This is a genomic window from Microbacterium daqui (assembly GCF_050408675.1).
Lineage (GTDB): Bacteria > Actinomycetota > Actinomycetes > Actinomycetales > Microbacteriaceae > Microbacterium.
The window spans coordinates 1-55,925 of sequence record NZ_JBNTKF010000015.1 but is presented as its reverse complement, the minus strand read 5'-3'; the positions used below and the strand labels follow the sequence as shown (position 1 = coordinate 55,925).

The 55,925-nt window shown below is 64.0% G+C and carries 57 protein-coding genes (1 of these 57 running past the window's edge); 38 read left to right on the top strand and 19 right to left on the bottom strand.

Translation table 11 applies throughout. The annotated features are described in order from the left end of the window. The 4 genes from ACQUSY_RS09900 to ACQUSY_RS09885 all read left to right on the top strand — a co-directional run. Window positions 1-759, top strand: partial view of an alpha-ketoacid dehydrogenase subunit beta gene (locus ACQUSY_RS09900; RefSeq protein WP_428904317.1) — the 3' portion only. The gene continues 222 nt to the left of window position 1, outside the view; only the last 759 of its 981 coding nucleotides appear in the window; the start codon falls outside the window, past its left edge; its stop codon occupies window positions 757-759. Window positions 760-770: 11 nt separating this feature from the next. Continuing rightward, entirely contained in the window at window positions 771-2,096 is a 1,326-nt protein-coding gene (locus ACQUSY_RS09895) for a dihydrolipoamide acetyltransferase family protein (protein WP_428904316.1), read from the top strand. A gap of 237 nt (window positions 2,097-2,333) precedes the next feature. Then, window positions 2,334-4,706, top strand: coding sequence for an alpha/beta hydrolase-fold protein (locus ACQUSY_RS09890; RefSeq protein WP_428904315.1), 2,373 nt, complete (start codon window positions 2,334-2,336; stop codon window positions 4,704-4,706). 174 nt (window positions 4,707-4,880) lie between these two features. After that, window positions 4,881-5,747 carry a carbohydrate kinase family protein gene (locus tag ACQUSY_RS09885; RefSeq protein WP_428904314.1) on the top strand — a complete coding sequence of 289 codons (867 nt, stop codon included), beginning with the start codon at window positions 4,881-4,883 and terminating at the stop codon, window positions 5,745-5,747. On the opposite strand, the gene ACQUSY_RS09880 is transcribed toward ACQUSY_RS09885, so the two are convergent. Then, window positions 5,744-6,514 (bottom strand): hypothetical protein, encoded by a 771-nt coding sequence (locus tag ACQUSY_RS09880; RefSeq protein WP_428904313.1) that lies wholly within the window; start codon window positions 6,512-6,514, stop codon window positions 5,744-5,746. The two genes, ACQUSY_RS09885 and ACQUSY_RS09880, sit on opposite strands and share 4 nt — an antisense overlap. Window positions 6,515-6,626: 112 nt before the next feature. Here ACQUSY_RS09880 and ACQUSY_RS09875 point away from each other — a divergent pair, with 112 nt between their 5' ends. From ACQUSY_RS09875 to rpsN, 11 genes are all read left to right on the top strand, one after another. After that, window positions 6,627-7,679 (top strand): metal ABC transporter solute-binding protein, Zn/Mn family, encoded by a 1,053-nt coding sequence (locus tag ACQUSY_RS09875; RefSeq protein ID WP_428904312.1) that lies wholly within the window; start codon window positions 6,627-6,629, stop codon window positions 7,677-7,679. Further along, window positions 7,676-8,494, top strand: coding sequence for a metal ABC transporter ATP-binding protein (locus ACQUSY_RS09870; protein ID WP_428904311.1), 819 nt, complete (start codon window positions 7,676-7,678; stop codon window positions 8,492-8,494). The genes ACQUSY_RS09875 and ACQUSY_RS09870 overlap by 4 nt, the downstream gene beginning before the upstream one ends. Next, a complete protein-coding gene (locus ACQUSY_RS09865) occupies window positions 8,491-9,351 on the top strand; it encodes a metal ABC transporter permease (protein WP_428904310.1) in 861 nt (286 codons plus the stop codon). The genes ACQUSY_RS09870 and ACQUSY_RS09865 overlap by 4 nt, the downstream gene beginning before the upstream one ends. Window positions 9,352-9,383: 32 nt before the next feature. Further along, entirely contained in the window at window positions 9,384-9,785 is a 402-nt protein-coding gene (locus ACQUSY_RS09860; protein WP_428904309.1) for a Fur family transcriptional regulator, read from the top strand. Window positions 9,786-9,832: 47 nt separating this feature from the next. Further along, window positions 9,833-10,804 (top strand): permease, encoded by a 972-nt coding sequence (locus ACQUSY_RS09855; protein WP_428904308.1) that lies wholly within the window; start codon window positions 9,833-9,835, stop codon window positions 10,802-10,804. Continuing rightward, window positions 10,797-11,567: a TIGR03943 family putative permease subunit gene (locus ACQUSY_RS09850; RefSeq protein ID WP_428904307.1), complete on the top strand. Its 771-nt coding sequence runs from the start codon at window positions 10,797-10,799 to the stop codon at window positions 11,565-11,567. The genes ACQUSY_RS09855 and ACQUSY_RS09850 overlap by 8 nt, the downstream gene beginning before the upstream one ends. After that, window positions 11,557-12,948, top strand: coding sequence for a hypothetical protein (locus ACQUSY_RS09845; protein WP_428904306.1), 1,392 nt, complete (start codon window positions 11,557-11,559; stop codon window positions 12,946-12,948). Before ACQUSY_RS09850 ends, ACQUSY_RS09845 begins: the two co-directional genes overlap by 11 nt. After that, window positions 12,924-13,646, top strand: a complete 723-nt coding sequence (locus ACQUSY_RS09840; protein ID WP_428904305.1) for a DNA-3-methyladenine glycosylase — start codon at window positions 12,924-12,926, stop codon at window positions 13,644-13,646. Before ACQUSY_RS09845 ends, ACQUSY_RS09840 begins: the two co-directional genes overlap by 25 nt. 187 nt (window positions 13,647-13,833) lie before the next feature. Beyond that, entirely contained in the window at window positions 13,834-14,070 is a 237-nt protein-coding gene (gene rpmB / locus ACQUSY_RS09835) for a 50S ribosomal protein L28 (protein ID WP_147825421.1), read from the top strand. Continuing rightward, the gene (gene rpmG / locus ACQUSY_RS09830; RefSeq protein ID WP_217336553.1) at window positions 14,070-14,240 is read left to right on the top strand and encodes a 50S ribosomal protein L33; all 171 of its coding nucleotides are present in this window, start codon (window positions 14,070-14,072) and stop codon (window positions 14,238-14,240) included. The genes rpmB and rpmG overlap by 1 nt, the downstream gene beginning before the upstream one ends. 2 nt (window positions 14,241-14,242) lie before the next feature. Further along, complete coding sequence (gene rpsN, locus ACQUSY_RS09825) at window positions 14,243-14,548, top strand: 30S ribosomal protein S14 (protein WP_428904304.1); 306 nt, start codon at window positions 14,243-14,245, stop codon at window positions 14,546-14,548. Between the two features lie 139 nt (window positions 14,549-14,687). Here rpsN and ACQUSY_RS09820 read toward each other — a convergent pair whose 3' ends face one another. Next, complete coding sequence (locus tag ACQUSY_RS09820; protein WP_428904303.1) at window positions 14,688-15,572, bottom strand: hypothetical protein; 885 nt, start codon at window positions 15,570-15,572, stop codon at window positions 14,688-14,690. A gap of 310 nt (window positions 15,573-15,882) precedes the next feature. Between ACQUSY_RS09820 and ACQUSY_RS09815 the strand changes: the two genes are divergently transcribed. Then, complete coding sequence (locus tag ACQUSY_RS09815; RefSeq protein ID WP_217336556.1) at window positions 15,883-16,170, top strand: HU family DNA-binding protein; 288 nt, start codon at window positions 15,883-15,885, stop codon at window positions 16,168-16,170. 119 nt (window positions 16,171-16,289) lie between these two features. Beyond that, entirely contained in the window at window positions 16,290-18,263 is a 1,974-nt protein-coding gene (locus ACQUSY_RS09810) for a bifunctional copper resistance protein CopD/cytochrome c oxidase assembly protein (RefSeq protein WP_428904302.1), read from the top strand. A 45-nt stretch (window positions 18,264-18,308) separates the two neighbouring features. On the opposite strand, the gene ACQUSY_RS09805 is transcribed toward ACQUSY_RS09810, so the two are convergent. Beyond that, window positions 18,309-19,367 carry a hypothetical protein gene (locus ACQUSY_RS09805; RefSeq protein WP_428904301.1) on the bottom strand — a complete coding sequence of 353 codons (1,059 nt, stop codon included), beginning with the start codon at window positions 19,365-19,367 and terminating at the stop codon, window positions 18,309-18,311. A 131-nt stretch (window positions 19,368-19,498) separates the two neighbouring features. On the opposite strand from ACQUSY_RS09805, the gene ACQUSY_RS09800 reads away from it, so the two are divergent. Next, window positions 19,499-20,875 (top strand): ATP-dependent DNA helicase, encoded by a 1,377-nt coding sequence (locus ACQUSY_RS09800; protein WP_428904300.1) that lies wholly within the window; start codon window positions 19,499-19,501, stop codon window positions 20,873-20,875. An 18-nt stretch (window positions 20,876-20,893) separates the two neighbouring features. Here ACQUSY_RS09800 and ACQUSY_RS09795 read toward each other — a convergent pair whose 3' ends face one another. Both ACQUSY_RS09795 and ACQUSY_RS09790 read right to left on the bottom strand, forming a co-directional pair. Continuing rightward, window positions 20,894-21,547 (bottom strand): biliverdin-producing heme oxygenase, encoded by a 654-nt coding sequence (locus ACQUSY_RS09795; protein WP_428904299.1) that lies wholly within the window; start codon window positions 21,545-21,547, stop codon window positions 20,894-20,896. A gap of 57 nt (window positions 21,548-21,604) precedes the next feature. Further along, on the bottom strand, window positions 21,605-21,910 hold the full coding sequence (locus ACQUSY_RS09790; protein ID WP_428904298.1) for a DUF2470 domain-containing protein: 306 nt from the start codon (window positions 21,908-21,910) through the stop codon (window positions 21,605-21,607). A gap of 52 nt (window positions 21,911-21,962) precedes the next feature. Between ACQUSY_RS09790 and ACQUSY_RS09785 the strand changes: the two genes are divergently transcribed. Together ACQUSY_RS09785 and ACQUSY_RS09780 are read left to right on the top strand one after the other, a co-directional pair. Continuing rightward, the gene (locus ACQUSY_RS09785; protein WP_428904297.1) at window positions 21,963-23,255 is read left to right on the top strand and encodes a serine hydrolase domain-containing protein; all 1,293 of its coding nucleotides are present in this window, start codon (window positions 21,963-21,965) and stop codon (window positions 23,253-23,255) included. Window positions 23,256-23,263: 8 nt separating this feature from the next. Beyond that, window positions 23,264-24,133: an EamA family transporter gene (locus ACQUSY_RS09780; RefSeq protein WP_428904296.1), complete on the top strand. Its 870-nt coding sequence runs from the start codon at window positions 23,264-23,266 to the stop codon at window positions 24,131-24,133. Between the two features lie 51 nt (window positions 24,134-24,184). Here ACQUSY_RS09780 and pdxY read toward each other — a convergent pair whose 3' ends face one another. After that, the gene (gene pdxY, locus ACQUSY_RS09775; protein ID WP_428904295.1) at window positions 24,185-25,036 is read right to left on the bottom strand and encodes a pyridoxal kinase PdxY; all 852 of its coding nucleotides are present in this window, start codon (window positions 25,034-25,036) and stop codon (window positions 24,185-24,187) included. A gap of 93 nt (window positions 25,037-25,129) precedes the next feature. Further along, on the bottom strand, window positions 25,130-25,936 hold the full coding sequence (locus tag ACQUSY_RS09770; RefSeq protein ID WP_428904294.1) for a TSUP family transporter: 807 nt from the start codon (window positions 25,934-25,936) through the stop codon (window positions 25,130-25,132). Window positions 25,937-26,042: 106 nt separating this feature from the next. Between ACQUSY_RS09770 and ACQUSY_RS09765 the strand changes: the two genes are divergently transcribed. Then, entirely contained in the window at window positions 26,043-26,681 is a 639-nt protein-coding gene (locus ACQUSY_RS09765; protein WP_428904293.1) for a phosphoribosylanthranilate isomerase, read from the top strand. Beyond that, on the top strand, window positions 26,678-27,715 hold the full coding sequence (locus tag ACQUSY_RS09760) for an NAD(P)H-dependent flavin oxidoreductase (protein ID WP_428904292.1): 1,038 nt from the start codon (window positions 26,678-26,680) through the stop codon (window positions 27,713-27,715). Before ACQUSY_RS09765 ends, ACQUSY_RS09760 begins: the two co-directional genes overlap by 4 nt. 22 nt (window positions 27,716-27,737) lie before the next feature. Here the strand turns inward: ACQUSY_RS09760 and ACQUSY_RS09755 are convergent, their stop codons facing one another. From ACQUSY_RS09755 to ACQUSY_RS09735, 5 genes are all read right to left on the bottom strand, one after another. After that, window positions 27,738-28,313, bottom strand: a complete 576-nt coding sequence (locus ACQUSY_RS09755; protein ID WP_428904291.1) for a flavin reductase family protein — start codon at window positions 28,311-28,313, stop codon at window positions 27,738-27,740. Between the two features lie 53 nt (window positions 28,314-28,366). After that, entirely contained in the window at window positions 28,367-28,732 is a 366-nt protein-coding gene (locus tag ACQUSY_RS09750; protein WP_428904290.1) for a hypothetical protein, read from the bottom strand. A gap of 89 nt (window positions 28,733-28,821) precedes the next feature. Then, window positions 28,822-29,214 carry a Type 1 glutamine amidotransferase-like domain-containing protein gene (locus tag ACQUSY_RS09745; protein WP_428904289.1) on the bottom strand — a complete coding sequence of 131 codons (393 nt, stop codon included), beginning with the start codon at window positions 29,212-29,214 and terminating at the stop codon, window positions 28,822-28,824. 43 nt (window positions 29,215-29,257) lie between these two features. Continuing rightward, entirely contained in the window at window positions 29,258-29,413 is a 156-nt protein-coding gene (locus tag ACQUSY_RS09740) for a hypothetical protein (RefSeq protein ID WP_428904288.1), read from the bottom strand. A gap of 69 nt (window positions 29,414-29,482) precedes the next feature. Next, window positions 29,483-29,983: a DUF6328 family protein gene (locus ACQUSY_RS09735; protein ID WP_428904287.1), complete on the bottom strand. Its 501-nt coding sequence runs from the start codon at window positions 29,981-29,983 to the stop codon at window positions 29,483-29,485. A 93-nt stretch (window positions 29,984-30,076) separates the two neighbouring features. Between ACQUSY_RS09735 and ACQUSY_RS09730 the strand changes: the two genes are divergently transcribed. Further along, window positions 30,077-30,976 carry a VOC family protein gene (locus ACQUSY_RS09730; protein WP_428904286.1) on the top strand — a complete coding sequence of 300 codons (900 nt, stop codon included), beginning with the start codon at window positions 30,077-30,079 and terminating at the stop codon, window positions 30,974-30,976. A 45-nt stretch (window positions 30,977-31,021) separates the two neighbouring features. Here ACQUSY_RS09730 and ACQUSY_RS09725 read toward each other — a convergent pair whose 3' ends face one another. The 3 genes from ACQUSY_RS09725 to ACQUSY_RS09715 form a co-directional block, all read right to left on the bottom strand. After that, window positions 31,022-32,746 carry a long-chain-fatty-acid--CoA ligase gene (locus ACQUSY_RS09725; RefSeq protein WP_428904285.1) on the bottom strand — a complete coding sequence of 575 codons (1,725 nt, stop codon included), beginning with the start codon at window positions 32,744-32,746 and terminating at the stop codon, window positions 31,022-31,024. Window positions 32,747-32,823: 77 nt separating this feature from the next. Next, complete coding sequence (locus ACQUSY_RS09720; RefSeq protein WP_428904284.1) at window positions 32,824-33,696, bottom strand: universal stress protein; 873 nt, start codon at window positions 33,694-33,696, stop codon at window positions 32,824-32,826. Window positions 33,697-33,772: 76 nt separating this feature from the next. Next, window positions 33,773-34,405, bottom strand: a complete 633-nt coding sequence (locus tag ACQUSY_RS09715; protein WP_428904283.1) for an NUDIX hydrolase — start codon at window positions 34,403-34,405, stop codon at window positions 33,773-33,775. 102 nt (window positions 34,406-34,507) lie between these two features. Between ACQUSY_RS09715 and ACQUSY_RS09710 the strand changes: the two genes are divergently transcribed. Continuing rightward, window positions 34,508-35,461 (top strand): quinone oxidoreductase family protein, encoded by a 954-nt coding sequence (locus ACQUSY_RS09710; protein ID WP_428904282.1) that lies wholly within the window; start codon window positions 34,508-34,510, stop codon window positions 35,459-35,461. Window positions 35,462-35,524: 63 nt separating this feature from the next. Beyond that, the gene (locus ACQUSY_RS09705; RefSeq protein WP_428904281.1) at window positions 35,525-36,253 is read left to right on the top strand and encodes an SDR family NAD(P)-dependent oxidoreductase; all 729 of its coding nucleotides are present in this window, start codon (window positions 35,525-35,527) and stop codon (window positions 36,251-36,253) included. Here ACQUSY_RS09705 and ACQUSY_RS09700 read toward each other — a convergent pair. Continuing rightward, window positions 36,250-38,016, bottom strand: a complete 1,767-nt coding sequence (locus ACQUSY_RS09700) for an alpha/beta fold hydrolase (RefSeq protein ID WP_428904280.1) — start codon at window positions 38,014-38,016, stop codon at window positions 36,250-36,252. The two genes, ACQUSY_RS09705 and ACQUSY_RS09700, sit on opposite strands and share 4 nt — an antisense overlap. A 139-nt stretch (window positions 38,017-38,155) precedes the next feature. Here ACQUSY_RS09700 and ACQUSY_RS09695 point away from each other — a divergent pair, with 139 nt between their 5' ends. The 3 genes from ACQUSY_RS09695 (at window position 38,156) to ppsA (ending at window position 42,367) form a co-directional block, all read left to right on the top strand. Continuing rightward, window positions 38,156-38,587 carry an acyl-CoA thioesterase gene (locus ACQUSY_RS09695; protein ID WP_428904279.1) on the top strand — a complete coding sequence of 144 codons (432 nt, stop codon included), beginning with the start codon at window positions 38,156-38,158 and terminating at the stop codon, window positions 38,585-38,587. A gap of 475 nt (window positions 38,588-39,062) precedes the next feature. After that, window positions 39,063-39,926, top strand: coding sequence for a pyruvate, water dikinase regulatory protein (locus tag ACQUSY_RS09690; protein ID WP_428904278.1), 864 nt, complete (start codon window positions 39,063-39,065; stop codon window positions 39,924-39,926). A gap of 56 nt (window positions 39,927-39,982) precedes the next feature. After that, window positions 39,983-42,367 (top strand): phosphoenolpyruvate synthase, encoded by a 2,385-nt coding sequence (gene ppsA, locus ACQUSY_RS09685; RefSeq protein WP_428904277.1) that lies wholly within the window; start codon window positions 39,983-39,985, stop codon window positions 42,365-42,367. Between the two features lie 69 nt (window positions 42,368-42,436). Here the strand turns inward: ppsA and ACQUSY_RS09680 are convergent, their stop codons facing one another. Both ACQUSY_RS09680 and ACQUSY_RS09675 read right to left on the bottom strand, forming a co-directional pair. After that, window positions 42,437-43,549 carry a fatty acid desaturase family protein gene (locus ACQUSY_RS09680; protein WP_428904276.1) on the bottom strand — a complete coding sequence of 371 codons (1,113 nt, stop codon included), beginning with the start codon at window positions 43,547-43,549 and terminating at the stop codon, window positions 42,437-42,439. 173 nt (window positions 43,550-43,722) lie between these two features. Beyond that, on the bottom strand, window positions 43,723-45,189 hold the full coding sequence (locus ACQUSY_RS09675; protein ID WP_428904275.1) for an alanine/glycine:cation symporter family protein: 1,467 nt from the start codon (window positions 45,187-45,189) through the stop codon (window positions 43,723-43,725). A gap of 169 nt (window positions 45,190-45,358) precedes the next feature. On the opposite strand from ACQUSY_RS09675, the gene ACQUSY_RS09670 reads away from it, so the two are divergent. Together ACQUSY_RS09670 and ACQUSY_RS09665 are read left to right on the top strand one after the other, a co-directional pair. After that, on the top strand, window positions 45,359-46,813 hold the full coding sequence (locus ACQUSY_RS09670; RefSeq protein WP_428904274.1) for an alanine/glycine:cation symporter family protein: 1,455 nt from the start codon (window positions 45,359-45,361) through the stop codon (window positions 46,811-46,813). A gap of 61 nt (window positions 46,814-46,874) precedes the next feature. After that, window positions 46,875-47,414: a YaeQ family protein gene (locus ACQUSY_RS09665; RefSeq protein ID WP_428904273.1), complete on the top strand. Its 540-nt coding sequence runs from the start codon at window positions 46,875-46,877 to the stop codon at window positions 47,412-47,414. Window positions 47,415-47,477: 63 nt separating this feature from the next. Here ACQUSY_RS09665 and ACQUSY_RS09660 read toward each other — a convergent pair whose 3' ends face one another. Continuing rightward, entirely contained in the window at window positions 47,478-48,062 is a 585-nt protein-coding gene (locus ACQUSY_RS09660; protein ID WP_428904272.1) for a DUF4352 domain-containing protein, read from the bottom strand. A gap of 167 nt (window positions 48,063-48,229) precedes the next feature. Here ACQUSY_RS09660 and ACQUSY_RS09655 point away from each other — a divergent pair, with 167 nt between their 5' ends. The 8 genes from ACQUSY_RS09655 to ACQUSY_RS09620 all read left to right on the top strand — a co-directional run. Next, complete coding sequence (locus ACQUSY_RS09655) at window positions 48,230-49,492, top strand: sensor histidine kinase (protein ID WP_428904271.1); 1,263 nt, start codon at window positions 48,230-48,232, stop codon at window positions 49,490-49,492. Beyond that, the gene (locus ACQUSY_RS09650; RefSeq protein WP_428904270.1) at window positions 49,485-50,138 is read left to right on the top strand and encodes a response regulator; all 654 of its coding nucleotides are present in this window, start codon (window positions 49,485-49,487) and stop codon (window positions 50,136-50,138) included. Before ACQUSY_RS09655 ends, ACQUSY_RS09650 begins: the two co-directional genes overlap by 8 nt. Window positions 50,139-50,322: 184 nt before the next feature. Further along, window positions 50,323-50,928: a TetR/AcrR family transcriptional regulator gene (locus tag ACQUSY_RS09645; protein ID WP_428904269.1), complete on the top strand. Its 606-nt coding sequence runs from the start codon at window positions 50,323-50,325 to the stop codon at window positions 50,926-50,928. Between the two features lie 31 nt (window positions 50,929-50,959). After that, the gene (locus tag ACQUSY_RS09640) at window positions 50,960-51,352 is read left to right on the top strand and encodes a CrcB family protein (RefSeq protein ID WP_428904268.1); all 393 of its coding nucleotides are present in this window, start codon (window positions 50,960-50,962) and stop codon (window positions 51,350-51,352) included. A gap of 5 nt (window positions 51,353-51,357) precedes the next feature. Further along, on the top strand, window positions 51,358-51,747 hold the full coding sequence (locus ACQUSY_RS09635; protein WP_428904267.1) for a fluoride efflux transporter FluC: 390 nt from the start codon (window positions 51,358-51,360) through the stop codon (window positions 51,745-51,747). Then, entirely contained in the window at window positions 51,725-53,809 is a 2,085-nt protein-coding gene (locus ACQUSY_RS09630; RefSeq protein WP_428904266.1) for an efflux RND transporter permease subunit, read from the top strand. The genes ACQUSY_RS09635 and ACQUSY_RS09630 overlap by 23 nt, the downstream gene beginning before the upstream one ends. A gap of 23 nt (window positions 53,810-53,832) precedes the next feature. Then, a complete protein-coding gene (locus ACQUSY_RS09625; protein WP_428904265.1) occupies window positions 53,833-55,218 on the top strand; it encodes an efflux RND transporter permease subunit in 1,386 nt (461 codons plus the stop codon). Between the two features lie 127 nt (window positions 55,219-55,345). Then, on the top strand, window positions 55,346-55,925 hold a 580-nt coding region (locus ACQUSY_RS09620; RefSeq protein WP_428904264.1), incomplete at its 3' end, for a hypothetical protein.

Genomic DNA, 55,925 nt, shown 5'->3' with positions numbered 1-55,925 from the left:
ACCGGGTTCCGCCCGGTCGTTGAGATTCAGTTCGACGGGTTCGTCTTCCCGGCGTTCGACCAGATCACCTCGCAGCTGGCCAAACTCACGAACCGTCACGAAGGTTCCGTCACCTTCCCCGTGGTCATCCGTATTCCGTACGGCGGCCACATTGGCGCGGTTGAGCACCATCAGGAGAGCCCCGAGACGTACTTCGCGCACACTCCTGGTCTGCGCGTGATCAGCCCGTCGACGCCGAACGATGCGTACTGGATGATTCAGGAGGCCATCGCGTCGAACGACCCGGTGATCTTCATGGAACCCAAGAGCCGCTACTGGCAAAAGGGCGAGGTTGACCTCGAATCGTCGGCGCTCGCGACGCACTCCAGCCGCCTCGTTCGCCGCGGCACTGACGTCACCCTCGTCGGTCACGGCGCGATGGTGTCGGTGCTGTTGCAGGCCGCCGTGCTCGCCGAGTCGGAGGGCATCAGCTGCGAAGTCATCGACCTGCGTTCGCTGTCACCGATCGACTACGCCCCGATTCTCGACTCGGTGCGCCAGACCGGCCGCATGGTCTACGCGCAGGAGGCACCGGGCAACGTCTCGGTTGGTAGCGAGGTTGCCGCGACCGTCATGGAGCGCGCGTTCTACTCACTCGAAGCCCCCGTGATTCGCGTTTCGGGCTTTGACACCCCGTTCCCACCCGCCAAACTCGAGGGCACCTACCTGCCTGATCCCGACCGCGTGCTCGAAGCCGTCGACCGCGTTCTCGCGTACTGATCGGAGAAATCATGACGACTCAGACGTTCAACCTGCCCGACGTTGGTGAAGGTCTCACCGAGGCTGAAATCGTGTCGTGGCGCGTCAAGCCCGGCGACACCGTCGCCGTCAACGACGTGCTCGTTGAGATTGAGACGGCGAAGTCGCTCGTTGAGCTGCCGTCGCCGTTCGCCGGAACCATTGGCGAACTGCTGGTTGCGGAGGGCGTCACGATCGAAGTGGGTGCGCCGATCATCACCGTGACCGATGGTTCTGCAGCCCCGGCCCCAGCCGCCAAGACTCCTGCCCCCGCCGCCGAGGGAGGTGGCTCCGTTCTGGTGGGCTACGGAACCGCGGGTGAAGTGAAGTCGCGTCGCCGCAAGGTCGTGCAAGACCCGGTTATTTCGACGGCTGGTGTTATCGCGAAGCCGCCGATCCGTAAGCTGGCGCGCGATCTCGGCGTCGACCTCACGCAGGTTGCGGGCAGGGGTGCCGCCGGCGAAGTGACCCGCGACGATGTCATGGGCCATGCGTCGCAAGCGAGTGTTTTCCGCAACATTGAAACGCCGGAGTGGGGCGTCGTGCGCGAGGAGACGATTCCGGTCGCTCCCTCGGCGCCGGAAGCTCATGGTTCCGCTGCTCCGGGTTCTACGGGCGACCGCCAAGAGACGATTCCGGTGCGCGGTGTGCGCAAGGTGACGAGCGCCGCGATGGTGCGATCGGCCTACTCGGCGCCGCACGTCACCGTGTGGAAAGACGTTGACGCGTCGCGCACGATGGAGCTCGTGAAGCGCCTCAAGGCCTCGCCCGATTTCGCTGACATTCGCGTTTCGCCGCTGCTGATCATGGCTCGCGCCGTTATTTGGGCCGCTCAGCGCACGCCCATGGTGAACGCCGCGTGGGTCGACGGTGAAGATGGTGCGTCGATCGTGGTGCGTAACTACGTCAACCTCGGTATCGCTGCCGCGACGCCGCGTGGCCTCGTCGTGCCGAACATTAAGGACGCTCAGAATATGTCGCTGCGCGACCTGGCGTGCGCCCTGGAGAAGCTCACGCTCACCGCACGCGAAGGCAAGACGACGCCCGCCGAGCAGATGCAGGGCACCATCACGATCACCAACATTGGCGTGTTTGGGATGGATGCCGGAACCCCGATCATCAACCCGGGTGAGGCTGGCATTGTGGCGCTCGGCTCGATCACGCAAAAGCCGTGGGTTGTTGACGGTGAAGTGCGCCCGCGCTGGGTGACGACGGTGTCGGGTTCGTTCGACCACCGCGTTATCGATGGCGACGGCATGAGCCGCTTCATTGCCGATGTCGCGTCGATCCTCGAGGAGCCCGCGCTCCTGCTCGACTGAGTTAGACGAAAACGGGGTGTCTCCACCGCTCATAGCAGCGGAGACACCCCGTTTTCGTATGACTCGAGCGTTGCGGGAACGTGAAGCAGCGACCCCATCGCGAGCCTCCTGACCTGGCGGACGGCGGTTGACTGCTCCCCGTTGACGATTGTGGCGCCTCATGGGAGACTTGAACTCAATACGGCGTTGGAAACGTTTCCAATTTCATGCTTGATTTCGGTTCAATGAGGAGCTGTCATGCCCAAACCTCCTGCGCGCCGCGCGGTCATAGCTGCGGTCGGCGCGGCGACTCTCGCGCTTGGTGTTCTCGCAATGCCCATGTCGGCTCATGCGGCGGACGGCGGTGAAATTACTACCGGGCAGGCCCCAGCGACGGCCGCTGGCATCGTTGACTTCGCGATCTATACCCCGCCCGGATATACCGAGTCTGACGAGCGATATCCCACGCTCTATCTGCTGCACGGGCGCGGTGACACCATGGCTGCGTGGCAGCAAGTAAAAGGTGACCTTGACCAGCTCATCGCGGATGGGGAGATCGCGCCGATGATCGTTGTCATGCCCGACGCACCGTGGTCTGACCGCGGCAATTGGTACACCGATTCCCTCTACACCGGGTCGGAAGGAGCGGGCTCGCCCGTCGAAACCGCCCTCGCCACAGACCTCGTCACCTATATTGACGAGAATTATCGGACGGTCGACGATCGTCTTGCCCGGGCTGTGGGTGGATACTCCATGGGTGGAGCAGGGGCATTGCGCTTCACCCTTGCGCACCAGGAGACGTTTTCAGCGGGCCTGATCCTGAGTCCGGCTGCTTACCAGGACGCACCGCCCGCCGACTCGTCGGCCCGTGAATATGGCGCGTACGGCATTGGCGATGCGTTGTACGACCAGACCCGCTATGAGGCATTGTCATACGAGCAGGCGCTCGCCGATTTTGACCCGACGCTGCCGGTTCACTTGTACTTGGGCGTGGGCGACGACGAATGGCCAAATCCTGACCCGGTGGATGCACGTCACGATCTCGACATGGCCACACATCTTGTCTACACAGCGGCGCGTCGCACCCCGGGCGTTACCGCAGAATTGCGCGTGATGGATGGTGGCCATGACTGGGGGCTGTGGCAGCCCGCGTTCCGCGACGGCATCGTGGATCTGAACGGGTATCTCCGCACCACACCACCGCCGCAATGGGATGCCGAGCTGCTGGGGAGCGCTGGTGATGACCGCGCCAGCGGCATCCTCGAGCTCGCTGACGGTGGAACCGTGGTTGCCGTCACGGCGGCCGATACGTTTGGAGGGATCGCTACCCGCGGCGGAACGGACATTTTCGTGCAACGCCGCGATGCTTCTGGGGCAGTCATGTGGACCTCCCAGGTGGCGACCGGGGCCAACGACCGCGCCTACGGCATCGTGCCTCATGGTGCAGGTGGGTTGATCGTTGCGGGCTACACCCGATCCGATGGCACCGGCGCTCCGGGAACAAGCGACCAAGTCTTTGCCGCTGCGCTCGACGCCGACGGTCAGCAACAGTGGATAACACGCTTTGGCGATGAGGGAGCAGCCGATCGAGCCTACGCGGTGGCCTCGGACGGCGCAGGCGGGGCCTACTTGGCCGGCTACACCGGTGGTTCTGCTGCTGCGCCGAACGCAGGCGACAAAGACGTGCTGGTATTGCGCATTGGTGATGACGGAACCATGCTCTGGGCTCATCAGTTCGGCTCGACGGGTGAAGACAAAGGCCAGGGCGTGAGCCTCGCCGCTGACGGTGGCGCCTATGTGACCGGTATCGCTGGAAGCGCGATGCCGGGGGCCACCAGCGCCGGGGGCATGGATGCGTATGTCGCGAAGTACTCGGCAAGCGGTGACCAGGAATGGCTCACGCAATTCGGCACGACGGAGACCGATCAAGCGTGGGCCGCGGTGGCCCGCACTGATGGTCTGTACGTGGTGGGTCATACCAAGGGAAGCCTCGGTGCCGAGAGTCTCGGCGATCACGACATGTATGTTTCGGCGGTTGACGGAAACGGTGCGATCGAGTGGACGACGCAGTTCGGAACCTCGACAGACGACCGCGCAATTGCTGGCGTTCTGGGGGCTGACGGCGGCTTGATGGTCGTTGGTGTTTCGTATGGTGCGATGGTGGAGTCCTTGGGAAGCGTCGACATCGTGACCGCGGAAATTTCCGCGACGGGTGCGGTTGGACGGCTCACGCAGTTCGGTTCCTTTGAACGTGATGGCGCTGACGAATGGGATGACCCCAACTTGTATGCCGCCCCCGGTTCGGTCTGGCTGAGTGGGCTCACCTATGGGGCGCCGGCAGGAGCAATCAATGCTGGCTCCGGTGATGTCTTTATCGCGCACCTTCCCTACGAATCGGCGAATGAATCCGGCGCCGAAGGCCCGGGCGGCGGGGATGGCGAAGGGCCCGGAGGAGGGGCTGGCAACGACGATGAGATGGCCGGTGGTGCAATCGGTGGCGGAAGTAGCAATAACGCCCCACTCGCTTCAACCGGAACGGCGATGGTTCCAGCCCTGAGTATCGTCGCGGTCGCAGCCATGGGGCTTGCGCTCTGGCTACGTCGCCGCAGGCAGGGTGCACTATCGCACTAGTTGCGCGCGGCGGGTGGGGTGTTTGCCCTCATCCGCCGCTCGGCGGCGTGTGTGCGAAGATGGGCACCGTGTCTACCGCTCTCGCTAAGATCCCGCGACGCGCACCCCGAATCCAGGAGCTCCGCGAGCGCTTCGATGCGGCAGGCGCTCCAACCCCATCGCGAGACTTCTGACATGGCGGATTCGCCGGCACGCGTTGTGATCTTTGGCCCCGCGTCGTGGAACGAAATAGTGCTCCTTGACCATCTTCCCGAGCCCGTGCCCCACATGCAGTTTGCGCAGGATCGTTGGCACGCGGTGGGCGGAACCAGTGCTGGCAAAGCGCTGCATCTCACGTCGCCGGGGCTGGATGTAGAACTCCACACCCTGTTGGCGTCTGATGGCGATGGACGCCGTGTGGCCGACGCGCTCCGCGGTGCGGGTGTCACCGTTATGGCGCACGAAGCCGACCGCACGGAGCGGCATCTGAATCTGATGACACCGGCTGGTGAACGCGTATCGCTGTACCTCGCAACACCCTCGCTTGCCTCCGCGGAGCAGCAAGCCAATCTGCTCACAGCACTCCGTGGTTCCGATCACGCGGTCATCGACCTCACCGAAACCGGGCGCTCGCTGATCGCTCAGGTGCGGGCGACGCCAACACCGCCAACGATCTGGGTGGATCTGCATGACTACGACGGCGCAGCGGAGTTTCACGAGCCGTTTCTGCGCAACGCCGACATCGTTTTCATGAACGGCGACGCCACTGACGACCCCGAATCACTCATTCGGTCGTGTGTTGAACGCGGCCCCAAGATCGCTGTGTGCACGCTCGGAGCGCACGGGGCGATCGCGGTCGCTGACGATGGCGTCATCGTACGCACGGCCGCTGAACCCATAGATCACATCGTCGACACGAATGGTGCTGGCGACGCGTTTATGGCCGGGTTTTTAGCCGCGCACATCTCCGGCGTGCCCCTTGCTGAGAGTCTGCGGGCGGGCGGGCGCCAGGCGCTGGCCGCGCTTCAGACGAAGCACCTGCACCCGGCGCTTGCCGACTAGAAGCGACCCGACTGCAGCAGTGCCATGGTTCCGGAACCAATGGTGGCGCGCGCGGAGGGATTCTCCGCATAGTGGGTGATCAGATCGGCGAGTACCACCGGGTCGCTCGCGAGGTCGCGAGAGCCCCACGAGAAGCTTCCCGTATTTGCGAGCACGGTAGCGCGCTCAGCGGCAAACGAGGTGCCTCCGATGTTCGCCCATGTTGTCGAACCGCCAGTGCGCAGGCCTGAGAGTGTGACGCCGTCACGTGACAGCGTGAGCGAAGCGCCCGAGGCGCTGCGCCACGCGCGGAGGCTGGGCGGAATCACGAGAATGCTCACGGCGAAGAACACCACCGAGCCGAAGCGGCCAGCGCCGGAGAATATGGCGTCACCCTGATCGCCGTAGAGCTCGCCGCGGAACAGGAGCGCGATAAGGCTCGCGAGCATGATGACGCCAATCGGAGCGAGCGAACGCATCAGGGTGCGGGCGCCGACGCCAGCGTCAAACGTCACAGTGTCGGCGGTGGCCGCCACCCGCACCACGAGCGGGCGCGCGGCGCGCACCTTTGCGGCGAGAATGCCAATGCCGACGCCGAGAAGCGCGAGCGCACTGACCGCGAAGATCGTGGCCACGGGGGATCCGGTGGAGAGCGTGACAGCGCCCAGCCACACGGCGATGATCGCCGCGCCCACGAGGAGAGGTATCAGCGCAATTGTCAGCGTGTGCTTGTGTGGCTGCCAGCCGCGCCGGCCGGTGATTGTGATGGTGGTTGGCGCGGGACTCATGCGTTGCCCCGATGAGTGTTGACCATGGTGTCCCCTTACGTGATCTCGTTCCAGGGTAAAGGGCCCCTCCAGTCGAGTTGATAACGATTCTCATTAGCGTTAAGCTCGACGCATGCCCCGCGTCCTCGCTCTCTCTGCACTTGCCATCTCTGCTCTCACCCTCGCGGGCTGTTCCACTGCGCCGGCGACGACCGACGCCCGTGTGCAGGTCGTCACTACAACGAGTGTGTACGGAAGTATCGTCGAAGAAATTGGCGGAGAGCACGTCGCGGTCACCTCACTGATCTCCTCCGCTGCACAAGACCCGCACGAGTACGAGCCTTCGTCAAAAGACAAGCTCGTCGTAAACCGTGCTGACTTGATCGTCAGCAACGGTGGCGGATACGATGCGTTCGTCGCCGGGCTGGTCACGACCGATGGCATCCCGGTCATTGAGGCCGTTTCGTTTGCTCCGGACTACCCGGGCGATGGTGGTGAAGATAACCAAGGTCATGATGAGGATGAGGCCGACGCTCATGACGACGAGCACGCGCACGACGACGAGCACGCGCACGACGATGAACACGCTCACGAAGACGGGGACGCGCATGGCGGCGAAGCCGAAGCCGACCACGCGGGCCACAACCACATCGTCGGTTTCAATGAGCATGTCTGGTACGACCCTGCGGTGATCGCGGGTCTCGCCGCAGACATCGCTGAACACCTCAGCGAGCTTGACCCGCCGCACGCCGCGTACTACGAAATGAATGCCGCGGCGCTCGACGCCGACCTCGATGGGCTGACCGCTGAGATCACGGCGCTCGCGGCCGCGCAGGAGCACACCCACATCCTTGTGACCGAGCCCGTGGCGCTGCGCCTGACCGACCTGCTCGGTATGCACAACAGCACCCCCGCAGCTTTCTTGGAGGCTGTCGAAGAGGGGCAAGATGTCGCCCCCGCGACGCTGTTGGAGACCCTGCGCGTGCTCGAAAACGGCGACATCGCCGTGGTCATCGCGAACGCGCAGACCGGTGGCAACGAAACCGAGCGCATCATCGGTGACGCCGAAAAGGCTGGCATCCCGGTGCTGGAGTTTTCCGAAATCCTGCCCGATGGTCTCACCTACGTCACCTGGATGAGCCAGAACGTCGCCGCCCTCGCCGGCACATTGGAGCACGCCTCGTGAACAACCCCCTCGAGATCCGCGGCGGAGCCCTCCACCGCGACGGCCGCACGCTGTGGGCTGGCCTCGACCTCACCGTGCACCCCGGCGAGCTCATCGCTGTGCTCGGCCCTAGCGGCTCCGGCAAAACGAGTCTCGTACGCGCGATTCTGGGGCTCGACAAGCTGAGCGCCGGAACCATCAGTGTGTTGGGTGCGCCAGTTGCGGGCAAAGGTAATCGCCGCATTGGGTACATCCCGCAGCAGCGCCCACTGCCGCCAGACACCTCATTGCGCGGTCGCGACCTCATCACGTTGGGGGTCACCGGCCACCGCTTTGGCTTCCCGATTCGCCGCAAGGCTGACGCCGAGCGCGTCGAACAACTCATCGACGCCGTTGACGCCCGCTCCTTCGCTGACCGCCCCGTCGGTCAGCTTTCCGGTGGCGAGCAGCAACGGCTGCGCGCCGGTCAGGCGCTCGCTGACGAACCCGGACTCTTGCTGTGCGATGAGCCCCTCACGAGCCTCGACCTCGCCAACCAGCAGGGCATCGTCGCCCTCGTCGACGACTATCGGCGGCGCACGCAAGCCGGTGTTGTGCTCGTGACACACGACATCAACCCCGTGCTCGACTCCGTCGATCGCATCCTCTACCTCGCGGGTGGCAAGTTCACGCTCGGCACCCCGGCCGAAGTGCTCAACACCGCGGTGCTGAGTGACCTGTACGGTGCCCCTGTTGAAGTTCTTCGTGCGGGTGGTCGCCTCGTCGTCGTCGGTGCCCCCGATGCTGGCGAAGCCCACTGCCATGCCGAAGCTGACGCCCACGGAGACGACCTGTGAACTGGAATGACATTGCCGAGCTGATGTTCGGCGGCGTGCCGTTCTACGGCGAAATCGTCGGCCTGGTGTGGATGTCGATCGTCGCGGGTGCCGTCCTCGGCCTCGTTGGCGGACTCATCGGCACATTCGTCATGCAGCGCGACATGGCGTTCGCGGTGCACGGCATCAGTGAGCTCTCGTTTGCGGGTGCCGCAGCTGCCCTCCTCATCGGCGCTGACGTCGTCACTGGCTCGATTGTTGGTTCCGTCATCGCGGCGGCCATCATCGGCCTGATGGGTGCCAAGGCCCGCGAACGCAACTCCGTCATCGGCGTGCTGATGCCGTTCGGTCTCGGCCTCGGTGTGCTGTTCTTGAGCCTGTACGACGGCCGTAGCGCCAACCGATTCAGCCTGCTGACCGGTCAGATCGTGTCGGTGCAGAGCCCGCAGCTCGCCTCGCTTCTCATCATTTCGGTGATTGTGCTGATCGGCCTGCTGCTGATGTGGCGTCCGCTGCGCTTCGATTCACTCGACCCGCAGTCGGCCGCAGCACGTGGTGTTCCGACGACCGCTGTGTCGCTCGTCTTCATGGTGCTGCTCGGACTCATCGTTGCGGTCGCGGTGCACATCGTGGGCGCGCTGCTCGTGATGGCGCTCATCGTGACGCCGGCCGCCGCAGCGATGCGCGTCGCTACCGGCCCGATCGCCGTGCCGGTGCTTGCCGCGACCTTTGGCATCGTTTCCGCCGTCGGCGGTATTCTGCTGGCCGTGATGGGCACCCTTCCGGTCAGCCCGTACATCACGACCGTCAGTTTCGTCATATACATCGGGTGCCGCACTATCGGCGCGCGGCGAGACCGCGTCACGCGCCTGCCGTAACCGCACTCAGGAATCCTCAGTAAGCTCAGATCATGGCTCAGCGAAACACGTGGCAGCGCGAACGAGTGCGTGAAGCACTCGCAGACGCGGGCGGTTTTGTGAGCGCGCAGGCGCTCTATGCGGCGCTCCGCGAAGACAACACCGGCATTGGTCTGGCAACCGTCTACCGGGCGCTCGCATCACTCGCCTCCAACGGCGACGCCGACTCGCTGCAGAGTCCCGAGGGCGAATCGCTCTACCGTGCATGCTCGTCGGCCGGGCACCACCACCACCTCATTTGCCGCCGCTGCGGACGCACCGTTGAAATCGCGGCGACCGACGTAGAACAGTGGGCGCGCTCAATGGCCGCGGCACACGGCTTCACGGAGGCAGAGCACGTCGTCGACATCTTCGGTCTGTGCGCATCGTGCGGGGCGGCCCGCAGCGACTCGTGACCGCAACGCGTTCTCCCTCGGCATCATCCACGCGATCGACGGGTCGTGTGGCCATACTGATCGGCATCGGGCTCGCCGTCATCGCCGCGCTGGTCGCGATCGACCTGTGGGCGCCGACGCTGTTCAGCGTCGACCTGCCTGACCGCGCACAAGACGGACTCACCCTCGCGCTGAGCGTGCTCATCGAGGCGCTGCCGTGGGTGATCCTGGGCGTCACGCTCTCGATCGCGGTGCAGGTGTGGTTGCCGTCGGGCGTGCTCGAACGACTTATGCCAAAACGGGCATGGGCTCGCCGTATGGTGCTTTCGCTCCTCGGCGTCGTGGTTCCGGTGTGCGAGTGCGGCAACGTTCCGTTCGCTCGCGGACTCATGATGCGCGGCTTCACACCTGCCGATACCCTCACGTTCTTGGTTGCAGCACCGATCGTCAACCCGATCGTCATCATCACAACTCACGCCGCGTTTGGCTGGGACGGCGGCATTCTCATCGCCCGTTTGGTCGGCGGATTCGTGGTGGCAAACCTCATCGGCTGGGTGTTCTCCCGCCACCCGAACCCCGACGCCCTGCTCACCGAGAAGTTCCTCGCGACGTGCGATGCCGCCCACCACGCTCACGGCGCGAAGACCGAGCGCACGCTGACGCAATTCATCATCGAGCTGCGCGCCGTGATGCCAGCACTCGTCGTCGGCTCGGCTCTCGCGGGCGCCGTTCAGGTGCTTATTCCGCGAGAGGCATTAATCGCGATTGGGTCTAATCCGGTGCTCTCGATCGTCACGATGATGATGCTCGCGATGATCGTCGCGATCTGCTCCAACGTCGATGCGTTCTTCGCGCTCTCGTTCGCAAGCACGTTCTCATCGGGCTCGATCGTCGCCTTCCTGGTCGTCGGGCCGATCGTCGACGTCAAGATGCTCGCGCTCATGCGCACCACGTTCACCACCCGCACCCTCGCGATCATCGTCGCGATCGTGCTGCTGTTTGCCTTCGTGCTCGGAATCGGGGTGAACCTCTTTGTCTAACGCATCGATGTCTCCCGCCTCGTCGCTCGTGACGCGCCTGCTGGGCGTCGGCGTCACCGCCGCGATCGCCGTTGCCACGATTGTGCTTGCCGTCACCGGCAACCTCGCGCTCTACATCAACCCGGACGGTGCCTGGTTCGCCATCGCGATGGCGGTGCTCGCGCTCGTCGGGTGCGTCGCGTCGTTTGCGATTCCGCTGGGCCGTGAGGCTGAGCATGACCACGATCATGGTGACGCGACGCAGAAACCGGGGCGCCGCATCGCGGGAACGGTGGCGGCTGCCGTGGGCGGAACCATTGCTGTCGTTGTCGTGGCGGCAGCACTGGTTCTGCCGCCGGCTTCGCTGTCTGCCCAGACCGCGATGGACCGCGACCTCGGGGTCACACCGCTCTTTGGCGGCGACGACGTCATCGCGCTCGCCACCACGGGCGATACCGCGACCTTCGGCGTTGGCGACTGGGCGAGCGTTTTCGCGACGGCACCCGACTCGCGCCTGTATGAGGGTACGACCGTCACGCTCACCGGGTTCGTTACTCCTTCAAAGGCTGACGGCGCGATGCAGCTCACTCGCCTCGTCGTGACGCACTGCGTGATCGACGCGCAACCAGCCAGTATTCCGCTCGTTGAGCTCGCGAGCGGCCCCGAAACGGGGCAGTGGGTGAGCGTCGACGGCATCGTCGAAGCGAATGCGAACGGCGCCCTTGTCGTGCGCACGACGAGCGTGACCCCGATTGATGAGCCGGCGGATCCGTATGAGTACTGAGCAGCGCCGCCAGCGCAATCGGCCCACGACCGCCACGTTCTGGCGTCGGGTGACGGCCGTTGTCGGGGCACTCGCGCTTCTCGCGGGGGTGGGTGCCGCCGCGGCGCTCATTCAGGGTCCGCGCCTCACGAACGTGACGTTCGATGGTTCCGCGGCGATTGAAACTTCCGGCACACGCCTTACCCTTACGACCAACCAGGCGCTCGAGGGCATCACTGCCGACGACGTCACGGTCACCCCGGCAACGGACTTCACGGTCGATGCGCAGGGCCGCAATATCGGGGTGCGCTTTACGTCACCGCTCAACGACGACACCACTTACGCCGTGCAGATCGCCGGTGTGAGTGCGGTCGGTGGCGGCCCCGAGGTCACGCTCGAAACCAGCGTCACAACCGCACCAGCCTCCATCGTCATGCTGCAACGAGAGGGCACGGGCGGGTTCGACATGATCGTCGCGATGCCAATCGACGGTATGACGCGCGAGACGATCTTCACGCACGAGCACATTGAAGAGGTGCGGGTCGCTCCCGATGCTCTCGTGATTCTCGTTGAGGAAGACGAGCGCAGCGCCATCATCATCACCGATCGTGACGGCACGAACCCGCGTTACGTCACGCTCCCTGGCGACGGCTACGTCACGAGCCTCCAGGTCGCGCACCGGGGCGGCGCGTTCGGCTACCTCTTCACCGACCGCGAACTGACCGAAACGTCAGGCCGCGCGAGCATTCTTTACACTGCGTCAGTTCATGTCCCTGAAGCGACACCGGTCGAACTCGAGCTTGCGAGCACAGACCCCTCGGTGGGGGACTGGATGTTCGTACCCGACTCCCAGAGCATCCTCGTGGTCACCTTCGCTGGCGACCTGCTGCTTGCCGAGGGCGAGAGTTCGGCACTCCTCGGAACCGCATATGCGATTGACGGCATATCCCGCGGCACGTACGAAGCGATTATCGATCGCTCGGGCGTTCCGGTCGGCGTCAACCTGCAGACCGGTGTTGAAACCCCGATCGAGCTCCCGGCCCTGAGCGGCACCCCGGGCCCGGTCGAACCGGCTGCGAACGGCGGTCAGCTGTGGGCGGTGACGCAGCGTGACGAGGCGGGAATGCCCACGGGCCACGCGATCGAGCTCGTTGCCGCCGATGGTTCCGTGCGCTCCGTCGTCGTCAACGAGAAGACCGAGCCGATTCTGCAGTTCTGTGTGTCGCCGAGCGGGCAGTACGTGGCCGCGATCGTTGCGCCCGACTACGCGAACAACCCCTACGACACCTACACGCGGCCCATGCCGAAGACCGTGACGCGTATCGTCGACGTCACTGATGGCTCCGTCATCAGCGAATTGAACGGATTCGATGTCTCATGGTGCTCGCGCAGTCAGCTTTAAGGCCAGCGACCCGCGCCGACCTGCTCGGCTACGCGGTCGAGGTCGCGCCCACGTTGCTCGGCGGCGTGCTGCGCGTCACGACCGATGACGGCACGGTCGCCGTGCGCATCACCGAGGTTGAGGCGTATCACGGGCAAGGAACGGGCGATGTTCCTGACCCCGGCTCGCATGCCCGCATGGGCCGCACCGATCGCAACGCCACGATGTGGGGCGAACCCGGACACCTTTACGTCTACCTCAGTCACGGCATTCATTCGTGTGTCAACGTGGCCGCCGGCCCCGAGGGGCGTGGCGACGGCATGCTGTTGCGCGCCGGTGAGGTTATTGAAGGGGTGGAGCTCGCCCGCGAGCGTCGCAGCCTGCCCGGCCCTGGCGGCCCGCGCATGCCCCGCGACCGCGACCTCGCGCGCGGGCCGGGGCGGCTCGGCCAAGCGATCGGCCTCCGGCATCCGCGTCACGATGGCATCGACGCGATCGCGCATGCGCCCCAGGCGGGTGCCGTCGCTGAACTCCTGCTCCGCACGGAACCATTGGCTGCGTTCTCGACGGGGCCCCGCGTCGGCGTCGCGGGTATCGCTGGCACGAGCGCATTCCCGTGGCGCTTCTGGATCACGGACGACCCGACCGTCTCGCCCTTCCGGCCCGGCCGTGGCGCAACCGAGCCGCTCCCTGGTTCCGCGGCCCCTGGTTCCACGTGAAACCATCGCCGGCGCCCGTTCAGAGAACGCCAGATCCCGTGCTAAACTGATCCCTTGTCTGCGGGCACTCCAGCACGCAGTTCGTACATTCCCTTCCTTCTGACTCAGAAATGAGTGGTGGAAAGGCGTGTGCAGACAAGGGATCTTGGGTGAAGCCGTCCGGCTTCACGGTACAGAAGGAGACACCATGGCAGCAGTGTGCCAGGTGACAGGAGCTGTTCCCGGCTTCGGTCACAACATCAGCCACTCGCACCGCCGGACGAAGCGTCGCTTCGACCCGAACGTGCAGAAGAAGACCTACTACGTTGCATCGCTCGGTCGTAAGATCACGCTCAACGTTTCGGCTAAGGGCATCAAGGTTATTGACGCTCGCGGAATTGAGTCGGTCGTTAAGGACCTCCTCGCGAAGGGTGTGAAGCTCTAATGGCGAAGAAGGCTCAGGACGTACGTCCGATCATCAAGATGAAGTCGACGGCTGGCACGGGTTACACCTACGTGACCCGCAAGAACCGTCGCAACAACCCCGACCGTCTGGTGCTGAAGAAGTACGACCCCGTCGTACGCAAGCACGTTGAGTTCCGAGAGGAGCGTTAAGAATGGCTAAGAAGAGCAAGATCGCTAAGAACGAGCAGCGCAAGGTCATCGTCGAGCGCTACGCCGCTAAGCGCCTGGAGCTCAAGAAGGCTCTGGTTGACCCCACCTCGACCGACGAGCAGCGCGAAGCTGCCCGCCTCGGCCTGCAGAAGCTGCCCCGCAACGCTTCGCCGGTGCGCGTTCGCAACCGCGACGTCATCGACGGTCGCCCGCGTGGTCACCTCTCCAAGTTCGGTATCTCCCGTGTTCGCTTCCGCGACATGGCTCACCGCGGTGAGCTTCCGGGTGTTACCAAGTCGAGCTGGTAAGCACTTTTCACAAAAGGGCGTCTCCTTCGGGAGGCGCCCTTTTGGCATTCCTGACGGCGTTCCTGTACTTGTGGTTCCTGCACCAACGACAAAGGCTCCGAGCGCCGTCAGGCAGGCTCGGAGCCTTTGTGCGTAGGCGTTACTCGGAGTCGGTGGACTCTTCGTCGGTCGGCTCACCGGACTCTTCGATAGCCGGGGTGCCCTGTGCCCAGTCTTCAGCGACGAAGGGCTCTTCGCCGCGAACGACCTTCTCCCAGTTCGCGGGGAGAACGTAGTCGGCGTAGCCGCACTCCTTGAGCTCTGCGGGCAGCTGGAGCGTCAGGCGCTCCTTGCCGGCGTCGCGGGCGTCTTGCGACGTGCCGACGTAGATCTGGCCGTCTTTCGATTCCTTGTTGACTGCGGAGACCGCGGCGCACAGGTGGTAGACACTACCGCCCTTGGTCCACGTGACTTCGTCTTTGCCGGTGATGGCGTGCACGATGCCGGTCTCGGCGGTGTACTGCTCCACCGACGGCGCGTTCAGGCTCAGGCCAAAGTAGCCGGCGACGAGTGCGACTACGATACCGACGGAACCGGCGATCGCCTTCTGCTTGCCGTCCATGTTCTTGTTCGTGAAGATCAGGATGATGAGCGGCAGGAAGGCGATGATCGTCATGATCAGGCCCAGCTGGTTCTGGATGAAGAAGCGAACGGTGTCTTTCTTCGATGCCGGGTCAAGCTTGTTGGCGTTTTTCCAGAGGAGCGAACCAGCGATCGCCAAGATGCCGATGACGACGATCATGACGATCAGTAGCCACATCTTGACCGGTACCTGGCGGAGCACGTAGAAGATCGTGAATGCTTCGCCGGCGATCGCGAGAATCCACAGCACGAAAGCGATGATGCGGAAGGTCGTGGCCTTCTTCTTCGCCTCAGCCGTGGGCTTCCAGGTGGCCTCAGCCCCCGTGGCCGATGCCTCTGCTGACGAGGGCGTCGACGACTCGACGCGAACGACCTTCTTGTTGGACTTGGGCGCTTGGGCCACGGTTACCTCCGAAATGCAATGTCAACCGCCCCTATCCTGCCGCATAACCGGGGGTTTCGCCGGGTGTACAGCGGGATCGACACACATTGGTGACCTGGAGCCATAACGAGCAGTCACATCAGTCACATCAGTCCCAAAAACCTCATTTTTCACGCGACACGCTGTCAAAAATCGTGAAAACTCGCGGAAAACCGGGCGAGTGTCCGATTCCATTGGTACATTCAAGGCGGTCGATCGACCACCTGGGGGCGAAAGCCCGCAGACCACAAGCAATAACAGGCGGCGAAATGTCGCCGCTGGAGGACAACACATGGCTGACAAGAACATCACCAAGACTGAGCTCGTCGCAAGCATCGCTTCGGCAACCGGTCAGAGCCAGGCTTCGGTGTCGGGTGTTCTCGACGCACTGTTCGCTACGGTTTCTGACGCTGTTGCTAAGGGTGCGAAGGTTTCGATCCCGGGTTGGATCGCGTTCGAGCAGGTCGACACGTCCGCACGCACGGGCCGCAACCCGCAGACCGGTGCAGAGATCAAGATTCCTGCTGGCAAGCGCGTCAAGGTGACCGCTGGTTCCAAGCTCAAGGCAGCTGTCAAGTAATTCAGCTTTCTGAACAGAGGGTGTCGCATCGCGCGGCGCCCTCTGTTGTTTTCTCTGTGGTCACGCACGCCGGGCACGTGACGGGCGAGCACCCAGGGGCGAGCGCCTAGGCTAGAAGGGTGAAACCGCGCACGTTGCGGGCCCTCGGCCCGGTGATTCTGATCGTCGCGGCTGTCGTCGCTATCGTGATCGGACTCGCCTATGGCCAAGGCGCGGCACCGCTTGACCTCGGTGACCCCGGCCCCGTGGCCCGCTGGGGCCTGCCGATCGCGAAGATGTTCGTCAACCTTTCGCTGGCGGCAGCTCTCGGCGCGCTCGTGATGGCCCTGTTCTCGTTCAAGCCGGGCGACCGCGCTTACGACGTACTGCTCGACACGGCGTCATTCGCCGCCGGTCTGCTGACGGTGTCAGCGGGTACCGCAGCGTTCTTCAACTTCGTCCTGGTTTTCAACCCGCAGGTTTCACTCGGCCCCGACTTCGGGCAGCAACTGGGCCGCTACCTCACCGATAATCCGCTCGGAACCGCGTGGCTGCTCACGACGATCGGTGCGGCCGCGCTGACGGTGCTGACGTTCGCGTGGCGTTCGTGGCTCGCGACGCTCTTCGCCGCCGTCCTCACCGTCGCGGTCGCGATGCCCATGGTCACGCAGGGCCACGCTGGCGACCTGGCTAACCACAACCTCGCGGTCTCGTCGCTCGGCATGCACGTCATCGGTGCCGGCGTCTGGGTCGGTGGCCTTCTCGCGATCGTCATCGTGCGTCCCCACGTGAAGAACATCACCACGGTGCTGCTGCGGTACTCGTCGCTCGCACTCGCAGCATTCGTCGTCGTCGCCCTCAGCGGTGCCGTTCGTGCCTTCACCGGACTCGGCGACTGGCAGTACCTGTTCTCCCCCTACGGTGTGCTCGTGATCGCCAAGGTCGTAGCCCTCCTCGCCCTCGGCGTCTTTGGTGCGATGTACCGCACCAAGCTCATCGCCAAGACCGACTCTGCAAAGACGGCAGCGCCGTTCTGGGGCCTTGTCGCCCTCGAACTTGCTGTGATGGGTATCGCGAGCGGTGTGGCCGCGGCTCTTGCCCGCACACCGTCTCCTGTGGCGCTGCTGTCGACCGGTGTCTCGCGCACGCCCGCAGAGCGCCTCACCAACGCACCGCTGCCGCCCGAGCTCACGATCGACCGCTGGTTCTCCGAGTGGAACATCGACATCCTGTGGCTGTCGTTCGCCGTTGGTGGCATCGTGCTGTACCTGATGGGTGTCTACCGTCTGCACCGCCGGGGCGACCACTGGCCGATCTACCGCACGGTCCTGTGGATTCTCGGCATGCTGCTGCTGATCTGGGTGACCAGCGGACCGATCAACGCCTACCAGGCCTACCTGTTCAGCGTGCACATGATGGGCCACATGTTGCTGGCCATGGCGATTCCGCTGTGCCTTGTCTTTGGTTCCGCGATCACCCTGCTGCTTCGCGCTGTCGACAAGCGTCGCGATGGCACCCGTGGCGTGCGCGAATGGGTGATGTGGGCAATCCACTCGCCGTACTCCAAGGTCATCACGCACCCCATCGTTGCCGCCGCCATCTTCGTCGGCTCGCTGTGGCTGTTCTACTACACCGACCTGTTCCGCTGGGCACTGTATGACCACCTCGGTCACATCTGGATGGTCGCCCACTTCTTGATCTCGGGCTACCTGTTCGTGCTCACCCTTGTTGGCATCGACCCGATTCCGTTCCGCTTCCCGTACGCGGGCCGCCTCATCACGCTCGTCGCGGTCGCCGCGATGCACGCCTTCTTCGGCATGGCCATCATGATGAACGAGGGGCTGATGGCCGCCGAATGGTACGGCTCGATGGGTCGCACGTGGGGCAATACGCCGATGGCGGATCAGTACGTGGGCGGCGGCATCGCGTGGTCGATCGGTGAGATTCCGACGCTCATCACCGGCATCGTTATCGCGATCCAGTGGAGCCGCAGCGACGAGCGCCTCCAGCGCAGCCGCGACCGGCACGCTGACCGCACGGGCGACGCCGAACTCGAAGAGTACAACGCCAAGCTCGCGTACATGGCTGAGCGCGACGCCGCCCGCGGCAAGTAGCCGCACGACGCATGGCGGCGCTCGCAGCGCAACTGAATGGTTCCGCTAGTCCAGCGCGACGGCGGAGATACTGATCGACGCTTGCCCATCGGGCGTCATGCGAATCGCGCCGCGCATCGTGAACGGCACGTCTTCAACGCGCTCCCACGTTGACCCGTCGTAGAGCGACTTCATTTCGACGGTGACGGTCGCGACCGCGCTCACCTCCGGGATGAGCCAATTGGAACCATCGGGTGCGACGGTGATGGCCGGAAGTTGCGAAATGGTCCAGGTGGGCAGGTTCGCGATGCGGTTTTCGACCGTGAGGCCAAACGGGCAATTCGTGGGCTGCAGAACCTGTTGTGACGCGCACTGCGTGACGAGGAAGTCGTTCACGCGCTCTTGGATAACCTCGACGAACTCGGGCGTCGGCTGCGTCTGTACAACTACCGGTACCGATGTGAGCGGCACGTCGGCGAGCACCGCGGTTCCGCTCGCCGTGGAGATCGCGGTGTCGACAGCGACCGAATACAGGCCGGGGGAGAACACCAGCATGGGGATCGCCTCGGAGGGAATCGCGTCGACGCCGTCGATGGAGACCTGGCGCTTGTCGACCGTGAACCCGTTGATGGAGTACGACATCGAACCGAAGACGGTGAGATCGATCACGCCGAGCGGGGTGCGGGCGAACTTCCATCCCGGCGCCAGCCCCTCCCAGCCGTTCTCTTGCACGGCGAACGTCGTGGTTCCGTTGACACCGCCGGCGGTGTACGAAGCGGTCACCAAGACGAGATCGCCATCGGTGCGCTCAGAGACGATTTCAATGTTGCTGAGTGGTGCGAGGGCATCACGGCGAAGGAGGGCGTCGGAGGCTGCGGGGTCGATGCCAGCTTCTTCGAGCTCGGTGGAATCAACGCTCACGCCGGGTACGACAAGCGCGTCAGCGGCGCGGCCTTCGCTCAGCAGCATCAAATATTTCTCGACAAACGCGCCCGGGCCGTAGACGTTCGTGTAGAGCAGCTTGTAGCCAAAGAAACCGCCCACGGCGAGGAGCACTCCGGCCAGGGCCAGGAGTGTGAGGTCACGCGCGAGTCTGCGCTTGCCGCGGCGTTGCTCTGGCTCCACGAGAACAGTCTAGGGATTCGCGCCGGTGCAGAGCCTGAGCGTTGAGTGGTGGTCTCTGATGGTGTGAATCGCCGCGGCGCGGCGCACACCCGGGCAACTACGATGGAATGAAGCCCAGCTGAAGGACAATCGTGAACCTCCCACCCCTCTCGGCGGAACAAGAAGCCGTGTTCCGTCTGATTGAAGACACGCGTGAGCATGTTTTCGTGACGGGGCGTGCGGGCACCGGTAAGTCCACGCTGCTTCAGTACTTGGCGTGGAACACGTCGAAGCAGATCGCGATCTGTGCGCCGACGGGTGTTGCGGCGCTCAACGTTGAGGGCCAAACGATTCACTCGCTGTTTCGCCTGCCGATCGGCTTGATCGCCGACAGCGAGATTGAGCAGTCTGACCCGACCCGCAAGATTCTCAACGCCATCGACACCCTCGTGATCGACGAGATTTCAATGGTCAATGCTGACCTGATGGACGGCATGGACCGTGCCCTGCGCCAAGCGCGCGGCAAGCGCGGCGAACCATTCGGTGGCGTGCAGGTCGTTATGTTCGGCGACCCGTATCAGCTTGCCCCGGTGCCGCCGCGCGGCGATGAGTTGCGGTACGTGCAAGACCACTACCGCTCGTTCTGGTTCTTCGACGCCCACGTGTGGGCGGGCAAGGCGAGCGACGCGGGCATGCTCGACATCGGAACCCCGGGTGCGCCGCTGCACATCGTCGAGCTCGTCGACATTCACCGTCAGTCGGACGACGGTTTCAAGACCATGCTCAACGCCGTGCGCTACGGCCGCGTCACCGCTGATATCGCGGGCGTTCTGAACACGCAGGGCGCGCGCACGCCGTCGGATGACCCGGAGAACCCGGTCATCACGCTCGCGACCCGCAACGACATCGTCAACAACATCAACCGTCGCCACCTCGCCGCCCTCCCCGGTCGCGAGCAGACGGCCGTCGCCGAGATCAACGGCGAATTCGGCCGGGGCGAAGCGAACTATCCCGCCGACGCTGAACTCAAGCTCAAGATCGGCGCGCAGGTGATGTTTTTGCGCAACGACATTGGCTCGTTCCCGGAGCCGCCGCGGTACGTGAACGGAACCATCGGAACCGTCACGCGCATTTCCGGAGATAGCGTGCGCGTCGATGTGGATGGTGATGAGTTCGACGTCGAGCCGACGGTGTGGGAGCGATTCCGCTACGCGTACAACGCGTCGACGAAGCAACTGAAGCGCGACATCGTCGCGGAGTTCACGCAGTTTCCCTTGCGGCTCGCGTGGGCCGTGACGATCCACAAGTCACAGGGCAAGACCTACGACCAGGCGATCATCGACCTGGGTTCGGGCGCGTTCGCGCCGGGGCAGACGTACGTCGCGCTGTCACGCCTGACGAGCCTTGACGGACTTTACTTGTCGCGTCCGCTTCGCCCCAGCGACATTCGCGTCGACCCTGACGTGCAGCGCTTCATGGCCGGCGTCCGCCGCTCTCAGCAAGCGACCGCTCGCCCCGTCACGTCGTAGCGCGACTTATGGCTGCCGTTACGCGACGGCGACGGTGTGCTCGGCCCAGAGCTCGGTGAAGATGTCGGTGTTGAACTGGTAGGCGGCGAGCACTTCGTTGATGATGCGCTCCTTCTCGTCTTCGCTCCAGCCAGCCTCATCGAGTTCGGTGCGGTACACGTCTTTGAACGCGCGCGGGTCGGCAATGTCGCCGAACAGGTAGAAGCCGATGCCGTTCGTCTCGAAACCGAACTGGCGGGCGACGACACGGCCGATGTAGATGCCGCCCGAGAGGTCACCGAGGTAGCGGGTGTAGTGGTGTGCGACGTAGCCGCCGGCCCACGTTTTGCCGACCTGTTCGATGCGCTCGACGTAGCGCTGCGTTGCGGGCAGAGCGACAATCTCGTTGCGCCAGTTGTCACCGAGCAAGAATGCGAGGTCGGTCTCGAGTGCCGGAATGCGCGTCAGCTTGTCGCTGATGAAGCGCGCTGCGATCGGGTCGTTGCGCATGCGCTCGGTCGCCTCTTCGAGCGCGAGGTAGATGAAGTAGTGCTGTACGACGAGCGCCGTATAGTCTTCGCGGCTGAGTTCGCCCTTGAGCAGGCTCGCCATGAAGCCCGCGCCTTCGCTGTCAGAGTGCGCGCCAGAAGCGCGGTCGCGAATGGCGGCAGAGAAAGGAATGAGTTCAGCCATGCCTCCATAGTAAGGCTTGGCTAACCTCACTCGTCGCCCGAGGTTTCGATGAACGGTCTATTCGTGGGGTCGCGGTTCCACACCGAGCCGCTCGCATGCAGCGTCGTACAGCGCGACAACCTGCTTGCGCACCTGCGGGCGCTCCGAAATGGAACCACCGGGCCAGGCAACGGTGATCTCCCGCGGGCCGTCGGGGGTCGTTGCTGTCCACATGGCTTCGTCACCGGTGAAGCCGGTCATGACCGCGTCGGTCGCATCGGCCGCGCCAAACGCACGCACGATGAGCAGATTATCTGCGGTGTGGTCGGCGTTCAGGTGGCGCAGGACGCCCGCGATCACGGCGTCGTCAAAACGAAAGGTCATGGTCACAGCCTATGCTCGGGGAGAAAATGCGCCTACACCGTAGACTCAACGGGTGACTGTATCGGTGAATGCAAAGCGGAGCCGCGCCCGGCGGATGGGCCGCGTGCTCGCGGCGACCCTCGTGACGGCAAGCCTCGCTCTGAGCGGTTGCACCTCCGACAAAGTCGAGACGCTCGATACTCCTGCGCTCGCCGAGGGCAACTTGCCCGCCGAACTGGTCGCGTCAATGGAAAGTGTCGTCAATACGGCGATCGCAGGTTCCGGTGCTTCGGGTGCCATCGTAGGCGTCTGGGTGCCGTGGAGCGGTTCTTGGGTTGCCGGAGTCGGAACCACGGAGCTGGGCGGATCGAAGCCCATGGATCCTGACATGACGTTCCGCATTGGCGAAATTACTCGCGCGATGACGTGTGATGCGCTGTACGGCATGGTGGCTGACGGCACGGTTGAACTGAATGACCCGGTGACGGACTATGTGTCGGGTGTTCCGAACTTGAGTGACGTCACTCTCGATCAGCTCTGTGACTCGACGTCGGGCCTTACCACGATCGCGCCGGCCACGAAGAGCCGCATGGTGAGCTCGCCGGAGCGTGAATGGTCTGCCCGTGAGCTCGCGAGCTTTGGTCTGGGCCGTGGCGTCGTCGCGGCTCCTGGCGAGCGGTTCGTCAACTCCGATACCGGATACCTCCTCCTCGGTCTTGCGCTGGAGCGCGCTTCGGGGTTGACCCCGCAGAAGTACCTCGAGAAGTACGTAACCCTGCCGCTTGGCCTCGAGAATACGTCTCTGCCGGGGGATGCCGCGGCTGCGCCGAGCAAGGGTGGCCCTCACGGGTACCTGACGTCGAACGGGCCCGAAGGTTGGCTCTGCGCCTCGCCGACGGACCTCACGAAGATTTCCGCAACGACCGGCTCAACCGATTCGGGTGTTGTCTCAACCATTACCGACCTCGGGCAGTACGGGCTTGCTCTCGCCGAGCAGACGCTTGCGCAGGGTAAGGAAACTGGGCGCTATGACGCGCCTCTCGCCATCGCAGACTCCCTGCCGGCATGGTCTACGACCATAGGTGGCGTGCAGTTCTCAGACAGCATGGTCGGTTATGCCGGTTCCACCCTCGGATACGCGAGCGCGGTATGGTCTGATCCGGCAACCGGCGTGACCGTTGCTGTCATGGTGAACAACTCCACCAACGGCGCCGGTATTGTGCGTTCGCTGGCCTTCCAGCTCGTCGCGCTCGCGGCGACCGCTCCGGCAGCCGGCAACCAGACGGTTCCGGAGTTTGGAATCCCGTGGACCGCTGAGGCGGAGGCTGCCACCATCCAAACCAGCGCCATCTGCCCGATCCCGTAGCGCAGGCCATGCAGCGTGACGGCCGCGCCAGTGCGGTCGCTCTTGTCGGCCTGGGCTTGCTGTGCCAAGAAGTCGGGGCCTCGTTCGGCGTCTTGATGTTCGGGTTGACGAACCCGGTCGCTGTGGTCGCGTTTCGCCTCGTGTTCGCCGCGATGATTCTGCTGATCGTGACGCGCCCGCGCGTGCGGTCGTTCGCCGGTCGGCAGTGGCGCGGCATCGTGCTGCTGGGTGTGGTGTTGACCACAATGAACGTCGCGTTCTATCTCGCGCTCGAACGGCTCGCGCTGGGCGTCACGGTCACGATCGAGGTGCTCGGCCCGCTCGTGCTCGCCGTCGTGATGGCGAAAAAGAAGAGGGCGTGGTTGTGGGCTGGCCTCGCGTTTGTCGGCGTTGCCGCGCTCGGTGGCGGCGGCTGGGATCGCCTGGACCCGCTCGGTGTGATGTTCGCGCTCATCGCGGGCGCGTCATGGGCGGGCTATATTCTCGCCGCGGCCCGGGTTGGCCGTGAAGTAGCGGGTGTTTCTGGCCTGGCGCTGGCGATGACCGTCGGTGCGGTTATCGTGCTGCCAGCGGCGCTGGTCATCGACGCCCCCGCCTTCATCAACCCGACGATCATCCTGTTGGGCCTCGGCGTTGCCGTGCTCTCGTCGGTCATCCCCTACACGGCTGAGCTGTTTGCCCTGCGCAAGATAACCGAATCAACGTTCTCGGTACTCATGAGCCTCGGCCCAGCCACCGCGTCAATCGTGGGCTGGCTCGTGCTTGGTCAGCACCTCACCGTGCTTGAGATCGCCGGCATCGTGCTCGTCGTGGCCGCCAGCATGGGGGCCGTGCTCGCCGCTGGGCGCACCGCCCCGCCAGCAGAGCCCGTCGCGTAACGAAAAGGCGGCCCCGCGCAGTGCGGAGCCGCCTTCACAAGAAGCCCAGGGTTAGCGAACCTTGGTGACCTCAAACTGCATGCGCGGGTGAGCGTATGCCTCTTGCGACTCGATGAGCTGCAGTTCTCGCTGACCCGAGGTGAGGGTGTTCTCCAGCAGGTCCCACACGCTCGATGCGGTGCGGGCCAGCGCCGTCGCCGCTGATCCCGTCTCGCGGTAGTGGGCGGTGAACAGTGCCGCCGTGACGTCACCCGAGCCATTGGCCTTCATCGGCAGGTGCGGCGTCTGCACAATCCACGCACCCGTCTCATCCGCTGCCAGCATCTCAATGGTTACGCTCGGGCGATCCGGACGCTCGACGCTCGTCACCAGCACCGTCTTCGGGCCCATGGCGAAAGCCTTGTCGACCGAGTCGAGCGTGGATTCGAGGGTGTCGGGCTCGGTTTCGGTGAGGAATCCGAGTTCGAACTGGTTCGGCGTGATGATGTCGGCTTGCGGAACCACGCGCTCGCGCAGCAGCACGGGGATCGCGGGTGCCACGAAACAGCCCGACTTCGCGTTGCCCATAACCGGGTCGCACGAGTACACCGCGGAAGGGTTGAGCTTCTTGACGCGGGCGACAGCGTCAAGAATGACGTCGCCGATGCCGTCGCTGCCCTGGTATCCGCTCAGGATGACATCGATGTCGCACAGGCCGCCGCGCTCTTCGATGCCGGTGATGACTTCGCGCACGTCGTCGGGGCTGATGAGCGGCCCGCGCCAGGCGCCGTACCCGGTGTGGTTCGAGAAGTTGACGGTGTAGACGGGGAGAACCTCTACGCCAATCCGCTGCAGGGGGAACACGGCTGCTGAGTTGCCCACGTGGCCGTAGGCAACGGCGGACTGGATGGAGAGAACCTTCATGACAAGCATTCTTGCACCTCGGTGGCATGCGACACGAAGTTGGCCTAGGCCGAAAGTGTCATCCCGCGTGTCAGGTGCCTGCTGATGCGGGCGTTACGCAGCCAGCATCGGCGCGATGTTTTCTGCCCACACGTCGATCGACAGCTTGACGATGAGGGCGGCGACCACGACCAAGAACACGATGCGAATGAACTTCGTGCCCTTCGAAATCGCCATGCGCGAGCCAACGTATGAACCGAGCATGTTGGCGAAACCGACCACGATGCCGAGCATCCAGAGAACGGAACCATGGGGCACGAACAACAGCAGGGCGCCGAAGTTGGTGGCAAAGTTGACGATTTTGGCTTTCGCGCTGGCCTGGAGAAAGTCGTAGCCGATGAGCCCGACGAGGCTGATGACGAGGAAGGTGCCGGTGCCCGGGCCGATCATGCCGTCGTAGAAACCGATGACGGCACCGAGCGCGGTCGCGGTGAGGATGTGCTTTTTACCGTGGAACCGCAGTGCGGCTTGCGCACCCATAGCCGGCTTGAACGCGGTGAACAGCGCGACACCGATGAGAGCGAGCACGATGATTGGCTTGAACACCGAGGCGGGCAGGATCGTGGCGACAAACGCGCCAACGAAGCTGCCGATGAGGGCGATCACCGCCATGATCGTGGCGGTGCGCATATCGGGTTTCGCGCGCCGATAGTAAGTGATGCTGCTGGTCGCGGTGCCAAAGATCGAGCCAAGCTTGTTGGTGGCGAGCGCCTGCACGGGCGTGATTCCGGGGATCAACAGCATGGCGGGCAACTGCACGAGTCCGCCGCCACCGACGACAGCGTCAACCCATCCCGCGAAGAGTGCGGCGATGATGACGAAAGCCAGCACACCCCATGTCAGCCCATCAATACCCAGCACCCTACGAGCGTACTCCGGCGTTGTGCTGGCGATTGACGCCGGTTGCGCCTCGTCACGCCGGGTCATGCGGGGGCCGCGGGGTGCGGAGCGGGTCTACCGTGGAACCATGACAATGTACGTGAAGGTCTGCGGCTTGCGTCACCCCGAGGAAGCTGAGGTGGCGCTCGCGGCGGGAGCCGACGCGATTGGCGTGGTGTTCTCGCAAAAGAGTCCACGCCGGGTGAGTGTTGATGAGGCGCGTGCGGTCGTTGCCGCCGTCGCCGGCCGCATCGACACCGTTGTCGTGACGAACGATCTGGATGCCGCCGAGGCTGCGCAGATCGCCCGCGAGATCGGTGCGAGCGTCGTGCAACTGCACGGTTCGTACACCGCGGAAGACTTCGACCGCGCCCGCGCGATCGTTCCGCGCGTGTGGCGTGCGACGTCGCTTGCCGAGACCGACGAGCTCACCGTGGGCGCGTATGGCGATGAGGCGATGCTGCTCGATGCCCCGCGCCCGGGCTCGGGTGAGCGGTGGGATCTCTCCGCACTCGCCGCGCACAATCTTTCCGGCCACTGGCTCCTCGCCGGCGGACTCAACCCCGACAACGTCGCCGCCGCCATCGCCGACGTGCACCCGTGGGGTGTTGACGTCTCGAGCGGCGTTGAGTCGGCGCCGGGCGTGAAAGATCTCGACAAAATTCGAGCGTTCGTCGCTTCGGCGCGGGGAGTCTCGGATGCCGCGGCAGAAGGAGTGGTGGCATGACGAGGTCGATCCAGGAGCTCTTCGGCATCGACGTGCCGATCGTGCTCGGTCCGTTTGGCGGTGTTTCGAGCGTCGCGTTGACCGCGGCAGTGAGCAACGCTGGCGGCCTCGGCTCGTATGGGCTGTACGGCTACACCGCCGAGCGCATCGCTGCGACGGCGGCCGAACTGCGTGCCGCGACCGACAAACCAATCAACCTCAACCTGTGGTGGCCTACCGGCGACGAAGCCGATCCTGCCGATGTCGATTGGGATGCGGCCGTCGCCGGCGTCGCCCCCTTCTACGCCGAAGCCGGCCTCGACCTACCTGCTCGCCCCGAACACTTCCTCCCGCCGGTTGACGAGCAACTCGCCGCCGTCGTCGAGGCGCGCCCCGCCGTCGCGAGCTTCGTGTATGGCGTGCCCGATGCGGTTGCGATTGAAGCGCTGCACGCGGTTGGTACACGGGTCGTCGGAACCGCCACGAACGTTGCCGAGGCGCGTGCGCTCGCGGCGGGTGGCGTTGATGCGATCATCGCGAGCGGCATGGAGGCCGCCGGTCACCGCGTGACTTTCATTGGCGCTGCGGAGGATTCCCTCCTCGGAACCTTCGCCCTGGTTCCGCAGGTCGTCGACGCCGTCGATATACCGGTATTGACAGCCGGTGGCGTGGCCGACCGTCGCGGTGTGGCCGCCGCGCTCGCGCTCGGCGCGCAGGGTGTCGTCGTCGGCAGCGCGTTCTTGGCGACCGCCGAGTCGGTCGCCCCCGCGTCTCACAAGGCGGCGCTGCGCACCGTCGCGGAGAGCGGAACCGTGCTGACGCGCGCGATGAGCGGACGCCTCGCGCGGGGCGTTGAGAACCACGCCATGCGTCGACTGGCCGCCGTCGGGCACGCGCCGTTTCCGGCGCAGAACATGCTGACCGGCGGGTTCCGTCGCGTCGCAGCCCAGCAGGATGACGCGTCAAAGCTGTCCCTGTGGGCAGGGCAAGCGGCGTCACTCGCCACCGGTGAGACGGCGTCCGACGTGTTCGCCGAGCTGGCAGCCGGGTTCTAGCGCGCTGAGATTCGAGCCGGTGCTACGCGCTCGGCGGCAACGTCATGCCCGCATCAATGCGTGACGTCTCGTCGAGGCGGTGCCATTCGCGGTTGACGTAGGCGAGGGGCGTCGAGCCTTCGCCCACCTGGCGGTTGATGCTCACCTGGAGTGCTTCAGCGGCGATCACGGTGGATCCGCGGGCATCCATCTGGTTGATGACCCGGCAACGAACCCACGCGCGGGCACCCGTGAAGGCGGTCTCGCCGGTGGGGAGCTTTTGCCACAGCGATGCATCGCCAAAGCGATCGATACCCTTTGTCGCACCGCGCTGAGCGAGTGGGATGTCGTCGACATCGAGCAGGTGCACCACGACCGTGTCACTCTTCACGATGACGCTCGTCGCTGACGAAACAGTCGTGACCGAGAACATCAGCAGCGGCGGATCCACGTTGACGGACGCGACAGATGTTGCCGTCAGCGCGACCGGCCCGTTGCCAGCGTCAGCGGTGATCAGTGCGACGCCGCCGGGGTGCCCACGAAAAACAGCCTTGAATTCGTCGGCAGAAACGTGGTGTTCGGGGTCAGCGCCCAGGGAAATTGGAGAGGCGTTCGTCACCCTTCGACCGTACCCCGGCGGAATGGGGGTGGGCTCGGTTGCGCCGTTTTTCGTCACGCGACGCCATCCGACGTCACGATGCCACGTGGTTCCGCAGGCTCCGCGGCGCATGCGAAGCGACCCGAACGATCCAGTCGCTGCACGAGTGGTTCCAACGCTCGTCCGATGACTTCGATATCGCTGTCGCTGAGGTGATTAAAGACGGTCGTGCGCACGTAGTCGAGGTGGCGGGGGAGGGCATGGATGAGCGCCTTGCGTCCGGCCTGCGTGAGCATGGCCACAGGAATGGCACGAACGCAAAGATTAGCGCACCGATGAACGCGCTGGAACCAGCGACGAGAGAGCCGAGGCCCGAAACGATGAGCGTCTGGTTGGCCGCGACGAAGCTCCTTGCCCTTCTTCAGCATGACGACGTCCATCAAAAACTCCTTTGGGGTGAAGAAGCCTTACAACGGGGGTCCAGCGATGACAGCGGTGGTGTTAGAGCGAAAGAACGGGGAGGGGCGTCTCAACGACTGCACCGTTTTCGACGGTGAGAGTCAGCGCGAGGGAGTCTTTTGTGGGGCTGATGGCGGTCACAAAATCGGAACCATTCCTCCGCGTCGTAGTGCGGCGAGAAGGAGCCGGGTACGAATCCCAAGCCCTCCGGCAGAACCTGCAGTATCGGTCCATAGCTGTCCGTGGTTCCGCCATCAAACCAGCAGATGCCGCCGGCAGAGCCGCCGGTGAAGACGAGGTTCTCGTTCGCGGGGTCGTTGAACATGTCGGTGAAGATGTCCCACACGCCCTGGCGGCGCCACACGTCGTACATGTTGGCGGTGTTGCCGCCGCCGACGTGGATAACGTCGAACTCGGTGATCCACGAGCGTAGGTCATCGCGCTCGCGCGAGAACAGCGGCAAGTGGTGGGGTGCGCACCGGTCAGAATCGTAGGTCTGATAGAAACTACAGAATGTAGTCGGGACGATCGCCCGTCGCGGTGCCCACGAACAGCACGCGAGGGCGGCTCTTACCGGTCAGATTCAGAATGTAGTCGTGGGTGGGATCGTCGCGGCGATCCATCATCACTTTGCCGGCACCGGTCGCCACAATATGAGCCATGCCCACAACATATCGGCGCGCTGCGCCGCTTGTACAGGGCGTCTCACCATCCGATACATTCGCCGGATATCAGTGCACAGATTCCCCGTCGATGCGATGGGCCGCGGCCGCGATTCCCCACAACACCAACAACACAACAACCGATACGGCAGCGGCCCAGAGCCCCGCGACGGCAGAGACCACGACTTCGAAGATAAAGCTCGTCACGCCGATGACCAGTAGCGAGACCACGACCAGCGTCGTAATCAACAGCCGGTTCGCGACCCGCACGACGCGGTCTTTGATTTGCTTGCCGGAGTTCAGTCGGTGCACCAAGACCGGTGTCAGCCCCAAAACGGTTGCGAGTGCGGCGAGCCCGACGAGCACGAGGTAGTGCACGCGAAGGTCGTGGGTGAGGTCTTTGAAGCCGGACTGAAACGCCACCGCCAACAAGAAACCTGACGTGAGCTGGGTGCCCGTCAGCGTCACGCGCAGCTCTTGCAGAATGTCGGTGAAGCGCCGGTCGGCGCGCTGATCCGCAGTCTCACTGCGGCCTCGAGCCTCCGCGGAGTGTTCAGCGTCGCTGGTCATCTCTCTTTGATAGCAGAACCTGTACGCGCGTGGGTCTTGAATCGTGGCGCGATCAGGCGCACAGTTACTCCGTATCCAACCGAGGAGCGCGCGATGCAAAAGATCACCCCCAACATTTGGTACACCGGCAACGCCGAAGAAGCCGGCACCTATTACGCCTCAATCTTCGACGACACCACGACCGCCGTCACCGCCCGGTACCCCGATGAGGTACCCGATTGGCAGGCCGAGTTCGCGGGCGCACCCCTCATGGTTGACGTCGCGATCAGCGGCTACCACCTCACCCTCATCAACGCAGGTGGCGAGTTTCACCCCAACCCATCGATTTCGTTCATGCTGAACTTCGACCCGCTCATGTTTGACGGTGATGCGGCGGCAGCCCGCGCCCGCATGGACGCAATGTGGGCGCACCTGACTGAGGGGGGCTCCGCCCTCATGGACATCGACGAATACCCGTGGAGCAAGCGCTACGGCTGGATCCAAGATCGTTACGGCGTCAGCTGGCAACTCATGCTGACCGACCCAGACGGCGACCCGCGCCCGTTCGTAATTCCGCAACTCATGTTCTCGGCCGGCGTCGTCGGCAAGTCGCGCGAAGCAGCGACCTTCTTCACCGAGCTGTTCGATGACGCTGCGCTCGGCATGATTGCGGAGTATCCGGAACCATCGGGTAACGCTCCCGAAGGAAGCATCATGTTCGGTGAGTTCTGTATCGGGCCGCAGTGGTTCTCGATGATGGACGATGGCGGTGGCGGCGATAACCCGTTCACGCCCGCCGTATCGCTCGAAGTACAGTGCAAAGACCAGGCCGAAATCGACCGGTATTGGGACGCCCTGAGCGCCGTTCCGGAAGCGGAACAGTGTGGCTGGCTTGCCGATAAGTGGGGCGTCAGCTGGCAGATCGTGCCCGCCAACATGGGCGAACTCATGCAGCGCCCGAACGCCTACGAACACATGCTCGCGATGAAGAAGCTCGTGATCGACGACTTCTAGGCGAAAGAAAAGGGGCCGCCCCGAAGGACGGCCCCCAAGCGATTCCTACTCGGCGTCGGTAACGATGGCCCGAGTCGCCTTGCGATCGGCGATGAGCGTCTCGCGCACGATGCGGCGCAACACCTTGCCGATGAGCGACTTCGGTAGCTCTTCCCACACCGTGTAGCTGGTCGGGCGCTTGTACTCGGCGAGGTGTTCGCGGGCGGTGTCGCGCGCGGCGTCCTCATCGAACGTGGCGCCCTCCTCGAGGATGATGACCGCGGTCACGACCTCGGCGCCGCCACCACGCGGAATGCCGACGACGGCCGACTCGGCCACGCCCGCCACCGTGTTCAGCACCTTTTCGACGTCGCTCGGCGACACGTTGAAGCCACCCGTGATGATAATTTCCTTCTTGCGGTCAACGACCGTCACGAATCCATCTTCGTCTTGCGTCACGAGGTCGCCGGTGCGGAGCCAGCCGCCCTCGAGCAGGGTGGCCGCGGTCTCTTCCGGGCGGTTCCAGTAGCCCTGGAACACCTGCGGGCCCGCGATCAGCAGTTCGCCGACCTCGCCGAGTGCGACTTCAACGGTCGGCTCGTTGGGGTCGACGACCTTGATGTCGGTCGACGGGAACGGGATGCCGATCGTGCCGATCTTGCGCGACTCCTCGTTGAACGGGTTCGCGAGCGCAACCGGGCTGGTCTCGGTGAGCCCGTAGCCTTCGTTGAGCATGGAACCTGCGACGTCTTCCCAGCGGCCCACGACCGCCGGCGTCAGGGTCATGGCACCCGAAATCGAGTACACGACTTCGGAGAGATCCAGGTTGCCGTCACGCGCCACGCGGGCGAGGCGGTCAAACATCGGCGGCACCGCCGGAATGAATGTCGGCGGGAACTTCTTTGCCGCCTTCGACACGAGCTCCGGGTCAAACGTCGGGAACAGCACGGCGCGCGAGCCCGTCTCGACCGCGTAGATCACCGACAGCAGCACGCCGAACGAGTGGAACATCGGGAGGAGCCCGTAGATGGATCCCTTGCCGGGCACGAAGTTGGGCATCCATGCCTTGCCCTGGCGGGCATTGGCCCACAGGTTGCCGTGCGTGATGATGGCGCCCTTCGGGCTGCCGGTGGTGCCCGACGTGTACTGCAGGCACGCGATATCGGTCACCGACGGGCGAGGGTGCGCAGCATCCAGCGGACGTGAGCGTTCCAGCGCGGCGAAATTAACGGTTCCGGGAGCCGGGGCCGTGAGCTTCGCGCGCGATTCCTTCGCCTTCGCGATCGGCAGCGACAGCGCCAGGCGCATCGTGAGCGGCATTGCGGTGGTCACGTCAACGGCGACAACCGTGCCGATGCCGAGGTCGGCGGGCAACGACTGAATGAGCGGTGCCACCTTGTTCCACGCGATCACGATCTGAGCGCCGTGGTCGCGGAACTGCACTTCGAGTTCGTCGCGCGTGTACAACGGGTTGTGCTCAACGACAATGGCGCCGAGGCGCAGTACCGCGTAGAACGCGATGACGTGCTGCGGGGCGTTCGGCATGACGAGGGCGACGCGGTCACCCTGCTTGACGCCGAGCTTGCGCAAGCCCTCGGCAACGCGCGAAACGCGGTCGCCGAGTTCGCGATACGACACGGTCTGGCCGAAGAAGGCGATTGCGTCGTTGCGTGCGTACTGGGCGACGCGCTCTTCGAGTAGATCGCTCAGCGAGCCGGTCGGGAGGTCAATGTCGATGGGCGAGCCCTCGGCGTAAAACCTGTTCCATTCGCGGTTTTCATTCACATGCATCCGTCCAGGTTACGCCTGAAAGCAAGAAAAGCCCCGTTCTCGCGGCCGCAAGCCGGAGAACGGGGCACAAGAACGCGTTAGCGAACGATCGCGGTCGGCGACGTCAGGTTCACGAGCACTTCGTGGCTGACCGATCCGAGCAGAAAGCGCGCAATGGTTCCGCGGCCGTGCGAACCGACCACAGCGAGTCGGGCCGTCTCGGCACGATCCGAGATAGCGTGCGACGGGTATCCGCTGACAACTTCGCGTTCGACGACGAGATCGGGGTAGTCCTGTCCGAGGCCAGCGAGTGCCACCGACTGCATTTCTTCGGTGATCGACTGCATGCTCGCGAGGTAGTTGTCATTGTCGAGCAGAGGCATGTGCGGCACCTGCACCGGGGTCCAGACGCTCACGACGACGAGCGGCTCGCCGAGGCGGTCGGCCTCCGCCGCGGCAAACTTCAGTGCCGCTTCGGAAACCGGGGAGCCATCAACACCGACAACAACGCCGTGACGCTCGGCGTCTTCATCCGACGCGCCAACCACGACGGTCGGGCAGTGGGCAGCGGCCACGATGCGTACGCCGTGCAGACCGCGGCGGCGGCCGGAACCATCACCAAAGTCACTGCCGATCACCAGGAGTGCAGCACCCTCGGTGGCGTTCGCGATGTGCGTGACGGGGTTGCCCTGACGTACCTCAGCCTCGACCGTGAGGCCAGCAGCACGCAACCGCTCGGCTTCGCGACTCAAGAAGTGGTCGGTCGACGACACCGCTGCATCGAGCAACTTGCCTTCGCCGACGGCGCCGGTGGCTCCGCCCACGACAGTAATGAGGTGCAGGGGCTGGCGGCGCTGGGTTGCGCGCTTCTCGGCCCACGCGAGCGCGCGGCGACCAGCTTCAGTATCGGTAAGTGCGACGACAATCGTGCCAGCCATGGTGGTTCCGTTCTTCAAGTGAAGTAGCAACACTTTCAGACTATTCAGGTATCGCGCACACGGCCAGGGTCATCGCCGTGATTAATGACCAGAACGTAGCCGAAGCGCGCTATGGGGTGAACATGCGCTCCACGGGCGGTCGGCCGCGGCTCACACCGCGGCGAGCCAGGGTTGAATCGCTCCACTCGGCGCTCGTCGACTTCACGACGCCGGGGAGAGCATCGAGCGCGCGATTGAGGTTGCCCATGTGCGGATCTTCTCCGGTGAGGGTACGCGTGATGGCGCGAGCGTCGGTCGTGAGGAACGGCGACGGCAGAATCGCGCGCGTGAAATCGAGATCATCAAGCATGAGCTTGCCGAGGAGCGGCAGGCAGTTCGCCACGATCTGCGAGTGGTCAAAAGCGAGGGGCGGAACCGCGTCAAGCGGGGTGCCGTCGGCAAGCTCCGGCAGAATCGCCCACATCGCGATCGACAGGCTCGGGCCGCGCGGGTCGCGGCTGGGCTCATCAAACGTGCGCAGCTGGCCGAGTGCCAGCGGGAGCGCGTCGGTCAGTTTCGCAATGGCACGGTGCGCTGCGCCATCCAGACGCTCGCCCGCACGCATCGTGACACCGGGCAGAGCCTGCTCGCCGGCATACGGCTCAGAGTCGCGCCGCACCAGACCGAGACGAATGTGCTCTGCAGCGGGGTCGAAACTCAGGCACAACACATCGACACTGACCACCGATAGGAGGTCTGTCATGGTGTGCTCCTCTCCCCGCCAGCACGATCCGGCGAATTTTTCTCACACCTAGAATACCTATTTTGCGTGCGCACGAACCTGCCGAACCCGTAGCCTGGCCGCATGCGCGCACACCACTGGATTGCTACCGGCCCCAACGGCATCGCTGACTTTCAGTTTGTTGAGAGTGAGGTGGCCGAGCCCGGCCCCGGTGAAGTCACCATTACGGTGCAGGCGTCGGGCGTGAATCCGGCTGACCTCAAGCACCCGGGTCGTGCGACCGTTTTTCCGGTTTCGATCGGATATGAGGTGGCCGGAACCATTACTGCGCTTGGGCCAGAAACGGAAATTGCGTCAGGTGGTGGCGCGATTGGTGACGCCGTTCTGGCGTTTCGGGTGACGGGCGGGTGGGCTTCGATTCTGACGGTGCCCGCTGACACCGTGTTCGCGCGGCCGCAAAACCTTGGTGCCGCCCAGGCGGCTAACCTGCTGCTGGTCGCAACGACGGCGGCGGATCTGCTGCGAGTGGCGAAGGTGGAATCAGGGGAGACGGTCGTGGTATTCGGTGCGTCGGGTTCTGTCGGGGTGTCGCTCTTGCAAATCGCACGCTCGCGAGGCATCCGCGTTGTAGGCGTGTGCAGTGCCAACCGCGTTGACGAGGTGGCGCGTTTTGGTGGCGTCGCGATAGAACGGGGGCAGGCGCCGAGCGAACTGGCAGAACGCATTGCGCTCGCGGCGGCCGATCCGATCGCCGCTGTCTTCGACGCATCGGGCCGGGACGATGACATCGCGGCCGCGCTCGCGGTTGCTGGCAACCACGACCGCATGGTGACGATCGTCGGAACCGACGTGGCCAAGGATGCGGGTTTTCAATTCATTGGCGGGGTCGCGCCCGAGAACGCGGCCTACCGCGCCAGCGTGCGCGCCGAGCTGATCGATATGGCCGCTCGTGGCGACCTCGTGGTTCCGGTGTCGGAGACGTTCGTGTTGCGCCAAGCGCTCGATGCGCTGGATCTTGTCTCTTCGGGGCGCGCGGGTGGCAAGGTCGCCCTCGTGCCGGACTCTAACGACGTGTGACGGCGCGTCGGTGAAGCGAGCCTGAGCCGGGTAGCGTCGAAGGGAACACTGGAGGCTGCCTTGTTGAACCCGGAAACCCGTGACCGTATTGCCGCGTCGACCGAACCCGTCGTTGTCGTAACCGGGGCATCGAGCGGAATCGGGGCGGCGACCGTGCACGACCTTGCCGCCGACCACCTCGTCATCGCGGTGGGTCGCGATACAGGCCGCCTCCAGCAGGTGGTGAGTGCTTTGCGCGCCGGCGCCGTGGTTCCGCTCGCCGTCGACCTCACCGACGTCGACGCCGTCGCGGCGGCATTCGCCGACCTACCCCGCGTTGATGCGCTCGTGAACAATGCCGCCGTGATGTACCGCACGTCGGCGGCGACCCTTGAGCCCGAACAGTTTCGGCTCATGCTTGAGACCAACGTTGTGGCCCCCGCCAACCTCACCCGCCTGCTGTTGCCGCAACTGACCGCCGCCCGCGGCACGATCGTTTTCACCGGTTCCGGTGCTTCCCGCAACCCCGTGCCGCATCACATCGCGTACGCGTCATCGAAGTACGCGCTACAGGGATACGTCGACAGCCTGCGCCTCGAAGTTGCCGGAGACGGTGTGCGCGTCGCGACCGTCGCCCCGGGGCCGACAGCGACCGTCGGCGCGTACCGCATGGACGGATTGCCCGACGACAGCGCAGCGGGCGACCGCATCGACCCGCGCACGGTGGCCCGGTCGATTCGTCACGTCGTCGACGCTCCCGCCGACACCCAGCTCACCGAAGTGTGGGTGCGGCCGCGCGTCGAACGTCGCTAACAGGTGGTTTTGGCGGGCACCCGGGTGAAGCGGTTGCCCGTCCAGGCGAGGAGAGACGGCAAGAACTCGCTGTTTCCGTAGAGCATGCTGATGTGGTCAGCCTCGGGAATCGTGCGATAGGCGAGCGGTGTATCAGCGGCGCAGAGTGCGGCGACGTAGCCGTTTTGCACGCTGATCTTGATGAGCGGGTCTTCGCCGCCCGCCACGATCAGCAGCGGAATCTCGGGGCTCGGTTTCGGAATGTTTTCACGCAGTCTGTCGCCGAGCGCGCCGGTGCGGGGGTCGGTGCGAAAAAGTGAGGGGTCGATGAGGCGCGTCGCAACAACGAGCGCACTGCGCCAACTGCCGGGGCCATCAAGACAGCGCGAGGGCACTTCGCGTGCCGCGCTGATGATGCCGGGGCGGAGGTAGTCCGTCATGCGGACGTCGTCGTAGTGATCTTCGTAAGCGTTCAGCACGAATGCCGCGAACACCATGCCACCGGTGACTGAATCCATCGTGCTCACGAGGGCGGTGAGGTCGCTCACCGGGCTGATTGCTGCGACCCCGCGCACGTCGAGCTGGGGTGCATAGTCGTCCGCGATCCCGGATGCGGCCAGGGCCGCGTGGCCACCCTGTGAGTGACCCCACACGACGGTGGTGCGGGAGATACGCAGGTCAATGATCGAATAGGCGGCGCGCGTCGCATCGAGCACGGCTCGGCCACTGTCTTCACTAATTAGGTAGGGGTGTTCGCCGGGGGTGCCGAGGCCCACGTAGTCAGGTGAGACAAGTGCCCAGCCGTTCTTGATGATGTGTTGCGCCGCGAACATACCGCCGGAGCGGAACATATCGGGTTGCAGTGACGGTGCGCACGGGCGCGTGATGCCGGTCGTCGAGTGCGCCCACGTGACAGAGGGATGAATTTCTTCATCATCCGGGGCGATGGCAATCGCACTCGCGACGTCAATGGTTCCGTCGCCCGCTTCTGTCGTATACAGAAACCGGAACCCGACAGAGCCGTGAGGGATGCCCTCGGTGAGTGGCTCAAACTGAATGAGCTTGCCCGGTTCATCTGGCACGTTACGGGGCGCGGCGTAGAACGTGTCGGTCACCGTTTGGGGCCCGGTCTGCACGAGCGCGACGCCCACCGCCGCGATGGCGGCGGTGGCGGTGACGAGTGCGACAATCGAGCGGCCGAATCGGCGCCACCCGGTACGCTTGCGGCGCTCTTTCGGGAGGGGCTCGCGCGGCAGTGCTCGCCAACCGGCGTCGATGCCCATGACGACGAGCCAGGCTCCGAACACGACCGAGAGCACCACCAGTGAGATATCGCGCCAGAAGAACGCGACGACGCCAAAAATGATCGTGGCAATAGCGATCGTGATGCCGGCGATCTTCTCATCGAGCGGGCGATCGGAACGCGCCATCAGCCACACGCGATAGCCGCCGAGCGAGACCAAGCCGATACCGACGAGCACAGTCAGTGCAAGCACGGTGAGCCACTGCGCCTGCAACACGATAATGCCGACCGTGATCCAGATCGTTGCCGTGATGATGCGCCAGCGCACGGTTGCCGCGGTGTGCCAGAGCGCCAGCACGCCCTCGGTAATCGCACCGAGGCCAATCACGATGGCGAGGATGTCGAGCGAGAGCGTCGGGCGGCCAATGATGAGCCCACCGGCCGCGATTGCTACCGCCGCGATTGCCGCCCGCACCTGCCAAGGCAGCTTGGCGAGGGCTTGCGCAACGAGCGCTTCTCGCAGGGCAATCTTGGACGGCATGGTCTCCCCATTCCACACCACATCACGCCTCGGTGGGGTGAGGTGCGCGGCGGGCTCGCTGAACGGTCACGCGTTACCCCCAGGAAACGTTGGCGGTGCACAATGGCGATAGGCCGATTGTGACCAGCGAGGAGAAAACATGACCGACGTGGCAAACCTGAATTTTCGATCTCGCCGCTGGGTCAAGCCCGAAGATCTCAACGCTCACGGAACACTTTTCGGCGGCAGCCTGTTGCGATGGATCGATGAAGAAGCCGCTATTTATGCGATTATCCAGATCGGTAATCCCCGCGCTGTTACCAAACTCATCTCTGAAATTGAGTTCTTGTCCTCTGCGCGTCAGGGCGACCTCATCGAGCTCGGCATGCTTGCCACGGCCTTTGGTCGGACGTCGATCACGATGCGGGCCGAGGTGCGCAACATGATCACGAAAGAGCGCATTCTCGCTATCGATCGGATCGTCTTTGTTGGCGTCGACGAAGACGGTCGCCCACTGCCGCACGGCTTCTCAACCATCACATACGATCGTGACCGCTTGCCAAAAGCGCAGAGCGGAACTGTCGACGCATAGCGCATCAGAATTGGCGTCAAAACGTGCGCGCCGCCATGAACCAGGCCGACCACAACTACGGCAAGCGCAACCTGTTCTTGAGGGCCCTCGACGTCTTTGTTGGAAACAAAGCACTCGAAGACGGTAGTTTGCGCTGTCAGATCATCAGTTGAACCGCCGTTGGTTGGGCTGCAGGAAACATCAAGAATGGGACCGTCAATCAATCCGTCGGCGAGGTGTTCATCAGCCATGGTCTTGATTGAGGTTTCAATCCCGGTGACGGCCTCTGCGCGAGCGGCGCGCGTCGTGTCATCGGCCTTCTTCTGGGCGGCCGCGGCCGCGGCGGTCACATCGATCGCACGTGGGGTGCACGGGCGGAACCAGGCACTTGCTGTGGCGATAAATTCTGCAGTTTTTGAAAGGCGGTTTGGTAAAACGAACTCCTGATCCTTCTTTACGGTGGAAGTGACCCACTCCACGCACGAGGGATATGCGCATGACGGCACCGCTGCCGAACACCCCACTGATCACCGACCCAGCCGGTGCTGTCGGTGTAGCGCGTGCGGTGTACTTCATCTCCGACAGCACGGGTGTGACGGCAGAGACGCTCGGCAACGCGCTTCTCGCAAACTTTCCCGACACCCGCTTTCGTCGCCATACGGTTCCGTTCGTCGCGACCGTCCCCGGCGCGAAGAAGGTGCTCGCAACGCTGACGCGCAGTCGCGAAGCGGGCGAGAACCCGCTCATCTTCACGACGGTGAAGTCTGCCGATGTGTTGGCGGTGCTTCACGCGTCGGAGTTTGAAACCATCGACCTGCTCGGCGGGCACCTGCGCGAACTTGAGCTGGCCTTGGGCACGACAGCGTCGGTGCGACCCGGCTCGTTTCACGGCCTGGGCGATGCCGAACGGTACTTCGCACGCATGCGTGCCGTCGAGTACGCGATCGAGCACGACGACGCGCAAAGTTTTCGGGCGCTCGACCAGGCCGATGTCATCATCATCGCGCCGTCGCGCTGCGGCAAGACGCCGACGACGATGTACCTCGCGCTGCAGTACGGCCTGCTGGTGGCGAACTACCCGCTGACCGACGATGACTTTCCCACTGAAACGTTGCCGCCGACCGTCGCGCCCTACGCCAAGAAGTGCTTCGGCCTGACGACGACGCCACGTCGTCTCAGCCAGGTGCGCCATGAGCGCCGCCCCGACTCGGTCTACGCGTCGCTCGCGCAATGCACACTCGAATTGCGCCGCGCTGAAGACCTGTATCGGCGCAACCGGGTTCCGTTCTTGAATTCTTCAACAAAGTCCGTTGAAGAAATGTCCGCTGTCATCATGCAATCCATGCGGTTGCGGGCCTAGCACGCACGACGCGCTCAGCCCCATCGCATTAACCCGCTCAACAGGGAGTATCTCCAATGACCAACGTCTTGTGGTTCAACGAACTTGGAATGAATGACGTCGCACAGGTGGGTGGCAAGAACGCCTCCCTCGGTGAGATGGTGTCAAACCTCTCCGGTGCCGGCGTGAGCGTGCCGCGCGGCTTCGCGACGACGGCCGACGCTTATCGTTCGTTCTTGGCTCATGACGGTCTAGTTGACCGCATTCGCGCCGCAGTGGAGACGCTCGACGTTGCCGACGTCGCGGAGCTTGCCCGCGTGGGTGCCGCGGTGCGCAACTGGATCGAGACCCAGGAGCTGCCCGCAGACCTTGAGGCTGACATTCGCTCGGCATACCAGGAGCTCGTTGAGACCGACCCGCAGCCCGACGCCGTGTCGTGGGCCGTGCGCTCGAGCGCGACCGCAGAAGACCTGCCCGACGCTTCGTTTGCCGGTCAGCAGGAAACGTTCCTCAACATCAGCGGCATCGACAACATCCTCGCCGCCGTTCGCAGCGTGTTCGCGTCGCTCTACAACGACCGCGCCATCGCCTACCGCGTGCACCACGGCTTCGACCACCACGACGTCGCACTCTCCGTCGGCGTGCAGCGCATGGTGCGTTCGGACATCGGTGCTTCGGGCGTCATGTTCACGATCGACACCGAGTCGGGCTTCGATGACGCCGTGTTCATCACGAGCTCGTACGGCCTCGGTGAGGCTGTTGTTCAGGGCGCCGTGAACCCGGACGAGTTCTACGTGTACAAGCCCGCCCTGCGCGCGAACCGCCCCGCGATCCTCAAGCGCGCCGTCGGTGAGAAGGCCATCAAGATGGTTTACACCGATGCCAAGGAAGCCGGTGCCAGCACCGTCTTCACCGATGTCGATGTTGACGAGCGCGGGCAGTTCTCGATCACCGACGCCGAGGTCGAAGACCTCGCGCGCCAGGCGCTCATCATTCAGGACCACTACGGTCGCCCGATGGACATCGAGTGGGGCCGCGATGGTCTCGACGGCAAGCTCTACATTCTGCAGGCACGCCCCGAGACGGTGGTCTCGCGCGTTGACGGCAACGTCACCCGCCGCTTCGTGCTCGAGCGTCAGAGCGACGTGATCTCGACCGGTCGCGCGATCGGTCAGAAGATCGGTGCTGGCGAGGTCAGCGTGCTGACGTCGATTGACCAGATGGCATCGTTCCGCGCTGGCGACGTGCTCGTTGCCGACATGACCGACCCCGACTGGGAACCGATCATGAAGCTGGCCTCGGCCATCGTCACCAACCGCGGTGGTCGCACGTGCCACGCCGCGATCATCGCGCGCGAACTGGGTATCCCCGCCGTCGTTGGCACCGGTGATGCAACGGCACAGCTGACTCCCGGTCAGCCCGTCACCGTTTCCTGTGCCGAGGGCGACACCGGTTTCGTCTACGACGGACTCCTGCCGTTCGAAGAGGTCATCACACGCCTCGACGACATGCCGGAGGCGCCAACCAAGATCATGATGAACGTGGGAACCCCGGACCAAGCGTTCTCGTTCTCGAAGATCCCGAACCGCGGTGTGGGCTTGGCCCGTCTCGAGTTCATCATCAACCGCCAGATCGGTATCCACCCGCGTGCGCTGCTCGAACTCGACACGCTCGATGCCGACCTGCAGGAAGAAATCAACGAGCGCATCGGCGCCTACGCATCGCCGCGCGAGTACTTCGTGAAGCGCGTCGCCGAAGGCATCTCGATGATCGGTGCCGCCTTTGCGCCGGAAAAGGTCATCGTGCGTCTCAGCGACTTCAAGTCGAACGAGTACGCCAACCTCGTCGGTGGCGAGCTCTACGAGCCGCACGAAGAGAACCCCATGCTCGGCTACCGCGGTGCCTCGCGCTACATCTCCGAGGACTTCCGCGCCTGCTTCGACATGGAGTGCGAAGCGATCCGCTACGTGCGTGACGAAATGGGACTCACGAACATCGAGATCATGGTTCCATTCGTCCGTACCCTGGGCGAAGCGGCTGCCGTCACCGAACTGCTCGCGGCCAACGGCCTGCGTCGTGGCGAAAACGGCCTGCGGGTCATCATGATGTGCGAACTGCCGTCGAACGCCGTGCTGGCCGACGAGTTCCTCGAGTACTTCGACGGCTTCTCGATCGGCTCGAACGACATGACGCAGCTGACGCTCGGTCTCGACCGCGACTCGGGCCTCGTAGCCGCGACGTTCGACGAGCGCGACCCCGCCGTCCGCAAGATGCTGACGATGGCCATTGAGGCGTGCCGTCGCGCTGGCAAGTACGTCGGCATTTGTGGTCAGGGCCCGAGCGACCACCCCGACCTCGCCGACTGGCTCGTCGAGCAGGGGATCGAGTCGATGTCGCTCAACCCCGACACCGTCGTTGACACGTGGCTGCGCCTTGCTCAGCTGGAAACCGCGGTCAAGTAAGACGGTGCGGTAAAGCCAAGCAGCCGGCCCTCGTGATCTATTCACGAGGGCCGGCGTTTACGTTGCACGCTACGCCCGGCGCGCCATCAGCGGGCACTCGAACGGGTCGCGCGCCGCAAGCCCGACCTCATTCAAGTAGGCGATCACGCGTGCGTACGACTGCCGTAGCGTCGTCTCGGTGTACGGCACACCCTCGCTTTGGCAGAACTCCCGCACGATCGCGCGGGTGCGCGCCAAGTAGGGGCGGGCCATCGACGGAAACAGGTGGTGCTCAATCTGGTAGTTCAGGCCACCCATGAGCCACGTCGCCCACCAGCCGCCGCGAATATTGCGTGACGTACGCACCTGCTTCGAGAAGAAGTCGAGGCGCGCATCGTGCGCGATGATCGGCATGCCTTTGTGGTTCGGGGCGAACACTGCACCCATGTAAACACCGAACACGGCCAGCATGAGCGCGATGAAGGCGACCGCTTTACCGAGAGGTAGGAACAGAAAGATGGGGCCGAAAACCAGGATCGTGCGCACCGTCAGCATGCCGATTTCGGTCCACCGACCCGGAACCTTCTCGCGCCGCGCGAGGTGACGAACGCTGTGCGCGTGCAGATTGAGACCTTCGAGCGTCAGCAACGGAAAGAACAACCACCCCTGCTTGCGTGTGATGAGCTTGCGAAGTCCCCGCGCCGTGCGGGCATCTTCTTCGAGAAATGAAATGGTGTCGACGGCGACGTCGGGGTCTTTGCCGGCGCGGTTCGGATTGGCATGGTGGCGGGTGTGCTTGGAATCCCACCAGGCGTAGCTCATGCCCACTGCGGCGATGAGCACGCGTCCCAGTCGGTCATTCGCCGGGCCTGTTGCCAAAATCTGGCGGTGCGCTGCTTCGTGAGCCAAAAATGCGACCTGCGTGAACAAGATGCCGAAGGCCGCGGCCGGGAGGAGTTGGAACCAGCTGTCGCCGATGAGGATGCTGGCGGTGATAACGCCAGCGAATCCGACCGCGATGGCGATGCCGACGAGGAGGTAGAACCGCGGCGTTCGCGCGAGGAAGCCGGACTCGCGAATGATCTCGGAGAGCGCTGAGTAACTGCGCGTGAGGGGTGGAAAATCGCCCTGGCGAGCGTGCGTTTGGCGAATGGGACCGAGGGTGGATGCCGGAGCGGCAACGGTGGGGGAGATGATCGACATCATTCCTGTTGGCCGAGTGCGCGAGCACTCAGGATGAGCAACGATCGAGTGCCGCCGCTGTTGCCAACCTATCGACGTCGATATGCCGCGGCAGGCATGTAAATAACCGGTGCCGAGGCCCTCGTGAGAGCCTCGGCACCGTTTCGCACGCCGTTACGTGCGCAATGGTTCCGCTAGTCTTGCAGCGCCTTCTCGTGGAAGCGCCACTCGTCCCAACCGGGCTGACCCTTCATGAACGCGTCGACCTGAGCGGTCGTCGCAAGCAGCTTCGGGTCGTTCTTGAGGTAGAACTTCGTTTCGCGAACGACGAGGCCCGACAGAATGATGAGGCCGATGAGGTTCGGCAGTGCCATCAGGCCGTTCATGACGTCGGAGAACGTCCACACCACGCTCAGCGGCATCGTGCAGCCGACAAAAACGACGAGCGAGAACACAATGCGGAACGGCAGCACGAGGCTACGTCCGAAGAGGCGCTCGATGTTGCGTTCGCCGTAGTACGACCACCCGAGGATCGTCGAGAACGCGAACATCGCGAGAGCGATCGTGACGACCCAGTGGCCCCACTCTCCGGGCAGGCCGTGAGCGAAGGCTTCACCGGTCATGAGTGAGGCGTCGATTTGGTCGCCCTTATCGTCGACGAACGCGTAGGCACCGGTCGTGACGATCACGAGACCGGTCATGGTGACGACGATGATCGTGTCGATGAACGTCTGCGTCATCGAGACGAGACCCTGGCGAACCGGGTGGCTCGTCTTCGCGGCAGCCGCGGCGATAGCGGCCGATCCCATGCCCGACTCGTTGGAGAAGATGCCGCGGGCAACACCGTACTGAATCGCGATGATGAGAACGGAACCAGCGAAGCCGCCGACAGCGGCACTGCCGGTGAAAGCGTCAGCGAAAATCAGGCCGACGGCCGCGGGCAGGTCACCGACGTTGGCGATCAGAATGTACAGCGCGCTGACGACGTAGAACACGATCATGACGGGCACGAATCCGGCCGTGACGCGACCGATCGACTTGATGCCACCGACGAGCACGAGGAGTGCGAAGACGGTGAGGATGGCGCCGGTCGCCCACGTCGGCAGGGAGAAGCTGCGCTCCATGTTGGCGGCGATCGAGTTGCCCTGGGTCATGTTGCCGATGCCGAAGCAAGCGAACACGGCGAAGATCGCGAACGAGATTGCGAGAACCTTGCCGAGCGGGCCCTTAATACCGCGTTCGAGGTACATCTGCGGGCCACCGTTTTGCTCGCCTGCCGAGTCCTTCGTGCGGAACCGCACGCCGAGGAAAGCTTCCGAGTACTTCGACGCCATGCCGAGCAGACCCGTGACCCACATCCAGAACAGTGCGCCGGGGCCGCCGATACCGATGGCGGTGGCGACACCGACGATGTTTCCGGTTCCGACGGTGGCGGCGAGTGCCGTCGTCAGCGCCTGGAACTGCGAAATGTCGCCGTCGGCTCCGTCGTCCTTGCGACGCAGGAGGCCGAGGCGGAGTCCCGCTCCGAGCTTCAAGAACTGGATACCGCCGAGGCGGATCGTGAGATACAGGCCGGTGCCCAGCAGCAGCGGAATCAGGAGCCAGGGGCCCCAAATAAAGCTGCTCATGGCACCCAGTACAGACTCAATGGATTCGACCATGAGTTTCCTCGTTTCAGCGAGTGCGACGTCGATGTGCGCGCGCACCCAGGATCAGGGATCAAGATGTTTGCCGATTCTAGGGAAATTCACATTTCCACCGCGCGACGACATCACTTTTATGAGAAAAAGTTCACCGGTTGTGACCGTGGATCGCCGCGATACTAGGGGGATGGATTGGCTCAATAAATTCATTGCTGACGCCGGCGACGGACTCTGGACTTTCATCGTTCTCCCGGTGTTGCTGTTGCTGGGCCTCTACTTCACCGCGCGTTCCGGCGTCGTGCAATTCCGCCTCCTGCCCGACATGTTCCGCACGCTCACCGACAAGACGCCCCTGGATGAGAACGGCAAAAAGCAGTCAGTTTCTGCCTTCCAAGCGTTCACGATTTCTGCGGCATCCCGCGTGGGCGTTGGCAATATCGCGGGCGTCGGAACCGCGATTGCGTTGGCGGGGCCGGGTGCGGTTTTCTGGATGTGGACGATGGCCTTCATCGGTGGCGCGTCGAGCTTCATCGAATCGACACTGGGTCAAACCTTCAAAGTGCGCGACAAAGACGGCTTCCGTGGCGGTCCGGCGTACTACATGCAGCACGGCCTCGGCGCACGATGGATGGGCGTGCTGTTCGCCATCATCCTGATCGTCTGCTTCCCGTTCGCGTTTAGCTCGCTGCAGGCCAACACGATCACCGAGACGTTCTCGGCAACGACCGGCGCCGGCGAGTGGCTGCCGTGGGCGGTCGGCGGCGCGCTTGCCGTGCTCACCGCACTCGTCATCTTCGGCGGAGTTCGCCGCATTGCCTCGGTGACGCAAGCCGTGGTTCCGCTCATGGCACTCGGCTACCTCCTCCTCGGACTCATCGTCGTCGGCATGCACATTGACCGCATCCCTGAGGTGTTTGGCTCGATCTACGCGGAGGCCTTCGGCTTCGGCGAAGTTGCCGCCGGTGCTCTCGGCTACATCATCATGACGGGTGTGAAGCGCGGCATGTTCTCGAACGAGGCTGGTCTCGGTTCAGCGCCGAACGCTGGTGCCTCGGCCGCTGTCACGCACCCTGTCAAGCAGGGTCTCGTGCAGACGCTCGGCGTCTACTTCGACACGTTCTTGGTGTGCTCGATCACGGCGTTCATCATTCTGGTTGCGACGCCAGACCTGTCGGGCGCGGTCGTGGGTATTTCGCTGACGCAGAACGCGTTGACGTCAACGCTCGGCGCTTGGGCCAACATCGCGCTGACCGTCATTATCTTCCTGCTGGCGTTCAGCTCGATCCTCGGCAACTACTACTACGGCGAATCGAACATCGAGTTCATCTCGACCAACCGCAGTGTGCTGACCGTCTACCGCTTGCTCGCTGTCATCGCGATCCTGGTTGGTTCCGTCGCTTCCGCCGACATCATTTGGGCCACCGCTGACGGCGTGATGGGCATCATGGCGCTCATCAACCTGACGGCGATTGGATTGCTGTCGCCGGTCGCGTTCCGCCTGCTGAAGGACTACTCGGCCCAGCGTCGCGCGGGCAAGGATCCGGTCTTCACGAAGCACCTGATGCCCGACATCAAGGGCATCCACTGCTGGGAGAGCGAGCAGTCGGTGACCGGAACCATCCGAGTGATTCCGAAGGCATAGTCACCTTTCGGCATCGCGGGGCGGTGAGCCCTTGTAGATCGTCGCACTAAGCTCGTTTGTTATGGCGGCTGGTGCGACGATCTACAATTTCACGGTGAATCTGGCCAACGTTGATCGGTCGGTTTATGAGGAGCTGACGCTTCGCGTCGCGCAGCATCCGTCGGAGACGGACGCGTACATGTTGACGCGCGTGCTCGCGTACTGCCTTGAGTTTGAAGAGGGCATTGACTTCACCTCTGGCATCGCTTCGGTCGACGAGCCGGCAATTTTGGTGAAGGATCTCACTGGCCGCGTGCTCGCGTGGATCGAAGTCGGCGCGCCCGACGCTTCGCGCTTGCACTTCGGTAGCAAGCTTGCCGATCGCACGACGCTGTACACGCATCGGGATCCGGCGAAGGTGATCACGGCATGGTCGGGCAAGACGATCCACGAGGCCGACAAGATCATCATTCACAGCTTCGATCGCGGCTTCGTTGACGATGCCGTTGGTGCGTTGGAGCGCCGTAACACGATGACCGTTTCGGTCACCGAGGGCCAGCTCTACCTCGACCTCAACGGCCGGGCGCTCAGCACCGCGATTCACCAGACGCCGGCGGCGTAACGCCAAACAGCCCTGCGACGAGCGTCCCCTACGCGCCGTCAGACAGGGCTGCTTGTCATCGCACTACTTGAGGGCGATGAGCTCGCCGTCGCTAGCGAACATGTTTTCCTTCACCATAAGGAATTCTGCGACGGTGCCAGCCGGGACATCGAAGACGACCGGGCCAGCCATCGTGTTGCCCGGGTTGATGCCCGAAACCCACGACGCGTCCGAGCGCAAGTAGATCGGAGCCATGGAGTCAGCGTCGTACTGCTTGCCCTCGACGTCCACGAGCGTGACGTAGCTGTCGAAGAACGTCTCGGACTTGTTACCGACGTTTGTCACCGAGAGGTCGATCTTCAGGTACGTGCCCTGAGCCGTCGTTGACAGCGGCTCTTCGCCGATCGTGGTGCCGAGCTCTTCGAGGCCGGTGACGGTGTACTCGAACGTGCCGAGGGTGAGGGGAGTGTTGAGCCCCGGAGCCTCGGGCTCGGCGGGCGCTTCGGGTTCTGCGGATGCTTCGGCGGCTTCCGCGTTGCCAGCGGCGTCGGTGGCGGTCTGGTTCGTGTCGGCAGGGCCGGCGCCTTCGCCGGCGGCGGAGCATCCGGTGAGGGTCAAGGCCAGGAGGGCTGCGGTGGCAGCTGCAGTGAAAACGGTGCGACGCATCATGAGATTCCTTTGGTTGGGGGCCGGAGCCCGAGGTGCTTTTTCATTCCAGCGAATCCGGGCCCCTCGCCAACACGACCAAACGATCACACTTCGATGTACGAAAGGAGGGGATGGCCATCGACGAACGGTGGTGAAGTGATGTCGGTGTCGCGCCATACGATCAAGTCATGACCATTCCTCAGCCGATGCCGGCGTCAACGCCGTCACGGCCGTGGTTTGTGGTGTCGCGAGAGACGCTCATTCTCATCGCGTGTGCGCTCGCGGTGTTGGCGGTGGCAGGCAGGTACGCCACGTCAGGCGAGAGCGCGGGCGATGCGGTGGCACCGTTCGGGTATTTCGCGGCCTTCCCGATGCTCGGCGTTGTCGCGCTGTTGTGGTGGCGTCGCCGCTGGCCGATCATGGTGGCGACGATCGCGATCGTGGTTTCCCTCATCTTTCCGACAACCCCGTTTGTCGCCCTGACTGCGGTCACCGGAGCCGTCGCCGCCAGCCGTGGCGGCACCCGCTGGCTCCTGGTCGCCGGGGCGTACGCCGCGACGGTCGTGTCGTTTCTCTGGGACGTTTTCTCGACGTCCTCGCTTCTTGCGGCTTTTGTTGACGGCGCAGCCGTTGGTTCCGCCGCTCGCCTGAGCCTGCTGCCGTTTATTCCGCTCCTCGCCGCGCTCGTCGCGGCACCGTTTATTGGTTCCGGGTTCCTGCGGCAGTACCGGCAGGAGAGAGACGAAGCGCGAGCCGGAACCGCCGCAGCGGCCCGCAACGTCGCGGTGCTGCATGATGAGGTGGCGCGAGAGCACGAACGACAAGAGATCGCACGTGAACTGCACGACACGCTCGCGGCGCGGTTGAGTGCGGTGTCGTTGCATGCCGGCGCATTCGAGTTGGCAGCGTCGGAGTCAGGCGATGCTGCGCTGACGGCTGCGCGCCGGGTGCGGGAAGCGGCGCAGGGGTCGTTGGACGAGCTGCGTGCCGTCGTCGAAGTGCTGAAGAATCCAGCGACGGCGCGGCGTGGCACGGGTCTGAGCGACCTGAGCCTGCTGATCGATCGAGTCACCGGTGATGGCGCGGATGTGCGGGCGCAGATCATGGTGACCGACCCGACGTCGTGCAACAACGAGGTTTCGCATGCGCTGTACCGCATTCTGCAGGAGTCGATTTCGAACGCCAGACGTCACGCCGGTGATGTGGCGATTCGCGTTGATGTGCGCGGCGGCCCGCAAACCGGGGTGAGTGCATCGGTGACGAACGCGATGACCGTGGGGCTCCCGCCCAGCTCCGTCGGTGGTGGCAACGGGCTCGTCGGTATGCAGGAGCGCGTGGCCAGTGTGGGCGGATCATTTCAGGCGGGCGTGACGCCCGAGGGTACGTTCCGCGTCGCGGTGTGGATGCCGTGGGAGGGTGTGTCGTCGCCGATATCATCGAACGGTGACTGACCCGATTCGCGTGTTGATTGTCGACGACGACGCTTTTGCACGCTCCGGCATGGAGTCAATGGTCTCGAGCGTTTCAGACTTGACGGTCGTCGGCACGTGCTCGGGCGGCGCTCAGGTCGCTGACGCGGTGCGCGAGTTATACCCCGACGTGGTGCTCTGCGATGTGCGTATGCCGGTCATGGATGGCATTGCCGTTGTTGCGGCTCTCAGTGAGAGCGGCCCAGCCTTCTTGATGATGACGGCGATGGACGACAATGGCACCGTATTGCGTGCGATCGAGGCCGGGGCTGCCGGTTTCCTCTTGAAAGACGATGACCCCATGAGCATCGTGCAGGCCGTGCGCAGTGTCGCGGCAGGGGATACGCCGATGTCAGCGCGGTCTGCGCGTCATTTGGTGTCATGGGTTCGGGATGACCCGCAAGCTGCTCATCGTCGGGATGCGCAAGTGTTGCTTGAGCAGTTGGCTCCTCGTGAACGCGAGATGGCGATCGCGGTCGCCGATGGTGCGTCCGACGCGGAGATTGCGCGCATGATGCTCGTTGCCGAAAGCACGGTGAAGTCCACGCTGGGGACCGTGCGGACCAAGGTTGGCGCTCGCACACGTGTCGACCTCGCTGTCATGGTGGTGCGCGCTGGCCTCGTGTAAGTACGGGGTGTGGTCAGGCGGCGTGATCTCCGTACGCTGCTTCCGGGCGCTCTTAATTTACGCATCGACCAACAATTACGGAGACGCGCTCCCGCGATTACGGAGATTTTGGATGCGAGCCAACATTGTGACGTAGCCTGGTACAGACGCAGGGTACGAGGCCCTGCACCCTGGGGGAACCAACATGGTCGGACTACGCGAACGCAAGAAGCGCGCAACAGAGCAAGCGATCGAAGGTGCGGCGGTCGATATTGCGTTCAACGAAGGCATCGACGCCGTCACCGTTGACCGCGTCTGCGACATTGCCATGGTGTCGCGCAGTACCTTCTTTAACTACTACACATCACGTGAGCAGGCCATCTTCGGCCGCCCGCTCGAGTACGACCGGGAACGCACCACCGCAATTCTTGAGAAGAATGGCGCGGACTTAATCGTCGCAGCATCAGAAATCGTGCTGGACGCTGTCCGGGGGGACGCGGACGACCTCATCACCAAGAAGCGGGTTCAGCTCTTCTTGCGCGAGCCCGGCACCACATCACGGGTTTCGTGGGTGAGCTCCCAGAGCCGGGAGCGGCTCGCGACTGTTATCGAGGAGTGGCTCGACACTCATCCGGAGCTGGCTTCGCTCGCGTTTGAAGACCACGCAACTGAAGCGCGTCTCATTGTGGGGCTGTCGGTGGTGATCGGTGACGAAGTACTGCGGCACGCGCGCGGAGCCAAGGGCGAGGTTAAGATCAACCCGGATCAATTCCGAACGGTCGTGGCGAAGCTGTCGCAGGTGGTCGGTTAATCCTGTCGCCTTCAGGCGCTAACGTAGCGTCATGACGTCTGCCGCCCCGCGAATTCGCGCGCGCGATGTGGGGCTTGTCTTTGTGGGTGGCGTCGTCGGAACCGCTGCGCGGCTCGCCGTGACCCTGGCGGTCGGTGATGCGGCCGGGCTGCTCACGGTGAATCTGGTCGGCGCCTTCCTTCTCGGTCTGTTGACCGCGGTCTTGTCCCGCTCGACGAGTGCGCGCAATCGCCAAATCCACCTGTTGTTGGGCACGGGGGCACTGGGTGCCTTCACGACGTATTCGGCGCTGGCGGTCTCCGCCACTACTGATCTCGCCGCGCTGGGTATCGCGGCGCTCATCGCGATCGGTGGCGTTGTGGCCGCCGCGGGCGGCTACCTCGTCGGTGGTGGCGCGCGAGCGTCAGCTTTGGGCGGGCGGTAAGTCAGATGGAGATCGGAACCTTCATCGCCGCGAGTGTCGCCGGCGGCTTGGGCGCGGTGTTGCGGTGGCTCATTGACGTCGCCGTCTCCCGCCGCACGCGGTCGCGGTTTCCGTGGGGAATTTGGCTTGTCAATGTGTCGGGCTCTTTCGTACTGGGCCTTGTCGCTGGGTGGATGGCCGGTGCGCCCGCCGGCCTGGAACCTTTCGCGACCGTCGTTGGGGCTGGTCTCCTCGGAGGATTCACCACGTTCTCGACCGTCACCGTCGCAACCGTCACACTCGCGCAATCGGGCGCGCGCCGCATCGCACTGATGAACGTTGCCGCAACGTTTGTGGTCTGCGTCGTGGCGTCGGTAGCTGGCGTCGCGCTCGGTGGCGTCTTCGCTGGGGCGTAGGTGCTGGGCTGTAGGTGCTGGGCCGCGCGCCCTCCCAGACACCGCGCACACGCCGCGTGGAATACTAAGAAGCGACTTATCCGTCACTTCTAACGCAAGGCATCTCGTGTTCAAACTTGCTGTTCTGAGCCTGAAAAACCGCGCTCTCATCGCCCTCATCACTATCGTCGCGGCGATTTTTGGTTCCATGGCCCTCGTCAACCTCAAGCAGGAGCTCATCCCGTCGATCGAGTTCCCGGCGCTCATGGTCATTACGACCTACCCCGGTGCATCGCCCGAGGTCGTGAACACCGACGTATCGACGCCCATTGAGGCCGCGATTCAAGCGGTGCCCGGTCTCGAGACCACGTCGGCGACGAGCACCACAAACGCGAGCGTCGTGCAGGCGTCGTTCACGTATGGCACGGACCTCAGCACGGCCGAGCAGAAGATGACGCAGGCGGTCAACCGCATTTCGTCGCAGCTGCCCGAGTCGGTTGACCCACAGGTGCTGCTGCTGTCGATTGACGACCTGCCGGCGGTACAGCTCGCGGTTTCTGGCGGCAACGCGGAGACGATCCAGACGCGCCTCGAGAACATCGTGGTTCCGGAACTCGAGAAGATCGACGGCGTCAACCAGGCGGCCATTCTCGGCGCGACCACGCAGCGTGTGGTCATCACCCCAGACCAGGCGAAGCTTGCCGCCGCCGGTTTCACGCAGCAGGCGATCAATGACGCGCTCGAGCAGAACGGCATTCTCTTCCCGGGCGGTGCGATCACCGAGGGCGACAAGACGCTGACGGTGCAGACCGGAACCAAGGTGCAGTCGGTGGAAGACGTCGCGTCGCTGCCGCTGGTTGCGACGAACGCAGACCAAATGGCTACCGGCGCGAAGACGATTGCCGATGTCGCGACGGTGGAGCTCGCTGCGGCGGAGGCCACGTCGATTTCTCGCGTCAACGGTGAAGACGCGCTGACGATTTCGATCACGAAGCTCGGCACCGCGAACACCGTCGAGGTATCGCAGGCGATCACGGCGCTGCTGCCGGAGCTGGAATCACAGCTCGATGGTGGCGAAATCACCGTGATCTTCGACCAGGCACCGTACATTGAGCAGTCGATTGAGGCACTGGCCCAGGAAGGAGTGCTCGGTCTCGTCTTCGCGGTGATCGTGATTCTGATCTTCCTGTTGTCGTTCCGGGCCACGATTGTGACCGCGATTTCGATCCCGACGAGCGTGCTCATCACGCTGCTGGGTCTGCAGGCGATGGAGTACTCGCTCAACATCCTCACGCTCGGCGCACTCACGATGGCAATCGGCCGCGTTGTCGACGACTCGATCGTTGTGATTGAGAACATCAAGCGCCACTACGTCGGCGGTGCCGACAAGATGGCGTCGATCATTCTCGCGGTGCGTGAGGTGGCTGGCGCTATTACGGCGTCGACGATCACGACCGTGGCGGTGTTCTTGCCGATCGCGCTCGTTGGTGACATGACCGGTGAGCTGTTCCGTCCGTTCGCGATGACGGTGACGATTGCCATGCTGTCGAGCCTGCTGGTCGCGCTCACGATCGTGCCGGTGCTCGCGTACTGGTTCATGAAGCCCGGCGAGGAACTGCAGGATGCCGACGGCAACGTCATCGACCCAGAGCACCCGGACGCTCCGCCGTCGAAGCTGCAGAAGGCCTACCTGCCGATGCTGAAGTGGACGGTCAAGCACTCCGCGGTGACGCTCATCGTGGCGGTTCTAGTGCTCGCCGGAACGCTGTTCTCTGCCCAGTTTATGAAGACGAACTTCCTCGGTGACTCGGGTCAAAACACCATGACCGTGCAGCAGGAAATGCCCGCCGCCTCGAGCCTCGCGGTGAAGGATGCCGCCGCGGCACGAGTCGAGAAGGTGCTGCAAGACGTGCCCGGTGTCGACACGGTGCTGGCCTCTGTCGGCTCTAGTGGTTCCGCTTTGACGGATGCCTTTAGTGGAGGCGCTTCGGGTGCGACGTTCTCGCTCACGCTGACCGATGGTGCGGATGCCGAGCAGGTGCGTGCGGATATTCAGTCGGGTGTTGCNTCTCGCTCACGCTGACCGATGGTGCGGATGCCGAGCAGGTGCGTGCGGATATTCAGTCGGGTGTTGCCGCGCTGTCGGATGTTGGCGAGGTGACGATTGCCGCGGCCGCGTCGCTCGGTTCGAGCGACATTGCGATTGAGGTGACGGCACCCGATTCGGCGACGCTTGAGAAGGCGACCGCCGCGGTGCAGGATGCCATGACGGGGCTCGACGATGTCGAGCAGGTCACGAGCAACCTGGCCGCTGCGCAGCCGTACATTGCGGTGCAGGTTGACCGCGATAAGGCGGCCGCCGTTGGTCTCAGTGAGGTTGTCGTCGGCGGCATGGTGAATGCGGCGATGCAGCCGAAGAACGCCGGAACCATTGAGATGAACGATGCGTCGGTGACGGTGGTTATTGCGTCGGCTGATCCGCCGGCGACAATTGCTGAGTTGGCTGACATGCAGATTCCGTCGGCCGCGGGGCTGACGCGACTGGGGGACATTGCGACGGTCGAGCAGACAGAGGGGCCGTCGTCGATCACGACGCAAAACGGTCAGCGGACGGCGACGGTTTCGGTGACGCCGCTCACGGATGACCTGTCGGCCGCCAGTGTTTCGGTGCGGACAGCGCTGGATGCGGTGAAGCTGCCGCAGGGTGCGAGTGCCGGACTCGGTGGCGTCATCACGCAGCAGAACGATGCGTTCACGCAGCTCGGGCTCGCGATGCTCGCCGCTATTCTGATCGTGTACGTCGTGATGGTGGCGACGTTTAAGTCATTGCGTCAGCCGCTTCTGCTGCTGGTTTCGGTGCCTTTTGCGGCAACCGGCGCGATTCTCCTGCAGATCGTCTCGCAGGTTCCGCTCGGGGTTCCTTCTCTTATTGGCGTGCTGATGCTGATCGGTATCGTCGTGACGAACGCGATCGTGCTCGTCGACCTCGTGAACCAGTACCGTGGTCGAGGGCTGTCGACGTATGACGCCACGATTGCCGGCTCGTCGATGCGTTTGCGTCCGATTTTGATGACGGCGCTCGCGACGATCTTTGCGCTTGTGCCGATGGCGTTGGGTATCACGGGGCACGGCGGATTCATTAGCCAGCCGCTCGCGATTGTGGTGATCGGTGGCCTCGTGTCGTCGACCGTGCTGACGCTCATCGTGCTGCCGACGCTCTACAACCTGGTTGAAGGTGCGAAAGAGCGGCGGGCTGCTCGGCGGGCTGGCGGTTCGGGTTCTGGTTCTGGGCCTGATGGTGGGTCTGGGTCTGATGACGGAACGCCGGGGCCGCGACGGACGGGAAGCATTCCGGTAGTTGCTGGTGGTTCGGGTTCGGGTTCGGGTTCGGGTTCGGGTTCGGGTGATGCGGGTCGCTCGGCTGAGGGTGCTGGTGCTGGTGGGGAGGCTCCCGTGAACTCGCCGGTGACGCGGCGGTCGTTGCGCTCGTAAGTGGTTGAGAGCGGGCGGTGCACTGGGTTTCTGGTGTTCCGCCCGTCTTTTCGTTATCGAAGAAGTGTTCGATGAGAGTCTTCTCATCCTCGTAGATATCTTCGATTTAACGTGCCATCATGAGTGTATGACTTCCGAACAGCCACCCCGTGAACCCGACGAGGGTTCCGCCCCAGGCGTTGAGCCTGGTGAGGCGTTGGGTGGTGCGCGCGCGTCTGAGCAGACGGCGCAGGAGGCGGCCGGTGGGTCCGAGGAGTGCCTGGGCGAGGTTGCGGCCGCGGTTGTCCCTGACACGTCTGGCGAGCCCCTGGAGGAGCGCCCTGGTGAGGTTGCGGCAAGTGGGTCGGCCGCGGTTGTCCCTGTCGATGACCTGCCGGGTGGGTTTGCGTTTGCGTTGCATTCGTTGGTTGAGATTCAGCGGGCGCATGCGGGGTTGGATGCGATGGAGACCGCACTGTATACGGCGGTGTTTGAGCATGTGGATGCGTTGTCGAAGGAGACAGCGGAGCTTATTGCTGAGCGCGACATGATGATTCGTTCTGCGTGTGCGGAGATCGGGGCTGCGCTGCGGTTGAGTGATCGTGTCCCGCGTCAAGTAGTTGGCAGGAATTCTTCGATTTCGAAGTTGGGGATGGTGGGGTTGGCGGTGCCGGCGTATACGTCGGCGGGTCGGTTCCAGGCGATCGCTTCGTGCGGGCGGACGTGGT

Excerpts from the sequence above, each read along its gene's own strand:
- ACQUSY_RS09895 (WP_428904316.1), top strand. The coding sequence starts at position 771 with ATGACGACTCAGACGTTCAACCTGCCCGACGTTGGTGAAGGTCTCACC.
- ACQUSY_RS09890 (WP_428904315.1), top strand. The coding sequence starts at position 2,334 with ATGCCCAAACCTCCTGCGCGCCGCGCGGTCATAGCTGCGGTCGGCGCG.
- ACQUSY_RS09885 (WP_428904314.1), top strand. The coding sequence starts at position 4,881 with ATGGCGGATTCGCCGGCACGCGTTGTGATCTTTGGCCCCGCGTCGTGG.
- ACQUSY_RS09880 (WP_428904313.1), bottom strand. The coding sequence starts at position 6,514 with ATGAGTCCCGCGCCAACCACCATCACAATCACCGGCCGGCGCGGCTGG.
- ACQUSY_RS09875 (WP_428904312.1), top strand. The coding sequence starts at position 6,627 with ATGCCCCGCGTCCTCGCTCTCTCTGCACTTGCCATCTCTGCTCTCACC.
- ACQUSY_RS09860 (WP_428904309.1), top strand. The coding sequence starts at position 9,384 with ATGGCTCAGCGAAACACGTGGCAGCGCGAACGAGTGCGTGAAGCACTC.
- ACQUSY_RS09845 (WP_428904306.1), top strand. The coding sequence starts at position 11,557 with ATGAGTACTGAGCAGCGCCGCCAGCGCAATCGGCCCACGACCGCCACG.
- ACQUSY_RS09840 (WP_428904305.1), top strand. The coding sequence starts at position 12,924 with ATGGTGCTCGCGCAGTCAGCTTTAAGGCCAGCGACCCGCGCCGACCTG.
- rpmB (WP_147825421.1), top strand. The coding sequence starts at position 13,834 with ATGGCAGCAGTGTGCCAGGTGACAGGAGCTGTTCCCGGCTTCGGTCAC.
- rpmG (WP_217336553.1), top strand. The coding sequence starts at position 14,070 with ATGGCGAAGAAGGCTCAGGACGTACGTCCGATCATCAAGATGAAGTCG.
- rpsN (WP_428904304.1), top strand. The coding sequence starts at position 14,243 with ATGGCTAAGAAGAGCAAGATCGCTAAGAACGAGCAGCGCAAGGTCATC.
- ACQUSY_RS09815 (WP_217336556.1), top strand. The coding sequence starts at position 15,883 with ATGGCTGACAAGAACATCACCAAGACTGAGCTCGTCGCAAGCATCGCT.
- ACQUSY_RS09795 (WP_428904299.1), bottom strand. The coding sequence starts at position 21,547 with ATGGCTGAACTCATTCCTTTCTCTGCCGCCATTCGCGACCGCGCTTCT.
- ACQUSY_RS09790 (WP_428904298.1), bottom strand. The coding sequence starts at position 21,910 with ATGACCTTTCGTTTTGACGACGCCGTGATCGCGGGCGTCCTGCGCCAC.
- ACQUSY_RS09780 (WP_428904296.1), top strand. The coding sequence starts at position 23,264 with ATGCAGCGTGACGGCCGCGCCAGTGCGGTCGCTCTTGTCGGCCTGGGC.
- pdxY (WP_428904295.1), bottom strand. The coding sequence starts at position 25,036 with ATGAAGGTTCTCTCCATCCAGTCCGCCGTTGCCTACGGCCACGTGGGC.
- ACQUSY_RS09765 (WP_428904293.1), top strand. The coding sequence starts at position 26,043 with ATGACAATGTACGTGAAGGTCTGCGGCTTGCGTCACCCCGAGGAAGCT.
- ACQUSY_RS09760 (WP_428904292.1), top strand. The coding sequence starts at position 26,678 with ATGACGAGGTCGATCCAGGAGCTCTTCGGCATCGACGTGCCGATCGTG.
- ACQUSY_RS09750 (WP_428904290.1), bottom strand. The coding sequence starts at position 28,732 with ATGGACGTCGTCATGCTGAAGAAGGGCAAGGAGCTTCGTCGCGGCCAA.
- ACQUSY_RS09740 (WP_428904288.1), bottom strand. The coding sequence starts at position 29,413 with ATGGCTCATATTGTGGCGACCGGTGCCGGCAAAGTGATGATGGATCGC.
- ACQUSY_RS09735 (WP_428904287.1), bottom strand. The coding sequence starts at position 29,983 with ATGACCAGCGACGCTGAACACTCCGCGGAGGCTCGAGGCCGCAGTGAG.
- ACQUSY_RS09730 (WP_428904286.1), top strand. The coding sequence starts at position 30,077 with ATGCAAAAGATCACCCCCAACATTTGGTACACCGGCAACGCCGAAGAA.
- ACQUSY_RS09725 (WP_428904285.1), bottom strand. The coding sequence starts at position 32,746 with ATGCATGTGAATGAAAACCGCGAATGGAACAGGTTTTACGCCGAGGGC.
- ACQUSY_RS09715 (WP_428904283.1), bottom strand. The coding sequence starts at position 34,405 with ATGACAGACCTCCTATCGGTGGTCAGTGTCGATGTGTTGTGCCTGAGT.
- ACQUSY_RS09710 (WP_428904282.1), top strand. The coding sequence starts at position 34,508 with ATGCGCGCACACCACTGGATTGCTACCGGCCCCAACGGCATCGCTGAC.
- ACQUSY_RS09700 (WP_428904280.1), bottom strand. The coding sequence starts at position 38,016 with ATGCCGTCCAAGATTGCCCTGCGAGAAGCGCTCGTTGCGCAAGCCCTC.
- ACQUSY_RS09695 (WP_428904279.1), top strand. The coding sequence starts at position 38,156 with ATGACCGACGTGGCAAACCTGAATTTTCGATCTCGCCGCTGGGTCAAG.
- ACQUSY_RS09690 (WP_428904278.1), top strand. The coding sequence starts at position 39,063 with ATGACGGCACCGCTGCCGAACACCCCACTGATCACCGACCCAGCCGGT.
- ppsA (WP_428904277.1), top strand. The coding sequence starts at position 39,983 with ATGACCAACGTCTTGTGGTTCAACGAACTTGGAATGAATGACGTCGCA.
- ACQUSY_RS09680 (WP_428904276.1), bottom strand. The coding sequence starts at position 43,549 with ATGTCGATCATCTCCCCCACCGTTGCCGCTCCGGCATCCACCCTCGGT.
- ACQUSY_RS09675 (WP_428904275.1), bottom strand. The coding sequence starts at position 45,189 with ATGGTCGAATCCATTGAGTCTGTACTGGGTGCCATGAGCAGCTTTATT.
- ACQUSY_RS09670 (WP_428904274.1), top strand. The coding sequence starts at position 45,359 with ATGGATTGGCTCAATAAATTCATTGCTGACGCCGGCGACGGACTCTGG.
- ACQUSY_RS09665 (WP_428904273.1), top strand. The coding sequence starts at position 46,875 with ATGGCGGCTGGTGCGACGATCTACAATTTCACGGTGAATCTGGCCAAC.
- ACQUSY_RS09660 (WP_428904272.1), bottom strand. The coding sequence starts at position 48,062 with ATGATGCGTCGCACCGTTTTCACTGCAGCTGCCACCGCAGCCCTCCTG.
- ACQUSY_RS09655 (WP_428904271.1), top strand. The coding sequence starts at position 48,230 with ATGACCATTCCTCAGCCGATGCCGGCGTCAACGCCGTCACGGCCGTGG.
- ACQUSY_RS09645 (WP_428904269.1), top strand. The coding sequence starts at position 50,323 with ATGGTCGGACTACGCGAACGCAAGAAGCGCGCAACAGAGCAAGCGATC.
- ACQUSY_RS09640 (WP_428904268.1), top strand. The coding sequence starts at position 50,960 with ATGACGTCTGCCGCCCCGCGAATTCGCGCGCGCGATGTGGGGCTTGTC.
- ACQUSY_RS09635 (WP_428904267.1), top strand. The coding sequence starts at position 51,358 with ATGGAGATCGGAACCTTCATCGCCGCGAGTGTCGCCGGCGGCTTGGGC.